57 protein-coding genes and 2 pseudogenes (2 of these 59 cut by a window edge) are annotated in these 54,550 nt (G+C 72.4%); 35 read left to right on the top strand and 24 right to left on the bottom strand.

The features are described 5' to 3' along the window. A protein-coding gene (locus CRYAR_RS25740; protein ID WP_035855741.1) for a CaiB/BaiF CoA transferase family protein crosses the window boundary here: on the bottom strand, positions 1-508 show its start. The gene continues 698 nt to the left of window position 1, outside the view; only the first 508 of its 1,206 coding nucleotides appear in the window; it begins with the start codon at positions 506-508; its stop codon lies beyond the left edge, outside the window. A gap of 227 nt (positions 509-735) precedes the next feature. Between CRYAR_RS25740 and CRYAR_RS25745 the strand changes: the two genes are divergently transcribed. The 5 genes from CRYAR_RS25745 to CRYAR_RS25765 are packed head-to-tail and all read left to right on the top strand — an operon-like array spanning position 736 to position 6,644. Further along, positions 736-2,265 carry an AMP-binding protein gene (locus CRYAR_RS25745; protein ID WP_245620501.1) on the top strand — a complete coding sequence of 510 codons (1,530 nt, stop codon included), beginning with the start codon at positions 736-738 and terminating at the stop codon, positions 2,263-2,265. A 27-nt stretch (positions 2,266-2,292) separates the two neighbouring features. Continuing rightward, on the top strand, positions 2,293-3,729 hold the full coding sequence (locus CRYAR_RS25750) for an aldehyde dehydrogenase (RefSeq protein WP_035855745.1): 1,437 nt from the start codon (positions 2,293-2,295) through the stop codon (positions 3,727-3,729). A gap of 12 nt (positions 3,730-3,741) precedes the next feature. Then, positions 3,742-4,860, top strand: coding sequence for an NDMA-dependent alcohol dehydrogenase (locus CRYAR_RS25755; protein WP_035855748.1), 1,119 nt, complete (start codon positions 3,742-3,744; stop codon positions 4,858-4,860). Continuing rightward, entirely contained in the window at positions 4,847-6,046 is a 1,200-nt protein-coding gene (locus CRYAR_RS25760) for a cytochrome P450 (RefSeq protein ID WP_035855749.1), read from the top strand. Before CRYAR_RS25755 ends, CRYAR_RS25760 begins: the two co-directional genes overlap by 14 nt. Further along, positions 6,030-6,644, top strand: a complete 615-nt coding sequence (locus CRYAR_RS25765; RefSeq protein WP_035855751.1) for a TetR/AcrR family transcriptional regulator — start codon at positions 6,030-6,032, stop codon at positions 6,642-6,644. The genes CRYAR_RS25760 and CRYAR_RS25765 overlap by 17 nt, the downstream gene beginning before the upstream one ends. Here the strand turns inward: CRYAR_RS25765 and CRYAR_RS25770 are convergent. Both CRYAR_RS25770 and CRYAR_RS25775 read right to left on the bottom strand, forming a co-directional pair. Beyond that, positions 6,632-7,243, bottom strand: coding sequence for a TetR/AcrR family transcriptional regulator (locus CRYAR_RS25770; RefSeq protein ID WP_035855753.1), 612 nt, complete (start codon positions 7,241-7,243; stop codon positions 6,632-6,634). The genes CRYAR_RS25765 and CRYAR_RS25770 overlap by 13 nt on opposite strands. Before the next feature lie 54 nt (positions 7,244-7,297). Then, positions 7,298-9,556: an acyl-CoA dehydrogenase family protein gene (locus CRYAR_RS25775; protein WP_035855754.1), complete on the bottom strand. Its 2,259-nt coding sequence runs from the start codon at positions 9,554-9,556 to the stop codon at positions 7,298-7,300. 97 nt (positions 9,557-9,653) lie between these two features. Here CRYAR_RS25775 and CRYAR_RS25780 point away from each other — a divergent pair, with 97 nt between their 5' ends. The 7 genes from CRYAR_RS25780 to CRYAR_RS25810 all read left to right on the top strand — a co-directional run bounded on the left by CRYAR_RS25780 (position 9,654) and on the right by CRYAR_RS25810 (position 17,081). Next, a complete protein-coding gene (locus CRYAR_RS25780) occupies positions 9,654-11,276 on the top strand; it encodes a class I adenylate-forming enzyme family protein (protein ID WP_035855755.1) in 1,623 nt (540 codons plus the stop codon). Continuing rightward, the gene (locus tag CRYAR_RS25785; RefSeq protein ID WP_035855756.1) at positions 11,277-12,740 is read left to right on the top strand and encodes an acyl-CoA carboxylase subunit beta; all 1,464 of its coding nucleotides are present in this window, start codon (positions 11,277-11,279) and stop codon (positions 12,738-12,740) included. It abuts the gene before it with no gap. Then, positions 12,737-13,729, top strand: coding sequence for an LLM class flavin-dependent oxidoreductase (locus tag CRYAR_RS25790; RefSeq protein ID WP_035855757.1), 993 nt, complete (start codon positions 12,737-12,739; stop codon positions 13,727-13,729). The genes CRYAR_RS25785 and CRYAR_RS25790 overlap by 4 nt, the downstream gene beginning before the upstream one ends. Beyond that, entirely contained in the window at positions 13,723-14,490 is a 768-nt protein-coding gene (locus CRYAR_RS25795; protein WP_035855758.1) for an enoyl-CoA hydratase/isomerase family protein, read from the top strand. Before CRYAR_RS25790 ends, CRYAR_RS25795 begins: the two co-directional genes overlap by 7 nt. 89 nt (positions 14,491-14,579) lie before the next feature. Next, positions 14,580-15,464 (top strand): LysR family transcriptional regulator, encoded by an 885-nt coding sequence (locus tag CRYAR_RS43645; RefSeq protein ID WP_051570954.1) that lies wholly within the window; start codon positions 14,580-14,582, stop codon positions 15,462-15,464. 47 nt (positions 15,465-15,511) lie between these two features. Then, complete coding sequence (locus CRYAR_RS25805; RefSeq protein ID WP_035855759.1) at positions 15,512-16,402, top strand: TIGR03564 family F420-dependent LLM class oxidoreductase; 891 nt, start codon at positions 15,512-15,514, stop codon at positions 16,400-16,402. 151 nt (positions 16,403-16,553) lie between these two features. Continuing rightward, on the top strand, positions 16,554-17,081 hold the full coding sequence (locus CRYAR_RS25810; RefSeq protein WP_035855760.1) for a hypothetical protein: 528 nt from the start codon (positions 16,554-16,556) through the stop codon (positions 17,079-17,081). Between the two features lie 119 nt (positions 17,082-17,200). Here the strand turns inward: CRYAR_RS25810 and CRYAR_RS43650 are convergent, their stop codons facing one another. Further along, positions 17,201-17,803 (bottom strand): TetR family transcriptional regulator, encoded by a 603-nt coding sequence (locus tag CRYAR_RS43650; RefSeq protein WP_051570955.1) that lies wholly within the window; start codon positions 17,801-17,803, stop codon positions 17,201-17,203. 82 nt (positions 17,804-17,885) lie between these two features. Here CRYAR_RS43650 and CRYAR_RS25820 point away from each other — a divergent pair, with 82 nt between their 5' ends. Next, the gene (locus CRYAR_RS25820; protein ID WP_035855763.1) at positions 17,886-19,274 is read left to right on the top strand and encodes a serine hydrolase domain-containing protein; all 1,389 of its coding nucleotides are present in this window, start codon (positions 17,886-17,888) and stop codon (positions 19,272-19,274) included. Between the two features lie 29 nt (positions 19,275-19,303). Here CRYAR_RS25820 and CRYAR_RS25825 read toward each other — a convergent pair whose 3' ends face one another. Both CRYAR_RS25825 and CRYAR_RS25830 read right to left on the bottom strand, forming a co-directional pair. Continuing rightward, complete coding sequence (locus CRYAR_RS25825; protein WP_035855766.1) at positions 19,304-19,657, bottom strand: hypothetical protein; 354 nt, start codon at positions 19,655-19,657, stop codon at positions 19,304-19,306. Between the two features lie 27 nt (positions 19,658-19,684). Beyond that, positions 19,685-20,281, bottom strand: a complete 597-nt coding sequence (locus CRYAR_RS25830; RefSeq protein ID WP_035855770.1) for an NADPH-dependent F420 reductase — start codon at positions 20,279-20,281, stop codon at positions 19,685-19,687. 66 nt (positions 20,282-20,347) lie between these two features. Here CRYAR_RS25830 and CRYAR_RS44640 point away from each other — a divergent pair. Together CRYAR_RS44640 and CRYAR_RS25840 are read left to right on the top strand one after the other, a co-directional pair. Next, positions 20,348-20,730: pseudogene (locus CRYAR_RS44640) on the top strand (winged helix-turn-helix transcriptional regulator). Next, complete coding sequence (locus CRYAR_RS25840) at positions 20,723-21,091, top strand: hypothetical protein (RefSeq protein WP_051570956.1); 369 nt, start codon at positions 20,723-20,725, stop codon at positions 21,089-21,091. Before CRYAR_RS44640 ends, CRYAR_RS25840 begins: the two are co-directional and overlap by 8 nt. A 53-nt stretch (positions 21,092-21,144) precedes the next feature. On the opposite strand, the gene CRYAR_RS25845 is transcribed toward CRYAR_RS25840, so the two are convergent. From CRYAR_RS25845 to CRYAR_RS25865, 5 genes are all read right to left on the bottom strand, one after another. Then, the gene (locus CRYAR_RS25845) at positions 21,145-22,038 is read right to left on the bottom strand and encodes a fructosamine kinase family protein (protein WP_157018052.1); all 894 of its coding nucleotides are present in this window, start codon (positions 22,036-22,038) and stop codon (positions 21,145-21,147) included. Further along, positions 22,035-22,811 carry an SAM-dependent methyltransferase gene (locus tag CRYAR_RS25850; protein WP_051570957.1) on the bottom strand — a complete coding sequence of 259 codons (777 nt, stop codon included), beginning with the start codon at positions 22,809-22,811 and terminating at the stop codon, positions 22,035-22,037. The genes CRYAR_RS25845 and CRYAR_RS25850 overlap by 4 nt, the downstream gene beginning before the upstream one ends. Positions 22,812-22,888: 77 nt before the next feature. Beyond that, positions 22,889-23,578, bottom strand: a complete 690-nt coding sequence (locus tag CRYAR_RS25855) for a hypothetical protein (protein ID WP_035855776.1) — start codon at positions 23,576-23,578, stop codon at positions 22,889-22,891. 22 nt (positions 23,579-23,600) lie between these two features. Beyond that, positions 23,601-24,323, bottom strand: coding sequence for a dienelactone hydrolase family protein (locus CRYAR_RS25860; RefSeq protein WP_035855778.1), 723 nt, complete (start codon positions 24,321-24,323; stop codon positions 23,601-23,603). 52 nt (positions 24,324-24,375) lie between these two features. Beyond that, entirely contained in the window at positions 24,376-24,873 is a 498-nt protein-coding gene (locus CRYAR_RS25865) for a hypothetical protein (protein ID WP_035855780.1), read from the bottom strand. Between the two features lie 44 nt (positions 24,874-24,917). Here CRYAR_RS25865 and CRYAR_RS25870 point away from each other — a divergent pair, with 44 nt between their 5' ends. Continuing rightward, the gene (locus CRYAR_RS25870) at positions 24,918-25,397 is read left to right on the top strand and encodes an NUDIX domain-containing protein (RefSeq protein WP_051570958.1); all 480 of its coding nucleotides are present in this window, start codon (positions 24,918-24,920) and stop codon (positions 25,395-25,397) included. Positions 25,398-25,435: 38 nt separating this feature from the next. Next, a complete protein-coding gene (locus CRYAR_RS25875; RefSeq protein ID WP_035866385.1) occupies positions 25,436-26,113 on the top strand; it encodes a cyclase family protein in 678 nt (225 codons plus the stop codon). On the opposite strand, the gene CRYAR_RS43655 is transcribed toward CRYAR_RS25875, so the two are convergent. Further along, the gene (locus CRYAR_RS43655) at positions 26,024-27,688 is read right to left on the bottom strand and encodes a GGDEF domain-containing protein (protein ID WP_157018054.1); all 1,665 of its coding nucleotides are present in this window, start codon (positions 27,686-27,688) and stop codon (positions 26,024-26,026) included. The two genes, CRYAR_RS25875 and CRYAR_RS43655, sit on opposite strands and share 90 nt — an antisense overlap. Positions 27,689-27,871: 183 nt before the next feature. Further along, a complete protein-coding gene (locus CRYAR_RS25885; protein WP_035855782.1) occupies positions 27,872-28,444 on the bottom strand; it encodes an NADPH-dependent FMN reductase in 573 nt (190 codons plus the stop codon). Between the two features lie 87 nt (positions 28,445-28,531). Between CRYAR_RS25885 and CRYAR_RS25890 the strand changes: the two genes are divergently transcribed. Next, positions 28,532-29,014, top strand: coding sequence for a MarR family winged helix-turn-helix transcriptional regulator (locus CRYAR_RS25890; protein WP_211247632.1), 483 nt, complete (start codon positions 28,532-28,534; stop codon positions 29,012-29,014). Positions 29,015-29,021: 7 nt separating this feature from the next. Here CRYAR_RS25890 and CRYAR_RS25895 read toward each other — a convergent pair whose 3' ends face one another. Then, positions 29,022-30,545, bottom strand: coding sequence for a catalase (locus CRYAR_RS25895; RefSeq protein WP_035855785.1), 1,524 nt, complete (start codon positions 30,543-30,545; stop codon positions 29,022-29,024). Positions 30,546-30,643: 98 nt separating this feature from the next. After that, positions 30,644-32,179, bottom strand: a complete 1,536-nt coding sequence (locus CRYAR_RS25900) for an MFS transporter (RefSeq protein ID WP_063725764.1) — start codon at positions 32,177-32,179, stop codon at positions 30,644-30,646. Between the two features lie 99 nt (positions 32,180-32,278). Here CRYAR_RS25900 and CRYAR_RS25905 point away from each other — a divergent pair, with 99 nt between their 5' ends. Then, positions 32,279-32,935 carry a TetR/AcrR family transcriptional regulator gene (locus CRYAR_RS25905; protein ID WP_035855788.1) on the top strand — a complete coding sequence of 219 codons (657 nt, stop codon included), beginning with the start codon at positions 32,279-32,281 and terminating at the stop codon, positions 32,933-32,935. A gap of 264 nt (positions 32,936-33,199) precedes the next feature. Next, positions 33,200-34,543, top strand: a complete 1,344-nt coding sequence (locus CRYAR_RS25910) for a PP2C family protein-serine/threonine phosphatase (protein ID WP_157018056.1) — start codon at positions 33,200-33,202, stop codon at positions 34,541-34,543. A gap of 3 nt (positions 34,544-34,546) precedes the next feature. Here the strand turns inward: CRYAR_RS25910 and CRYAR_RS25915 are convergent, their stop codons facing one another. Next, positions 34,547-36,313, bottom strand: coding sequence for a thiamine pyrophosphate-dependent enzyme (locus CRYAR_RS25915; RefSeq protein ID WP_035855791.1), 1,767 nt, complete (start codon positions 36,311-36,313; stop codon positions 34,547-34,549). A gap of 48 nt (positions 36,314-36,361) precedes the next feature. Here CRYAR_RS25915 and CRYAR_RS25920 point away from each other — a divergent pair, with 48 nt between their 5' ends. Together CRYAR_RS25920 and CRYAR_RS25925 are read left to right on the top strand one after the other, a co-directional pair. Continuing rightward, on the top strand, positions 36,362-37,024 hold the full coding sequence (locus CRYAR_RS25920) for an SDR family NAD(P)-dependent oxidoreductase (RefSeq protein ID WP_035855792.1): 663 nt from the start codon (positions 36,362-36,364) through the stop codon (positions 37,022-37,024). Positions 37,025-37,107: 83 nt separating this feature from the next. Continuing rightward, positions 37,108-39,105: an APC family permease gene (locus CRYAR_RS25925; RefSeq protein WP_211247633.1), complete on the top strand. Its 1,998-nt coding sequence runs from the start codon at positions 37,108-37,110 to the stop codon at positions 39,103-39,105. Between the two features lie 3 nt (positions 39,106-39,108). Here CRYAR_RS25925 and CRYAR_RS25930 read toward each other — a convergent pair whose 3' ends face one another. Beyond that, positions 39,109-39,936, bottom strand: coding sequence for a mycofactocin-coupled SDR family oxidoreductase (locus CRYAR_RS25930; protein WP_035855793.1), 828 nt, complete (start codon positions 39,934-39,936; stop codon positions 39,109-39,111). A 123-nt stretch (positions 39,937-40,059) separates the two neighbouring features. Between CRYAR_RS25930 and dnaN the strand changes: the two are divergent. After that, positions 40,060-41,103, top strand: a pseudogene (dnaN, locus tag CRYAR_RS49765) (DNA polymerase III subunit beta); the annotation flags it as partial. Here dnaN and CRYAR_RS46025 read toward each other — a convergent pair. After that, on the bottom strand, positions 41,050-41,973 hold the full coding sequence (locus CRYAR_RS46025; RefSeq protein ID WP_211247634.1) for a helix-turn-helix transcriptional regulator: 924 nt from the start codon (positions 41,971-41,973) through the stop codon (positions 41,050-41,052). The pseudogene dnaN and the gene CRYAR_RS46025 overlap by 54 nt on opposite strands. Before the next feature lie 85 nt (positions 41,974-42,058). Between CRYAR_RS46025 and CRYAR_RS25945 the strand changes: the two genes are divergently transcribed. Genes CRYAR_RS25945 through CRYAR_RS25955 form a run of 3 tightly spaced genes read left to right on the top strand, consistent with a single transcriptional unit; the run spans position 42,059 to position 44,720 of the window. Next, positions 42,059-42,877: an oxidoreductase gene (locus CRYAR_RS25945; protein WP_035855800.1), complete on the top strand. Its 819-nt coding sequence runs from the start codon at positions 42,059-42,061 to the stop codon at positions 42,875-42,877. A 32-nt stretch (positions 42,878-42,909) separates the two neighbouring features. Beyond that, positions 42,910-43,629, top strand: a complete 720-nt coding sequence (locus CRYAR_RS25950; protein ID WP_035855805.1) for a GntR family transcriptional regulator — start codon at positions 42,910-42,912, stop codon at positions 43,627-43,629. Continuing rightward, positions 43,626-44,720, top strand: a complete 1,095-nt coding sequence (locus CRYAR_RS25955; protein WP_035855807.1) for an NAD(P)/FAD-dependent oxidoreductase — start codon at positions 43,626-43,628, stop codon at positions 44,718-44,720. The genes CRYAR_RS25950 and CRYAR_RS25955 overlap by 4 nt, the downstream gene beginning before the upstream one ends. Here the strand turns inward: CRYAR_RS25955 and CRYAR_RS25960 are convergent. Continuing rightward, the gene (locus CRYAR_RS25960; RefSeq protein ID WP_035866401.1) at positions 44,706-45,278 is read right to left on the bottom strand and encodes a peroxidase-related enzyme; all 573 of its coding nucleotides are present in this window, start codon (positions 45,276-45,278) and stop codon (positions 44,706-44,708) included. The genes CRYAR_RS25955 and CRYAR_RS25960 overlap by 15 nt on opposite strands. Before the next feature lie 121 nt (positions 45,279-45,399). On the opposite strand from CRYAR_RS25960, the gene CRYAR_RS25965 reads away from it, so the two are divergent. Further along, entirely contained in the window at positions 45,400-45,816 is a 417-nt protein-coding gene (locus CRYAR_RS25965) for a hypothetical protein (RefSeq protein ID WP_035855809.1), read from the top strand. 5 nt (positions 45,817-45,821) lie between these two features. Here CRYAR_RS25965 and CRYAR_RS25970 read toward each other — a convergent pair whose 3' ends face one another. The 3 genes from CRYAR_RS25970 to CRYAR_RS25980 form a co-directional block, all read right to left on the bottom strand. Further along, the gene (locus CRYAR_RS25970; RefSeq protein WP_157018058.1) at positions 45,822-47,009 is read right to left on the bottom strand and encodes a cellulase family glycosylhydrolase; all 1,188 of its coding nucleotides are present in this window, start codon (positions 47,007-47,009) and stop codon (positions 45,822-45,824) included. Between the two features lie 104 nt (positions 47,010-47,113). Continuing rightward, a complete protein-coding gene (locus CRYAR_RS25975) occupies positions 47,114-47,962 on the bottom strand; it encodes a DNA-3-methyladenine glycosylase family protein (RefSeq protein ID WP_035855816.1) in 849 nt (282 codons plus the stop codon). Further along, positions 47,959-48,327, bottom strand: coding sequence for a VOC family protein (locus CRYAR_RS25980; protein ID WP_035855818.1), 369 nt, complete (start codon positions 48,325-48,327; stop codon positions 47,959-47,961). Before CRYAR_RS25980 ends, CRYAR_RS25975 begins: the two co-directional genes overlap by 4 nt. A gap of 70 nt (positions 48,328-48,397) precedes the next feature. Between CRYAR_RS25980 and CRYAR_RS25985 the strand changes: the two genes are divergently transcribed. Beyond that, positions 48,398-48,823, top strand: coding sequence for a MarR family winged helix-turn-helix transcriptional regulator (locus CRYAR_RS25985; protein WP_035855819.1), 426 nt, complete (start codon positions 48,398-48,400; stop codon positions 48,821-48,823). 10 nt (positions 48,824-48,833) lie between these two features. On the opposite strand, the gene CRYAR_RS49125 is transcribed toward CRYAR_RS25985, so the two are convergent. Next, positions 48,834-48,980, bottom strand: a complete 147-nt coding sequence (locus CRYAR_RS49125; RefSeq protein WP_211247635.1) for a hypothetical protein — start codon at positions 48,978-48,980, stop codon at positions 48,834-48,836. Between the two features lie 94 nt (positions 48,981-49,074). Beyond that, positions 49,075-49,413, bottom strand: coding sequence for a hypothetical protein (locus tag CRYAR_RS49130; RefSeq protein ID WP_051570962.1), 339 nt, complete (start codon positions 49,411-49,413; stop codon positions 49,075-49,077). Here CRYAR_RS49130 and CRYAR_RS47535 point away from each other — a divergent pair. From CRYAR_RS47535 to chrA, 7 genes are all read left to right on the top strand, one after another. After that, on the top strand, positions 49,408-49,656 hold the full coding sequence (locus CRYAR_RS47535) for a hypothetical protein (protein WP_157018060.1): 249 nt from the start codon (positions 49,408-49,410) through the stop codon (positions 49,654-49,656). The two genes, CRYAR_RS49130 and CRYAR_RS47535, sit on opposite strands and share 6 nt — an antisense overlap. 163 nt (positions 49,657-49,819) lie before the next feature. Further along, positions 49,820-50,101 carry a 2TM domain-containing protein gene (locus CRYAR_RS25995; RefSeq protein ID WP_035866404.1) on the top strand — a complete coding sequence of 94 codons (282 nt, stop codon included), beginning with the start codon at positions 49,820-49,822 and terminating at the stop codon, positions 50,099-50,101. Between the two features lie 2 nt (positions 50,102-50,103). After that, a complete protein-coding gene (locus tag CRYAR_RS26000) occupies positions 50,104-52,578 on the top strand; it encodes a 2Fe-2S iron-sulfur cluster-binding protein (RefSeq protein WP_035855821.1) in 2,475 nt (824 codons plus the stop codon). Then, on the top strand, positions 52,575-53,258 hold the full coding sequence (locus CRYAR_RS26005) for an alpha/beta fold hydrolase (RefSeq protein ID WP_035855824.1): 684 nt from the start codon (positions 52,575-52,577) through the stop codon (positions 53,256-53,258). Before CRYAR_RS26000 ends, CRYAR_RS26005 begins: the two co-directional genes overlap by 4 nt. Before the next feature lie 97 nt (positions 53,259-53,355). Next, entirely contained in the window at positions 53,356-54,078 is a 723-nt protein-coding gene (locus CRYAR_RS26010; RefSeq protein WP_035855826.1) for an arsenate reductase/protein-tyrosine-phosphatase family protein, read from the top strand. Beyond that, complete coding sequence (locus CRYAR_RS26015; protein ID WP_035855828.1) at positions 54,075-54,464, top strand: VOC family protein; 390 nt, start codon at positions 54,075-54,077, stop codon at positions 54,462-54,464. The genes CRYAR_RS26010 and CRYAR_RS26015 overlap by 4 nt, the downstream gene beginning before the upstream one ends. Continuing rightward, a protein-coding gene (gene chrA, locus CRYAR_RS26020) for a chromate efflux transporter (protein WP_035855830.1) crosses the window boundary here: on the top strand, positions 54,465-54,550 show its 5' end (the start). The gene runs 1,063 nt beyond the window's last position; 86 of the gene's 1,149 nt are visible here — the first part of the coding sequence; it begins with the start codon at positions 54,465-54,467; its stop codon lies beyond the right edge, outside the window.

Raw genomic sequence — 54,550 nt, forward strand, 5'->3', positions numbered from 1 at the left:
GCTGGACGACCGGGTACTCGCCGGGCGGCGTGATCACGCTGGCCACCCCCGACCGCGACCACACCGCGGCGCTGTCGAACGAGCCGCGGTGGCTGTCGGGGCCGGCCGGGCCGTGCGAGGAGCCGCGCACGTACACGATCGACGGGTTGACCGCCCGGATGTCCTCGACGTCGATGCCGACCTTGCGCCGCGCCGGCTCCAGCCAGTTGGTCAGGAACACGTCGGACCCGGCCGCGAGCTTGAGCAGGACCTCGCGCCCGCCGGGCGATTTCAGGTCGATCGTGACGCTGCGCTTGTTCCGGTTGGGCTGCTCGATCAGGTAGTTGACGTTGTCCGCGTCGCCGCCCATCAGCGCGGACGCGACCAGCCCGCGCTGCGGGTCACCGGACCCCGGCTGCTCGACCTTGACGACGTCGGCACCCCAGTCGGCGAGGACCGCTCCGGCGGCGGGGACGAACGTCCACGCGGCGACTTCCAGGACCCGGATGCCCGTCATGACTCCTGTCATGCGGCCCACCGTACGCCGGTCCGTGAATCCTCGTTCAGTGTTCTGAAGATCCGATTTCAAGAACACGTTCTACCGACTTGTTGGCCTTGTCACACCGTGAAAGATGTGTAAACTCCGGTTCACCAATCCGGGGGTTCCACCCCGTTCTACGAGACGACGTCAGCCCGCGCACTCTCTCTCGTACGAGGCGATCAATGTCGACATCGTTGTTGCATGCCCCGCCCCTGATGCCGGAATTACTGGCCACCGCGCTCAACCGCTACGACGACCGGCCCGCGGTCCTCGTCGACGGGCAGACCGTCACCTACCGCGGCTACCGGGAGGCGGTCAGCCGCTGGTCGCAGGCCTACCGGTCGATCGGCATCGGGCCCGGCGACGGCATCTCGATCCTCGCGCGCAACCGTCCGGAGGTGCTGTTCGCCACCGGCGCGTCCACGATGGTCGGTGCGCGTGGCACACCGCTGCACCCGCTGGGCTCGCTCGACGACCACGCCTACGTGCTGGAGAACGCCGACATCCACACGCTGGTCTTCGACCCGGCGCTGGAAGAGCACGTCGCGGCGCTGAAGGACAGAGCGCCCGGGCTCAAGCGCCTGCTCGCGCTCGGCCCGTCGTCGATCGCCGAGAACATCGCCGACCTCGCGGCCGGGTTCACCCCGGAGGAACGGCTGGTCGCCCCGGTCGTCGACGCCGAGGACGTCTCGTCGATGTCGTTCACCGGCGGCACCACCGGGCGTCCCAAGGGCGTGCTCATCTCCTACCGCGGCGGCGCGGAACTGACCCGCATCCAGATGGCCGAGTGGCAGTTCCCGGCCGAGATGCGGTTCCTGATCGCCGCTCCCCTCTCGCACGCGGCGGGCGCGTTCACGCTCCCGGTGCTGCTGGCCGGCGGCTCGTTCGTCGTGCTGCCCGGCTTCACCCCCGGTGGGTGGATCAAGGCGGTCGAGGAACACCGCATCACCGCGACGATGATCGTGCCGGCGATGCTCTACGCGATCCTCGACCACCCCGACCTGGCCGGCGCCGACGTGTCCAGCCTGGAGACCGTGTTCTACGGCGCCTCGGCCGCGTCCCCGGCCCGGCTGGCGCAGGCCATCGAGCGGTTCGGCCCGGTGTTCTTCCAGTTCTACGGGCAGAACGAGGCGCCAATGACGATCACCGTGCTCCGCAAGGAGGAGCACACCCCCGACAAGCTGGCCACCTGCGGGCGCCCGGTGCCCTGGGTCCGCGCCGCGCTGCTCGACGAGAACTGCGAGCCGGTCGCGCCGGGTGAGCCCGGCGAGATCTGCGTCCAGGGCGCGCTGGTGATGAACGGCTACAACAAGCTGCCCGAGGAGACCGCCGAGGCGTTCCGGGGCGGCTGGCTGCACACCGGTGACGTGGCCCGCGAGGACGCCGACGGCTACTGGACGATCGTCGACCGCACGAAGGACATGATCGTCTCCGGCGGCTTCAACGTCTTCCCCCGCGAGGTCGAGGACGTGCTCACGACGCATCCCGACGTGTCCGCGGCCGCCGTGATCGGCGTTCCCGACGAGAAGTGGGGCGAGGCGGTGAAGGCAGTGGTGGTGCCCCGCCCGGGCGCGACGATCGACGAAGCCGCCCTGATCGCGCTGGTCCGCGACGCCAAGGGCCCGATCCACGCGCCGAAGTCCATCGACCTCGCCGAGTCGATCCCCCTCACGCCCGTCGGCAAGGCCGACAAGAAGGCACTCCGCGAAAAGTACTGGGCCGGCTCCGCGCGTCGCGTCGGCTGACGTCTCCCCCTCCGAGAAGGAGCAACGATGCTCACGTACGACACGTTCTACATCGGGGGCGAGTGGGTCGCCCCCGCCGGGAACTCGGTGTTCGACGTCATCTCCCCCGCGTCCGAGGAACTCGTCGGACGCGTGCCGGAGGCGTCGAACGCCGATGTGGACGCGGCCGTCGCCGCGGCCAGGAAGGCGTTCGACGAGGGCCCGTGGCCGCGCACGTCCGGGGCCGAGCGCGCCGACGCGATGGCGCGCCTGTCGGGGATCATCAACGAGCGCCTCGAGGACTTCGCGCGCACGATCAGCACCGAGATGGGCTCGCCGCTGCAGTTCTCGCGGATGGGTCAGGTGCTGGCGGCCACGATGGCGCTCGACTTCTTCACCGGGCTGGCCCGCGAGACGCAGTGGGAGGAGACCCGCGCCGGGCTGCTCGGCCCCACCGTCGTGCGGCGCGCCCCGGTCGGTGTCGTCGCGGCGATCGTGCCGTGGAACGTGCCGATCTACGTCAGCATGCTGAAGCTGGCCCCGGCGCTGGCGGCCGGCTGCACGGTCGTGCTCAAGCCGGCCCCGGCCAGCCCGCTCTCGGCGCAGCTGCTGGCCGAGGCGATCGAGGCCGCCGGTATCCCGGCCGGTGTGGTCAACGTGGTGCCGGCCGACCGGGCCGTCGGGGAGTACCTGGTCACGCACCCGGGGATCGACAAGGTCAGCTTCACCGGCAGCACCGCGGCCGGGCGTCGCATCGCGAGCCTGTGCGGCGAGAACCTGCGCCGGGTGACGCTCGAGCTCGGCGGCAAGTCCGCGGCCGTCCTGCTGCCCGACGTCGACCTCGCGTCGGCGCTGCCGCAGGTCGTCAACGTCGGGCTAATGAACAACGGCCAGGCGTGCGTCGCCCAGACCCGCATCCTGGCTCCGCGCGACCGGTACTCGGAGATCGTCGAGGCCGTCGTCGCGCAGGTGGCCGCGCAGGTCGTCGGCGACCCGCTGGCCGAGGAGACGCACATCGGCCCGCTGGTCAGCGCCGGTCAGCGGGAACGGGTCGAGGGGTACCTCGCGGCCGGCCGGAAGGAGGGCGCCACGGTGGCGCTCGGCGGTGGCCGGCCGAAGGGCTTCGACCGCGGCTGGTACGTCGAGCCGACCGTCTTCTCCGACGTCGACAACAGCATGACGATCGCTCAGGAGGAGATCTTCGGGCCGGTCCTGTCGGTGATCCCCTACGGCGACGTCGACGACGCGGTGAAGATCGCGAACGACTCGCGCTACGGGCTGTCCGGTTCGGTGTGGACCGCGGATCCGGAGGCCGGGCTGGACATCGCGCGCCGGGTGCGTACCGGCACGTTCAACGTCAACACGTTCATGTTGGAGAACTGCGCGCCGTTCGGTGGCTTCAAGGAGTCCGGCCTCGGCCGGGAGCTCGGCCCCGAGGGTCTCGCCGCCTACATCGAGTACCAGTCCGTGAACCTCCCCGCGTAGGAGCGTGCGTCAATGAAGACGAAGGCCGCTGTTCTCTGGGACCGCAACCAGCCGTGGAGCATCGAGGAGGTCGACCTCGACCCGCCGAAGGCCGGCGAGGTGCTCGTCAAGCTGATCCACACCGGCATGTGCCACTCCGACGACCACGTCGTCACCGGGGACATGCCGGCGATCACGCCGATCGTCGGCGGCCACGAGGGGGCCGGCATCGTCGAGGAGGTCGGCGAGGGCGTCACGGCGCTGAAGCCGGGTGACCACGTCGTCCCGATGTTCATCCCGGCGTGCGGGCAGTGCCGGTGGTGCGCGCAGGGCCGGTCGAACCTGTGCGACGTCGGCGGCACGCTGATGATGGGCATCGGGCTGGACGGCACCACGCGTCTGCACGCCCGCGGGCAGGACGTCTACACGATGTGCTTCCTGTCGACGTTCAGCCAGTACGCGGTGATGAACGCGCACTCGCTGGTGAAGATCCCGGACGACATCCCGCTGGACGCCGCGGCCCTCGTCGGGTGCGGCGTGACGACCGGCTACGGCTCGTCGGTGCACACCGCGAAGGTGCAGCCGGGCGAGACCGTCGTGGTCGTCGGCATCGGCGGGGTGGGCGCGGCGGCCGTGCAGGGCGCCCGGATCGCCGGTGCGGAGCAGATCGTCGCGGTCGACCCGGTCGAGTTCAAGCGGGAGCAGGCGAAGATCTTCGGCGCCACGCACACCGCCGCCAGCGTCGAGGAGGCCATCGAGCTGGTCCGCTCGATCACCCCCGACGGGATGATGGCCGACGCGGCGATCTACACCGTCGGCGTGGCCCGGGGCCCGGAGATCGCCGGGCTCATGACGCTGGTCTCCAAGGGCGGCCGGGTCGTGGTCACCGCGGTGTCGCCGATGGAGGACACCCAGGTCACGATGTCACTGTTCGAGCTGACGATCTGGCAGAAGGAGCTGCGCGGCACGCTGTTCGGCGCCGCGAACGGCCGCAAGGACATCCCGCAGCTGCTCCGCCTCTACCAGTCCGGCCAACTGCTGCTCGACGAGATGATCACCAACCGGTACACGCTCGAGACGATCAACGAGGGCTACAAGGACATGCACGCCGGGGTGAACATCCGCGGGGTGATCGACATTGAGCACGGTTGAGACGCCGCAGCTGACGGTCGGCGCCTTCTGGGGCGCCGACCCGCACGCCGGGTTGACGTGGCTGCGCGCGAACGACCCGGTCCACTGGGACGAACACGGCCAGGTGTGGGGGCTCACCCGCTACGCCGACGTCAAAGAGGCGTCGCTGCACCCGGAGTTGTTCTCCAACGCCGGCGGCATCCGGCCCGACCAGGACGCCACCCCGATGCTCATCGACCTCGACGACCCGGCGCACCTCCGCCGCCGCAAGCTGATCAGCAAGGGGTTCACGCCGCGGCGGGTCGCCGACCAGCGGGCCCGCATCGACCAGGTGACGCACGCGCTCATCGACAAGGTGTGCGAGCGCGGCTCCTGCGACTTCGTCTGGGACCTGGCCGCCTGGCTGCCGCTGATCGTCATCGGTGACCAGCTCGGGGTGCGCGGCGACCAGTACGAGAACCTGCTGCGGTGGTCGGACGACATGATGCGCGGCCAGGGCACGCAGGACCCGGGGCTGCTGGAGAAGATGATGGTCGCCGCCGCGGAGTACGGCGAGTACATCTATCCGATCCTGGCCGACCGGCGGGAGAACGGCGGCGACGACCTGATCGGCGTGCTGGTGCGGGCCGAGGTCGACGGGCAGCGGCTCGACGACGACACGCTCTACTTCGACTCGCTGCTGCTGCTCATCGGCGGTGACGAGACCACCCGCCACGTCATCACCGGTGGGCTCTACCAGCTGCTGCGCGACCGCGAGCAGTGGGAGCGGCTGCGTGCCGACCGGTCGCTGCTGCCCGGCGCGATCGAGGAGATGCTGCGCTGGGTCAGCCCGATCCGGAACATGAACCGCACGGTCACTCGCGATCTGGAGTTCCGCGGCAAAAAGTTCCGCGAGGGCCAGAACGTCCTGCTGCTCTACCCGTCGGCGAACCGCGACGAGGCCGTGTTCGAGGATCCGTTCCGGTTCGACATCACGCGGAGCCCGAACAACCACCTGGCGTTCGGCGTCGGGGCGCACTTCTGCCTGGGCAGTTCGCTGGCCCGGCTGGAGCTGGAGTCGATCTTCACCGCGCTGCTCGACCGGCTGCCCGACCTCGCGCTGGCCGTCGACGCCGAGCCCGAGCTGCGGCCGGCGACGTTCGTCAGCGGCTACGAAGGCCTGAAGGTCACGTTCTCGCCGACCGCACCGCATGGTGTATCCCTCTGAGGGCGCGCGGCGCGCGCCCTGGTCGGGGCGCGCGCCGTCCACCGACGCGCACGACAAGATCGTCGACGCGACGGTCGACTGCATCCGGCAGTACGGCCTGGAGCGGACGTCGATCAGCTCGATCGCGGTGGCCGCGGGGGTCTCGCGGCCCACGGTCTACGCGTACTTCCCGTCGCGGGACGCGCTGGTCGCCGCGGCCATGGAGCGCTCGGCCGCGGCCGTGGCCGGCCGGGTCGTGGCGTCGGCGCGCCGCCGGGCCCGCACGCCGGCGGAGTTCGCGGTGGAGGCCCTCGTCGTCGCGCGCCGGGAGTTCCGCAAGGAGCCGGCGTTCTACCCGATCAGCCACGCCCGTACCGACCCGTGGGCGACCGACCAGCAGCTCACCGAGGAGTCGCTGGCGCTGACCCGCACGATCCTGGCGCCGATCGCGTCGTACGACGCGCGGCTCGAACCGCATCTGGACGAGATCACCGAGCTTCTCGTGCGCTGGCTGCTGTCGGTGCTGATGTACGACACGAAGCGGACGTCGTCCGAGGCGAAGCTGCGGGCGTACCTGCACCGGGTGGTCGCCCCGGTGATCGACACCTACGTGGCGTGAAGGTCGTCGGCCAGCAGGTCGAGGAAACCGTCGGCGATGCGGTAGACCTCGCTCATGCCGACGCCGTGGTAGATGGCCTGGGTGAGCATCGAGTGGATGATCGCCCACATCATCGTCGCGGAGTCCTCGGCGCGGCCAGGCCCGAGCACCGCGAAGTCCTCCACGAGGCTCGCCTGCGCCGCCTCGGCGAAGTCGGTGAGCAGCGCCTTCGCGTTCGGGTCGGTGCTGCTCTGCAGCAGTACGTGCACCTTGTAGAACTGGGGCTGCCGCTCGAACGCGGTGATCACGCCCCGGATGCGCGAGCGCAGGTGCTGCTCGGGGTTCTTCCGGCGGGTCCGGCGCTGCCCGGCCCGGCCCAGCGCCGACCACTCGAGCAGCACCGCCGCGTAGAGGTGCTCCTTGGAGGAGAAGTAGCGGTAGAGCGTGCCCAGCGCGACACCGGCCTCCTGAGCGACGTCGCGGATCTGGATGCGGTCGTACTCGTGCTTCTCGAGGAGCTGGAGCCCGGCGACGACGATCCGCTCCCGGCGCGCGAGTTGCCAGGCGGGCAGGCCCTCCACCGAGAGGCCACCTGCCGTCCCCTGCGCTTGCTCGGCCATCGTCCGCCCTCTGCTCGTCACTACCTCCGAAGCACGGTACTGGACAGGACGGGATCAACCACGTGGCAGGCGCAGGACACGTTCGGCGATGACGTTCAGCTGGATTTCGACCGTGCCACCCCCGATGAGCTGAGCGGGGACGTTGAGCGCGCGCCCGGCCACGTCCACGGCGCCGCCGCGCACCGCGGCCTCCGGCCCGATCAGCCCGAACGTCAGGTCGGCCGCGTCGCGGTGGAGCTGGGCCGAGGCGACCTTGGCGACGCTGGCCCCGGGGCCGGGCTGCTGGCCGGCGAGCCGCCGGAGCGTTTCGCGGACGGTGAGCGCGGACACCGCGGCCCCGTAGGCGTTCACGTGCGCGAGGGCCCGGATCGCGTCCGGACGGTGAGCGGCGCTCTTGTCGACGATCGTGCGCAGCGGCTCCTCGTCGGTGCTGCCGAGCGTCGCGCTTATCGACGTGCGTTCGTTGCCGAGCGTCGTCATCGTCAGGCGCCACCCCTCGCCGGGCGCGCCGACCAGGCAGTCGTCGGGAACGTCGACGTCGGTGAGGAACACCTCGTTGAACTCGGCGTTGCCGGTGGCCTGCCGCAGCGGCCGGACCTCGACACCCGGCGTGCGCAGGTCCACCAGGAAGTAGCTGATGCCGGTGTGCTTCGGGGCGTCCGGATCGGTGCGGGCCAGGCAGATGCCCCAGTCGGCGACGTGGGCGGCGGACGTCCAGACCTTCTGGCCGTTCAGCCGCCAGCCGCCGTCGACCTTGACCGCCCTGGTGGCCAGGCCGGCCAGGTCCGAGCCGGCGCCGGGCTCGCTGAACAGCTGGCACCAGACCAGCTCGCCGCGCAGGGTCGGACCGGCGAAGCGTTCGACCTGCTCGGGTGTGCCGTGGGCGAGGATCGTGGGCATCGCCCAGTCACCGATCACGATCGAGGGCGGGGTGACGCCGCGGCGGGCGAACTCCTCGGCGATGACGAGTTGCTGGATCGGCGTGGCTCCGAGGCCGTACGGCGCGGGCCAGTGCGGCGCGATCAGCCCGGCGTCGGCGAGGTGGGTTCGGCGGGGACCGGTGCGGTGGCCCGGCCGGTCGACGACGTCCTCGGGGAGCGCGGCCGCCGCGTCGATCGCGGCACCGACCCGCTGCCGGAGCTCGGGCTCCTCGTCGTCGAGCGCGACGCTGGTGCGGCGGCGGGAGGTGAGCGCGGCCTCCCCGAGCTCGGCGAGCCAGCCGCCGGTCGGGCCGGTGACCGACGCCAGGCTCATCGCGCGCCGCCAGTAGAGGTGGACGTCATGCTCCCAGGTGAACCCGATGCCGCCGAAGAGCGTCACGGCCTCCAGAACCGCGTCGGACGCCCGGCCGAGCGCGACGACGGCCGCGCCGCCGGCCGCCAGGCGCTGCTGGTCGAGATCCTGGTCGAGGCTGCGGACGGCGTCCCAGGCGGCGGCCGCGGCCAGTTCCGCGGCGACGAAGAGGCGGGCCGCCTTGTGCTTGACCGCCTGGAACGACCCGATCGCGCGCCCGAACTGCTCGCGGACCCGCGCGTAGTCCACGGTGGCCGCCACGGCCCAGGCCAGCACCCCGGCGGCCTCGGCCGCGCTGAGCGCGGTCACCAGGTAGCGCACCGCGTCGGCGTCGAGCGCGCCGAGCTCCGGCCCCGCGGTCACGCCGGTCAGGTCGAGCCGCCCCACGCCGCGGGTGAGGTCGACCCCCTCCTCCACCAGGACGTCGGTGCCGGCCGGATCGAGGCGCACCCAGACCGTGCGCGGCTCGGCCTGCGGGTCGACGCGGGCGGCGCCCTCGTCGGTGAGCACGACGCCGGTGACCGCGGCGTCGGCGACGGTGGCGCCCACGATCACGACGTCGGCGCCCGGCAGGCCGAGCACCGGGGCGCTGCGTCCGGTGAGGACCCAGCCGTCGTCGGAGGCGGTCGCGGTGATCCCCGCGTCGGGGTGCACCAGCGCGGCGGTGGCGCCGGCCGCCAGCGCGTCCAGCAGCCCGGCGCGGACGTCGCTCGCGGGCGCTCGGGAGACGACGGCGGACGCGAGCACGGTGGGGCCGAACGGACCGGGCAGCAGCCCGCGACCGGCCTCTTCGAGCACGACCGCGAGCTCGGCCAGGCCGCCTCCCTGCCCGCCGTGCTCCTCGGGCAGGTGCACGGCGTGCAGGCCCTGCGCGGTCAACGCGGCCCAGTGCGCGGGCTTCTCCCCCGCCGCCAGGGCCGCGGCCGAGGCCCGGGTTCCCGCGATCGGCGCGTGCCGCGCGACGAAGCCGCTCACCGCGGCACCGAGCTCGAGCTGATCTTCCGTCACCGCGATGGACATACGACCACCGTAAGTGAATTGGATTCTACTTGTACAGCAGAGACCATCTCAGATATACAAAATACGACGGCGCCGACGCTGCTCGCCGGGGGTTCGCATGCTGACCAACGACCTCGACCGCTTACCACCGGAGACCCGCGCCGCGCTCGTCGGTCCCGGCTCCCCGTTCGAACTCGTCCGCGCCGACGTCCGCGGCGTCCCGATGACGGTCTTCGCGAACCGTCCACCGCACCTGCCCGCCCTGCTGCGCGACGTCGCCGCCCAGCACCCGGGCCGCCCCTACCTGGTCTTCCCGGAGCGCAGGCTCACCTACGCCGAGACCGTCGACCGGGTCGGCGCGCTGGCGTCGGTGCTGCGTGACGCGCACGGCGTCGGGCGGGGCGACCGGGTCGCGCTCGTCGGCGCGAACAGCCTCGAGTACGCGCTGACGCTCTGGGCGCTGGCCTGGCTCGGCGCCGTCAGCGTCAGCCTCAACGGCTGGTGGACCGGCTCCGAACTCGACCACGGGCTCGCGCTCGCCCAGCCGAAGCTGCTGATCGGCGACGAGAAGCAGCTGGCCCGCACGAGCGCGCAGGCCCTCACCTTCGCCGACCTGCGCCCGGGCTCGTCGGGCATCCCCGTCGACCCCGGTCTCCACGAGGACGACCCGGTCTCGATCCTGTTCACCAGCGGCACCACCGGGCGTCCCAAGGGTGCGGTGATCACCCATCGCGGGCTCGTCAACTTCGCGCAGGACGCCCAGCTGCGCGGGTACGCCGAGTCGATCCTCTCCGGCGCGACCGCCCCGCCGCCCGGTCCGCCGGTCGCGCTCGTCGTCAGCCCGTTCTTCCACATCTCCGGCCTCGGGCCCCTGCTCGGCGGCGGGCCGTACAACGGGATGACGATGGTGTTCCCGCCCCGGGGCCGCTGGGATCCGCTGGTGCACCTGGAGCTGACCGAGCGCTACGGCGTCACCCAGTGGTCCGGGGTGCCGACCCAGCTCGTCCGCTTGCTGCGCCATCCCGACCTGCCCCGCTTCGACGTCAGCAGCGTCCGGACGCTGGGCATGGGCGGCGCGCCGATCACCGCCGAGCTGGCCACGCTGTTCGGCGCGGTGCTGCCGGGCGCGCGGCCCGCGCAGGGCTTCGGGATGAGCGAGACGTGCGGCCAGGGCACGACGATCGCCGGGGCGCGGATGGTCGCGAACCCGCAGTCGATCGGGCTGGCCACGCCGACCTCGGAGGTGACGATCCGCGACCCGCTCGGCACGGACGTCGCCGACGGGGAGATCGGCGAGATCGCGATCCGCTCCCCCAGCGGGTTCCTCGGCTACTGGAACGACCCGGACGCCACCGCGGCCGTGCTCGACGAGGACGGCTGGTACCGCACCGGCGACTACGGCCGCGTCGTCGACGGCATGCTGCAGCTGGAGAGCCGGTTGCGCGACATGATCATCCGCGGCGGGGAGAACATCTACCCGATCGAGATCGAGAACCGGCTCTCCGAACATCCCGGTCTGCTCGACGCCGCGGTGATCGGCGTGCCCCACGACGAGCTGGGCCAGGAGGTGATGGCGGTCGTCGTCGGCGACGGTCTGACCGCGGCCGACGTCCGGGAGTGGGTGGGGCGGACGCTCGCGCCGTACAAGGTGCCCGCGCACGTCCGGTTCGTCGACGCGCTCCCCTACAGCGCGACCGGCAAGCTGCTCAAGCGCGAACTCGAGAAGCGGGTTCTCGACTAAATGGACGAGTTGCACGGGTGGGGCCCGGCGCTGGAGGAGATCCGGCAGCGGCAGGCGTCGTCGCTGGGGATGGGTGGGGAGGCCCGGCTGACCCGCCAGCGCGAGCGCGGCCGGCTGAACGCGCGCGAACGACTCGCCGCGCTCTTCGACCGGGGCTCGTTCACCGAGCTCGGTCAGCTGATGGGCGCGACCGGGGAACCACCGGTGAACGCGGACGGGTTCGTGGCCGGCTGGGGCCGCGTGGACGGGCGGCCGGTGCTGGCCGGGGCCGAGGACGTGACCGTCCTGGGTGGTTCGATCGGCGCGAGCTCGTCGGACAAGCGCTACCGCCTGACCCAGCTCGCCGCGCAGGAGCGCGTCCCCCTGGTGGTTCTGCTCGAAGGCGCGGGGCACCGCGTGGCGGACGCCGGTAAGCCGGGCCGCCGCCCCGGCGACCTGGGCGGGCTGGCCGACCTGTCCGGGGTGGTGCCGCTGGTGTGCCTGGTGCTCGGCGCGTCGGCCGGGCACGGCGCGCTGTTCGCGCCGCTGTCGGACTACGCCGTGATGACCGCGACCGCCTCGATCTTCGCCGCCGGGCCGCCGCTGGTGCGGTCGGCGACCGGCGAGGTGATCTCCAAGGAGGACCTCGGCGGCCCGGACGTGGCGGTGGCCTCCGGCGTCGTGCACGACGTGGTGCCCGACGACGGCGCGGCGATCGCCCGCGGACGGCGGTACCTGGGGCACTTCCCCGCCCACGCCGGGCAGCCCCCGCCGGTGCGGCCCGGACGCGACACCGGGCGCCGTCGCGTCGACGTGCTGCGGTTGATCCCGCCGGATCCCCGCCGGCCCTACCCGATCACGCCGGTGCTGGCGGAGGTCGTCGACGACGGTTCGCTGCTCGTGCTGCAGTCGTGCTTCGGAGCGTCGATCGTCACCGCGCTGGCGTTCCTCGGCGGGCGGAGCGTGGCGATCGTCGCCAACGACCCGAGCGTGCGGGCAGGCACGATCGACGCCGACGCGGCCGACAAGGCCGCGCGGTTCCTGCAGGTCGCCGGCGCGTTCGGGCTGCCGTGCGTGTTCCTCGCCGACAACCCGGGGGTGGCCGCCGGGAGCGCGGCCGAACGCAGCGGGATCCTCCGTCACGCGGCCCGGCTCTACGCGGTGCAGCGCCGGCTGCGCGTCCCGAAACTGCACGTGACGCTGCGCAAGGCGTTCGGGTTCGGGTCGTCGGTGATGGCGATGAACGCGTTCGACGGTCAGACCGTGACGCTCGCGTTCCCGTCGATCACGCTGGGGGCGTTGCCCGCCACCTCCGACGCCAGCGCGATCGCCGACCCGGAGGAGCGCGCGGCGATCGCCCGCGAACAGGCGGCGGCGTCGGTGAACGGCGCCGCGAGCCTGGCCTACGACGCGGTCATCGACCCCCGGGACCTTCGTGACGCGCTGCTCTCCGGCCTGGAGTTGTCGGAAGGCGGCCGCCCGTGAAGCTCGGACTACGACTGAACCTGTACCGGGCCGCGACGCTCGAGATGCCGCTCGAGCTCGTGCGCCGGGCCGAACAGCTGGGCTACCACTCGGTGTGGACGGCCGAGGCGTACGGGGCCGACGCGCTGACGCCGCTGGCGTTCCTCGCCGCGCACACGTCCCGGATCAAGCTCGGCACCGCGGTGGTGCAACTGGCCGCGCGACCCCCCGCGACCCTCGCGATGCAGGCGATGACGATCGACGCGCTCGCCGGGGGCAACCGGCTGATCCTGGGCATCGGGCTGTCGGGGCCGCAGATCGTCGAGGGCTGGTACGGCCAGCCGTGGGGACGCCCGCACCAGCGGCTGCGTGACTACGTGACGATCGTGCGCCGGGTGCTGGACCGGTCCGCGCCGGTCACCTACTCCGGGCCGGAGATCTCGCTGCCCTACACGGGGCCGGGTGCGCTGGGGCAGGGCAAGGCGCTGCGCTCGATCCTGCACCCGGTCGCGCCGATCCCGCTGTGGCTGGCCACCGGCGGTCCCCGCAACACCGCGCTGACCGCGGAGATCGCCGACGGCTGGCTCCCGATGGGGCTCGGCCCCGCCGGTGTCCCGCCGGAGCTGCGCGGGCTCGACGTGTTCACCGGCGTCACCGTGCAGCTCACCGAGGACGTCGGCGGCACGCTCGACGCGATGCGCCCGCTGACCGCGATGTACGTCGGCGGCATGGGCAGCGCGTCGCACAACTACCACCGCGACGCGATGGCCCGCCGCGGCTTCCCGGAGGCCGCCGACCGGATCGGCGAACTCTGGCGCGCCGGTCGCCGCGCCGAGGCGGAGGCCGCGGTGCCGGTCGAGTACCTGGAGCAGAGCGCGCTGCTGGGCTCCCCGGAACGGATCCGGCGACGCTGGGACGCCGGTTTCGTGCCGCCCGGCGTCACCGGGATCATCGTCGACGCCCCGCAGGCTGCGGCCGTCGACCTCATGGCGGAGCTGGTCGGATGCTGATCGTCGACGTGCCCGCGGACGGTGTCCGCCGGGTGACCCTGAACCGCCCGGAGAAGCGCAACGCGCTCTCCCGCGACCTGTTGCGCGCGCTGCTGGACACGCTGCACGAGCACGACCGTGACCCCGACGTCCGGGTCACGGTCATCCGCGGCGCCGGGCCGTGCTTCTCGTCGGGTTACGACCTGTCCGGCCCGCTCCTGGACACCGACGCTCCGACCGACGGCCAGTGGTCACGCCACGTGAACGACACCTGGTTCTCGGTCTGGGACCTCGCGAAACCGGTCATCGCCCAGATCCACGGCTACGCGATCGCCGGCGCGACCGAGCTGGCCTCGGCCTGCGATCTGGTCTACGTCGCCGACGACGCCCGGATCAGCTACCCCGTGGTGCGGGTGGCGAGCCCGCCGGACTGGCAGTACCACACGGTCCTGCTGGGTCTGCGCCGCGCGATGGAGGTGGTGCTCACCGGCGACCCGATCGACGGCGTCGAGGCGGCACGCATCGGTTTCGCCAACCGCAGCTATCCCCCGGCCGCTCTGGAGGCTTCGGTACTCGAGATCGCGGTGCGGATCGCCGGGGTGCCCAGTGATCTGACCCAGCTCAACAAACGCTCGGTGCACCGGGCGTTCGACGTGTGGGGTGGGCGGGCGGCCATCCGAGCGGGGACGGAGTTGCAGGCGTTGGCCGGGCACACCTCGTCAGCGCGGGAGTTCCGCGCCAACGCCCTCGAAGCCGTGAAACGGGCCGCCCGCGGCGAGTGACATGCCGACGGCCGGTCGTCGCGCTCCGGCCGTACCATCGCATCCGGTCAGCTTTCGGGTCGGTCGACGTCGGCGGGGACACTGGGGGCGTGCCCGAACTCGACTTACGACACCTTCGCTACCTCATCGCGGTGGCCGAGACCGGAAGCATCACGCGTGCGGCCGGGCGTCTCACGATCACCCAGCCGGCCCTGTCCAGAGCGGTGCGCGCGCTGGAGCGCACGGTGGGCGTCCCGTTGTTCGTTCGCGGGTCCCGGTCGACCGAGTTGACCGACGCGGGACGGACGTTGCTCGCGGAGGCCTACACGATCGTCGACCGGTCCCGCGCAGCGCTCGACCGGGCCCGCGTCTCGGCTCGGGCCGAGACGCTGAGCGTGACCGTCCCGGCCTGTGACGTGAGGGCCGTCGCGGCGGTGAGCAGGTCGTTCGAGAAGGCCCACCCGGACGTCACGGTCGACCTGAAGCCCTACGACGGCGCGTCGCGGCCCGACGAACTTCGGGCCGGCCGGGCCGACGTCGCGTTCCTCCGGGACTGTTTCGATCGGCGTGACATCGTCGCCGACGAGGTCGCGCGGGAGCCACGCATGGTGCTGTTGCCGGTCGGGCATCCGCTCGCGAGCGCCGAGCGGCTCACCCTCGCCGATCTTCGGGACGAGCCGGTCCCCTACTGGTCCGGCATGTCGTCCGCGGACGCCGACCACTGGGCCGGCGCGGGCGCGCACCGCGGCCGGTCCGGTCCCCGGGCGGAGACCGCGCTCGAGATGCTCGCCGCCGTCGTGCTGGGCCGGGCCGTCGCGTTCGCGCACGGGTCGACGCTGCAGGGGACGGCGATCCCGGGTGTGCTGGTCCGCCCGGTCGAGGGACTGGCGCCGAGCCGCCTGGACATCGCGCTGCCGGCGCACACCGCCACCCGGGCCGCGAAAGAGTTCGTCGACCACGCGCACGCCATGTCCTGGGAGCATGGCGCGGCCTGATCCATCGGCATTACCGCCGTGTCCGGACGGCTGGTTGGCTTCGATCCATGTACATCGGACTTGCCCTCAACGATTTCGGACTGTCGCTGCCGGAGGTCGCCGAGCAGGCCCGGGCCGCGGCGAAGGTCGGCCTGTCCGGGGTCTGGCTGAGCCAGCTGGCCGGCCGGGACGCGCTGACCACCGTGGCGTTGGCCGGGCACGACGTACCGGGCATCGAGCTGGGGACAGCGGTCGTCCCGACCTACCCCCGGCACCCGCTGACGCTGGCCGCGCAGGCGCTGACCGTGCAGGAAGCCGTCGGTGGCCGGTTGACGCTCGGAGTCGGCGTCAGCCACCGGCCGATCGTCGAAGGCCAGTTCGGCTACTCCTTCGACCGTTCGGCCCGCCACCTGCGGGAGTATCTGTCCGCGCTGGTCCCGCTGCTCCACGGCGAGAGCGTCGAGGTCCGCGGCGAGACGCTGACCGCGGTCGGAGCGGTCGGGGTGCCGCTGGCCGCCGCGCCGTCGGTCCTCGTCGGTGCGCTCGGCCCGGCCATGCTGCGGGTGGCCGGCGAGCTGACCGACGGTACGGTCGTCACCTGGGCCACGCCCGCCGCGCTGTCCGACTACGTCGTGCCGGAAATCAGCAAGGCGGCGGGCGCTCGGACGCCGCGCGTGGTCACGGCGGTGCCGGTCGGCCTCACGTCGCACCCGGAGGAACTACGCGGCTGGGCCGCCGAGAACTTCGCGATGGTCGCGCAGCTGCCCAGCTACCGCGCGATCCTCGACCGCGGTGGCGCCGCCGGGCCGCAGGACACGGTCGTCGCCGGTGACGAGACGACAGTCGAACGAGAACTCCGGCGACACCTCGACGCCGGTGCGACCGACATCGTCGCGATCCTGCTGGGATCGGGAGCGGACCGCACTCGCACGATCGAGTTCCTCGCTGCCCTGACCTGACGCGGGCCGGTACCCGGTCGGTCGTCGGCGCTGTTGTCGGACGCACAGTCCGACCGTTGTTCCGCTGATCGTGCCCGACTACCTCACCAGGGACTCTGTGCGTAGGGCCGGCGGCATCGCCTGGACCATCCCCTCCCGAGGAGCACGCACGATGACCGCCAGGAGCCTCCGCCTCTTCATCGCCGTCACCGCAGCCGGGCTGTTCGCCGTCACCGGCTGCAGCGGTATCTCGATCTCCAACGACTCGATTCCGGACGAGACCTACACCGAGCCCGTCAGCAGTGGCGCCTTCGACGAGAACGGCAACCTGCCGAACCCGTGCACGCTGTTGACTCCGGCCGACGTCAACGGGATCACCAGGCGGGAGATCACCCGGATCGACCGGTCGCGGTCGACCGAGGGCCTCGACCGGTTCTGCCGGTGGGAACTCGAGCAGGGTGTGCTCACCGTGTTCATCTCGGCGACGTCCGCCGACGACTTCGAGAAGCGGGAGCCCGGCTCGCAGGACATCGACGGGCTCAGCGACGCGGCGTACCGGACCCCGTCGGGGCACCTGTTCGTCCGGGAGCTCAACGTCTACGTCGACGTCTACACGACCGCCGCCAACGGTGGCGCGGCCAGTTCCCAGAACATCGCGATCGGTGAACTCGTCGCGGAGAAGATCTTCAGTCAGTTCTGATCGCGCCGGCGCGAGGGCACGCGGGCGGCCAGGTCGGTCAGTACACCGGCGCCTCCGCGCGCGGAGGCGCCGGTCGGTGCCGAACACCACGGCGTCGCCGGCGGAGATCTGCGCGTGGGTCACTGCTCGAGGCGGGCGCGCAGGCCGGCGATCACCGTCTCGACCGCGAAGGTCCAGGCCGCCTCCGGCTGCGCGGTGACGGCGATCGACCGGACGAGCGGGAAGGCGTCGGCCGACAGGTCGTCGAGGCGTGTCTCCAGCGCTTCGCCCCGGGCGTCCTTGCTCTTCTCCCACCCCACCGCGGCGGCGAGCAGCGCGACGGTCTTCACCGCGGCGTACGCGTCGAGCGTGGAGAAGCCCGCTTGGACGAACGCGGCGATCGCGATCTCGAACGACGCCGTGGCCCGCGATCCCTGAACGGGCCGGTGTTCCACGGCGTGGAACGCGCCGGGGTGGGTGGTGGCGATGTCGGCGATCGCGGCGAAGAAACGCCTCACCCAGTCTTCCCAGGGCACCGGCTGCGTCGGCAGCTTCGCCTCGGCGAGAAGCACCTCGAACATGCCGTCGGTGATCGCGTCGCGGGTGGGCACGTGGTTGTAGAGGGACGTCACGTGCACCCCGAGGTCGGAGCTGATGCGGCGCAGCGTGACGGCGTCCGCGCCCTCCTCGTCGGCGATGCGGATCGCGGCCCACAGGATCTGGTCACGCGTCAGCGAAGGCATGCCCGCGATTATCCACGCCCCTTGACCCAGACCTACAGTGTAGGTACAAACGACCTACACCGTAGGTAAGGGAGTGTGGGACATGGGTCCGGACGAGCTCGCGACGAAACTGACCGAGCTGATCGACCGGCACGGGATACCCGGGGCGCAGCTCGCCGTCCTCGACGGCGACACGATCACCGAGGTCGCCGCCGGCGTGCTGAGCCTGCGAACGGGCGCCCGGGCCGGCACCGACGCCCTGTTCCTGCCCGGGTCGATCGGCAAGCTGTACACAGCGTCCCTGGTGCTGATGCTCGTCGACGAGGGGCTGGTGGAACTGGACGCCCCGGTTCGGCGGTACCTCACCGATTTCCAGGTCGCCGACAAGGACGCGCGGGACACCGTGACGATCCGCAACCTGTTAAGCCACACCAGCGGCTTCGACGGAGACGTCTTCCTCGACACCGGCCGCGGCGACGACGCCCTGCGGCGCTACATCGACCGGATCGCCGATCTTCCGCAGATCTGCCCGCCCGGCACGCTCTGGAGCTACAGCAACAGCGGGTACGCGATCCTCGGCCGCGTGGTCGAGGTGATCATCGGCGTCCCGTTCGAGGAAGCCCTGCGCACCCGTCTGTTCGAGCCGCTCGGCCTGCGGCACACGGTCGCCTTTCCCGAGGACGCGATCCTGCACCCGGTCGCCGTCGGACACGTTCCCGACCCGGACGATCCCTCGTCGCTGACGGTGAGCACGACCTGGGGGTTGTTCCGGTCCTGCGGCCCGATGGGGGCGTCGATCGTGGCCAGCGCGGGCGACGTGCTGGAGTTCGTCCGCCTGCACCTGCGCGGCGGCGTGGCGGCCGACGGCACCCGGCTGCTGTCCGCCGACGCGGTCGCCGGCATGCAGGCCCGGCAGATCGACCTCGTCGACGACACCGTCCTGGGCGACGGGTGGGGCCTCGGCTGGATCCTGGACCGGTGGGGCGAGGTCGGGGTCATCGGTCACGACGGCAACTCGATCGGCCAGAACGCGTTCCTGCGGGTCGCCCCCGACCAGCGGTTCGGGTTCTGCCTGCAGACGAACGTGGAGAGCGCCCTGGGCCTCTACCGGGAGCTGGCCGCGTGGCTGTTCGGCGAACGACTCGGCGTCGGCCCCCGGCCCGACCCCGGACAACTCCGCTCCTCCGCCGTCGCCGACCCGGCCCGGTACGTCGGGACGTACGAACGCGCGGGCTTCCGCGTGGAGGTGGCCGAGGCCGAGGAGTCGAGTCTGGTCGCCTCGTTCGTCCCGACCCGCACCGGGCCGGACGTGGAGGCCCTGCCGCCGATGGTCGACCTGCCGCTGAAGCCGACCACCCGCGAGGACGGTTTCCTGCTGAAACTTCCGATCGCCGACGCCGCGCTGCTGGCGGCCTTCTTCAACCCCGATCAACCGGACGGCCGACCGACCTACGTGCACTTCGGTGGCCGCGCCCACCGGCGCACCGACTGAACGGTGCTCGCCGCTGCACGCCGGGGCGGTCACAGGTCGTCCCAGTCGTGCGGCTCCCGGTAGACGTGCCAGCCGTGGAAGAACCAGGCGGCCAGGTCCTGCAGACGAGTCACGCACGCGTCGTAGTAGTCCACCGGTTCGGGCCGCGGGAACGCGCTGTGCGCGGTGTGGTCGGGGACCCAGGTCGAGACGTAGTAGAAGCCTTCGGCCAGCCACCGATCCAGCTGGTCCCGGTCGGCGTGGGCGGCACAGACCGTGCGCATCGCCCGTTCCATCCGGCCGAACGCCTCGCGGTCCCAGACCCGGTCCGCGTACAGCGTCGCCATGAACGAGCCCGGCGCGGATCCGAACTCGCGCCGCAGCGTTTCGCGCGCATCGTTCACCCCGCGATCGTGCCAGGCCGGGCCGCGTCAGGGTGCGGACGGGACCGCCGAGCGGGGGTCGACGCCGGAGAAGGCCAGCCCGATGACGAAGCCCGCGACCTCTTCCAGCTGGCGCGCACGAGCGAGGCCGCCCAGCACGACCGGCGCACCTCCGACGTCGGTGACGAGCGTTCCGACGACGGACAGGGCGCGCTGATCGTCACCGCACATCACGACGGTCACCGTGCTGTCGCGGGGGTCGGTCCACACGCCGGACGGGAAGAGGTGGAACGCCTTCACGACGTGCGCACCCGGCACCGTCGCGGCGATGTGTTCGGCCGGTGACGCGTGGAGGACGCCGACGCCGTGGTCGACCGCGTTCGTCGGATCGATCAGCGGCACACCGTCGAGCGGCCCGGCCGCACGCAGCATGTCCGGGACACCGCTCCAGGAGACCGCGAGCAGAACCGCGTCAGCGTCGGCGGCCACGTCCGGCACCGGGCGGACGTGGCCGCCGACCGTGTCGGCGAGTGCGGTGGCCTTGTCCGGCGACCGCCCACCGACGGTGATGTGATGCCCGGCGCGCGACCAGCCGGTCGCGAGAGCCGTCGCGAGGGAACCAGTTCCGAGAATTCCGATCCGCATGCCCGGCACGATAGGCCGGCCGAAACGCACCATCCGGTGCGCGCCGCGCCTGCCACCATGGTGGGCATGGGACCCAGTGATCGTCGGGAAGCGGTGGCCGACTGCCGGGTCCGGATGGCGATCGATCTCTTCGCACACACCTGGGACCCCGTGGTGCTCGCCGCGTTGGACTCCGGAAGGTGCTCACCGAGGCGCTGAACCGATTGCTGGGCACCGGCCTGATCGAACGCCGGTATCGTGCCGAGGCTTCGCCGAGAGTCGACTACGCGCTGACCTCGCTGGGCCGGAGCTTCGCCGACGGGCCGATGCGCGCCCTCGCCACCTGGGTCACCGACCACGGGGACGAGCTGTTCGAGGCCCAGGAGCTCCACCTGAGCACTGAGGCCCAGAACCTGGACGACGTTCGACGACTCCCGACGACGACCGGGCCGGACCGGGGGCATGGCTGAGCCGTTCGTGCCCGGGTTGGTGCTGTCCGCGCGGTTGTGGGCCGAGCACGTCGCGCCGCTGCTGGCGGCCCATTTCCCGGCGACACCCCTCGCGGCGGCGCTGCTGGGGGCGGGTTCCGAGGTTCTCGGGTTCGATACGGCCCGCTCCACCGATCACGACTGGGGACCGCGGCTCCAGCTGTTCCTCGCCGAGGACGACCGCGCCGCGCTGGGCGCCGACATCTCCGCGATGCTCTCCGAACGCCTCCCGAAGGAGGTTCTCGGCTACCCCACCCACCTGGTGACCGTCGACGGTTCGTCGGCGCACTCGGCTCCGCGATCTCCGACGCCGCGCTCCGGGAACTCCCGCTCGTCGGTGTGATCGATCAGTGGGTCGACAACACCACCGCGATCACCCGGCACCCGGAGCTGTGGTCACGCGCCCGGCCCGGAGCGGGATAGGCCAGTCCGGCGGAACGGGGCGACGAGGCTGCGGACGGCTTCGGTGGAGCCCCAGTCGTCGTCGAACATCGCCATCAGCGCGAGATGCTGACGCAGCTGCACGTAGGCCAGGCGGTCGGTCCAGCCCGGTTCCGCGCCGGTCAGCTCGGCGTAGACGGGGAAGAAGCGCTCGGCCTCCGGCGGGTGCGGGGTCGACCACAGGTGCGCGAGGTCGACGTCGGCCCAGGTGTTGGAGACCGCCGGGTCGATCACGGCCGGTCGGCCGCCGGCGGTGGCGAGGACGTTCTGGGTCCAGAAGTCGCCGTGCGTCAGGCAGGCGGGGCTCGCGGGCCGGAGGTCCGGCAGCGCCGCGCACAGCCGTTCGAGCGCGGCGCGGTCGGTGGCGTCGAGCTTCGCGGCGACGCGCGGCTCCGGCAGCCAACGCAGCACACGGCGTTCGGCGAAGAACGTGAACCCGTCGTCGTGCCAGGTGTTGTGCTGGCGCATCGACCCGAGCCAGTTGTCGTGGGGCCAGCCGAACCGGTCGCTGACCGTCGTCCGGTGCATCCGCGCCAGGTCGTGCGCCAGGTGTTCCCAGAACGACTCGGTGTCCGCACGCGGTCGCAGCGGCGACAGTACGAGCAGGTCCTCGTCGCGGTGCACCACGTCGGGCGTCGTGAGCCCCGCACCGCGCAGCGCCTCCAGGCCCTCGACCTCCCGCGCGAAGACGTCACCGTCCGGCCGCGTGGCGAACGTCTTCGCGAACACCTCACGCGTGTCCGCGAGCGTGACGAGAGCCGACACCGCCGCGAAGCCCTCGCCGGTCGGGCGGACGTCGAGCGGCGCCAGTCCGGCCGCGGCGAGCCGGTCCGGCAGCCGCCCCGTCACGGTTTGCGGCCCACCGCGCAGTAGACGTCGAGGGCCTCCGCGTCCGCTCCCGGCTGCGGCCGCCACTGCGAGGTCGGCACCACACCCGGCTCGAGCAGCTCCAGCCCTTCGAAGTAGCCGGCGATCTCGTCGGGCGTGCGCAGGTTGTACGGGTGGCCGCTCTGCTTGGCGACCCGCTGGCTCTCGACGCTCTGCGCGCTGGTGCTCGTCCCGTCGCTCACGGCCAGGTAGCTGCCCGACGGCACGGCGGCGAGCAGCCGCTCGACGATCGAGCGGGCCTCGTCGTAGTCGGCGACGTTGCCCAGGATGCCGATCATCGTCAGCGCCACCGGCTCGCGGAAGTCGAGCGTCCCGGCGGCGTCGCGCAGGATCCGCTCCGGGTCCTGCACGTCGGAGTCGATGTACGCGGTCTTCCCCTCGGCCGAGCTGGTCAGCAGCGCCCGGGCGTGGGCGAGTACGAGCGGGTCGTTGTCGACGTACACGACCCGCGACGCCGGGGCCACGCGCTGCGCGACCTCGTGGGTGTTGTCGGCCGTCGGGAGGCCGGTGCCGACGTCGAGGAACTGCCGGATGCCCACCTCGCCGGCCAGGTGCGTGACCGCCTGGATGAGGAACCGGCGCTGGGCCTGCGCGACCGCCGCGATCGCCGGGTTCGCCGAGCGCAGCGCCTCCCCCAGCTCCCGGTCGACGGCGAAGTTGTCCTTGCCCTCCAGCAGGTAGTTCCACACGCGCGCGCTGCTCGGCCGGGTGACGTCGATGGCGGGATCGGTCATGGGAATGTCCTTTGCGGAGGAAGCCGTCGAACCGAGATCCTAGGCAACGCCGCCCACTCTGCGTGACCGGCCCCGGGTCACCGCAGCGGCACCGGGTTGCCGGGGATCGGCAGGGGAACGGGCGGCGGCTGATAGGGCGCCGGGGGCGCGGGCGCGTCGTCGGACGACGACTCCGGGGGCTCGCTGATCGTCAGGCGGGTGTCGTGGCGGCCCATCGAGACCGGCGGGCCGACGATCGTGAGCCGCACGTCGGCGGCGCGTTCGGACGGCCAGTCGACCCGGGCCACCTCGCCCGCGGCGATGCGGAGTCCGGGCGCCCCGAGCGCGGGCGCGGGCGCGGTGGGTTCGCAGACGCCGTCGCGCCCCGCGCACACCCGGATCGGCGCCCCGGTGCCGTTGTAGATCCGGTAGTCACGCGCGTTGAAGTAGTAGTGCGCCCGGTGGAAGCCCGCGCCGGTCACGTCGAGCGTCGTGTCGCGCAGGTAGAGCGGGACGGTGCTCAGCGCGACGCCGACGACAGCGGCCGCCAGGAACCAGAAACCCTCGTGGTCGCGGACGACGAGCACCGCGGCCACGACGGTGACCGCCACGCCGGCGACGACGCCCGCGACCGTGAGCCAGGTCTGCCCCGGCGTGAGGGGCGAACCGTGGTCGGTGCCGAGGCTGTGGAAGAGACGGCCGACACCACGCACGGCCGCCGCGAGCGCACCGAGGAACGTCGCACCGGCGACGAGCAGCACCGCGCGTCCGCCGACGTCGTGCGCCATCGCTCCAGTGTAGAAGGCGCGGCTAGCGGCCCCGGAAGAACGAGACCGCCGACGCGAGCGCCAGATCGGTCAGCTCGGGGTCGTACCGTGCGCCGACGTCACGCATGAACGCGTGTTCGCCGCCCTGGTACACGTGCAGCTCCAGATCGGTCAGACCGGCCGCGTACAGCTGCGTGATCGTGGCCAGGCGGGCCTCGGCCGGGACGTGCGGGTCGCGCGAGCCGAACACGATCATCAGGCGGCCCCGGACGTCGGCGGCCCGGGCGAGGCTGTCGGCGGTGTCGGCGCCGAGAGCACCGTTGTGCAGGCCGGTGGGGTAGAAGCAGACCGTTGCCTCGACCCGGGGATCGAAGGCGGCCCGGAACGCGAGGTGACCACCGAGACAGAAGCCGGTCACGGCGAGCGTGGACACGTCCGGGCGGGCCGCGAGGTGATCCAGGACCGCGACGCGGTCGGCGTCGAAGTCCGCGGTCGTCCGGGCGGCGGCACCGTCCAGCCCGGCCTGCTTGCCCGCGTCGTCGAACTCCAGCGCCACCCCGGCCAGGGGCCCGTGCGGGTAGATCTCCGGCAGGCACACCAGGAACCCCTCCGCGGCCAACCGGCGCGCGGTACGCAGGGTCGACTCGGTCAGCTGGAAGATGTCCGTGTAGAGCAGCACCCCCGGCCAGGGGCCGTCCCCGACGGGGCGCAGGACGGCCGCGTTGATCTCGCCGGGCACGACGATTCGTTCCTCGATCAGCTTCACGCCGCGAGAGCCTAACGACACCGTCCGACGATTCCGCCGATCCGCGCCGACGTCACACCACGTGATCGGCCAGGTCGAAGGTCGCGTCGCACCCGGGGCAGGTCACCTGCCCGAAGAGGTGGGTCAGCGTGGTGGCCACCGCGTCGTGTCCGGCGCTCACGGCCTCGTCGTGGAGCCGGACGGCCAGCGGGCTGCTCAGACCGGGCGTGATCAGCGGGTTGTCCGACGTCAGCTCGAGGAGCAGTTCGTCGTCGCACTCCGGGAACACCGCGTCGGCCCCGCCGTCGTTGACGCGGTCCAACGACCTCCCCCAGACCTCGTCACCGTCGAAGCCGAGCACGGCTTGGCGCAGATACACCCAGGTGGTCCCGGACGGGGCTCCGGAAAGGCCTTCGCGGAAACCGGCGCTGGTCCGGGCCAGCCAGGGCAGCAGCGCCGGGCTGCCGGGGGTGCACGTTCCCTGGCGGCAGGATTCGCCCCAGATGCGTGACCAGGCGGGCGACTCGGGGTCGGCGGTCGCGGCGTCGAGATCGTGCGCGTCGATCGTCACGGACCGGATGATGTCAGGCCCGTGCGGCGGCTAGCGTCGGGCACATGGTTCCGGACTACACCGCGACGCTTCCGGCCAAGCGCAGCGCGGCGGCCGTGCTGTTCACCGACGGGGACGGGCGGGTGTTGCTGGTCGAACCCACCTACAAACCGGACTGGGAGATCCCCGGCGGCACGGTCGAGCGGAACGAGTCCCCGCGCGCGGCGGCGGCGCGCGAGATCGAGGAGGAGCTCGGGCTGCGCGTCGCACCGGGCCGGTTGCTGGTCGTGGACTGGGTACCGCCCCGGGGAACCCGCACCGAGGGGTTGATGTTCGTCTTCGCCGGTGAGTTCCCCGGCGACGCCGTGGTCCGCCTGCCGCCCGACGAGCTGCGGTCGTGGGCGTGGTGCGGCCCGGACGAGGTCGACACCCGGATGGCACCGCAGTTGGCCCGGCGGGTGCGGGCCGCGTCCCGGGCGCTCGCGACCGGCCACACCCTCTACCTCGAGTTCGGCGAGACTGAACCCGACGTACAGAAACGCTGACTACCCCCGACGACGGCTCCGCGGCGATGATCACGGCCATGGACGCACAGCAGTTCCGCGCGGAGTTCGACGCCCGGGTGGAGTTCTCCAACGGTGGACACCTGGCGGTCGCGGGGTTCCGCGTCGACGTGCCGTCCGCGGACGTCTCCGCGGACCAGGTCGCGACGCTGTTCGTCCGCTCGCTCGGGCTGCTGATGAGCGAACACGTCGACGTCACCGCGCTGCGCGTCCTGGCCGAGGCGCACAAGGGCACGCGCGGCGGGCCGTCGGCCCCGAACCCGGCGACGCCCGCGGACGAGCGGCGGCTGGTCGACCTGAGCACCGCGGGTACGACGATCACCGGCGGCGCGCTCGCTCTCGACCGCGTCGCCGACCTCCCCGCGGTCGTGGTCCGCACGCTCGGCGCCGGTGCCCGGGCCGTCGGGGTCGGGTCGCTCGCGCCGTTCGACGTCGGCGGCCGGGCCGTCCTGTTCCACACCGGCGAGGAGAACCCGCACCTCACCGCGGACGGGGCCCGGTGGCTGGCCGATCACGACGCCGCGCTCGTCGGCCTCGACGGGGCCGCGCCCCCGGTGCTGCTCGCCACCGGCCTGCCGGTCGTCGAACACCTGACCGGTCTGGACCGGCTACCGCCGCACGGCGCCCGGTTCACCGCGGCCCCGCCGCGGCTCACCGGCGTCGGGAACACCCCGGTCCGCGCCTTCGCCGCCGTGTGACCCCGGCTCCGGAGCCGCCGGCGACCCGGGCCCCGACGAGCCGTGCGGCGCCGTGGCCCGCACCACCCGGTTGCGCCCCTCGCTCTTCGCCCGGTACATCGCCTCGTCCGCGGACGCGGTCAGCACGGTGGCGTCGATCGTCTCGCGGGCCGAGGCCACGCCGAGCGAGCCGGTGATCCAGAGCGGGTCGCCGCTGGGCAGCGCCACCGGGTGCGACGCCAGCGTCCCGCGCAGGCGCTCGGCCATCGCGGCGGCGCCCTCCTCGTCGGTGTCGGGCAGCAGCCAGACGAACTCCTCGCCGCCGTAGCGGGCGACGACGTCGGAGTCTCGGGTGATGACCTGCAGCAGCGTCCCGACCTGGACGAGCGCGGCGTCGCCGGCGGGGTGGCCGTGCCGGTCGTTGATCTGCTTGAAGTGGTCCAGGTCGAGCACCACGAGGCTCAGCGGCCGCTTGTTGCGCCGGGCCCGCACCACCTCGGTGGCCAGCGACTGCTCGAAGTACCGCCGGTTCGACAACCCGGTCAGCGGGTCGGTGATCGCCAGCCGCTGCTGCTCGGCGAGCGCCTCGGCCAGCTGGTCGGCCAGCCGTGTCCGGTCGCGCACCACCAGCGCCAGCCGGGTGAGCAGGCCGATCACCACCAGGCCGGCGACCAGCAGCGGAACCTGCACGCCGGTGGTCTTGGCGTCGACGAGCACCAGGCCGATCACCGCGGCGCCGGCCGCGACCAGCGACGGCAGCATCGTCACGTCGCGGCCGACCGGGAAGTGGACGCCTTCGGACTCCGGGGAACGGATCGCGGTCAGCGCGCCGAGCGCCAGGAGCACGACCGGGGCCTGGTAGGCGCTGGCGAGCACCGGGTCGGCCGGGTCGAACCGCCCGCTGATCCCGGCGACGAGCGTCAGGCACCCGCAGGCCGCGGCGACGACGTGCGCCCAGCCGACGAGCGTCAGCGACGCGGGCAACCGCCGTCCGCCGAAGACGCCCATCGGCACCAGGAACAGCACCGTGGCCAGCCCGCAGATCGGGTACACGATCGCGGTCGTGCGGTCGGAGGCGACCGCGGGGTCCAGCCCCGCGTCCAGGAACAGGCGCCAGCCCAGCGCACCCGCGCCCGCCGCGACCAGCACGAGGTCGAAGCCGAGCCAGAACCGCCCGGAGCGGTGGTCGGGGTGGAGCGCGGCGAGGAAGCCGACGATCGCGACGGCCGCCGCCGCGACGAAGAACGCGTCCGCGATCGGCGCGAACCCCTTCCATGCCGCCCAGCCACCCGCGGCGAGCGCCGTCGACAAGGCGAACAGCAGCCAGATCCGGCCGGTCCCCTGGCGCACGCGGCGGCCCCGGGCGGCGGTGAGCATCAGCCCGAAGGTCACGAGGAGGACGACCGACGCGAGGGCGTCCGCGAGCGAGCGCAGGGCCGGCCCGCCGAACGCGGCGAGAAGCGCGTGGACGACGACGAACGCGGCGCCGAGCGCCACCGCGAGGGCCAGGACGCGGTCGCCGCGGATCACGTCCAGCGCCGTCAGCCGTCTGGCGGCGGCCACACCGCCGTTCGCGACCTCTCGTGGTCCCCGCATGCTCACATCCATCGCTGTCCGCCGAGTTGGTGACGGAAGACCCATCGGAGCAGGCCGGTGAAGAGCGAGGGCGGTGGTGTTGCTGATCGGGTGCGGCTCGGTTGGTGACTTACCGTAGCCGCCATAAAGCACAGAGTAACGGCATTCCGGCCACCCCGCCGGAAGCGGGGTGGCCGGATCGGGTCACACGCCGGCCGGGGCCTTCCGGACCGACTGCAGGGCGGTGCTCCACGCCACGGTCTGGTCGAGCAGCGTGGCCAACGAGCCCGCGAGGTACTCGTTGGGCTTGAAGACGCTGAAGTTCTCGAACTCGGTGACGATCGAGATCGCCACCTGCGCGCGGACGTCGGCGATCTGCAGCTCACCGAGGATCAGACGCAGGTGCTCGGCGGCCCGGGCCCCGCCGACGCCACCGTAGGAGACGATGCCGGCCGCCTTGTTGTTCCACTCGGCGTACAGGTAGTCGATCGCGTTCTTCAGCACACCGGACGTGCTGTGGTTGTACTCCGGCGTGACGAACACGTACCCGTCGAACGAGGCGATCTTCTCCGCCCACTGCTTGGTGTGGTCGTTCTGGTACTGCCCGGCCGACGCCGGAATCGGCTCGTCCAGGTGCGGAAGCGGGTAGTCGCGCAGGTCGACCAGCTCGTACTCGGCGTCGCCGCGCTGCGACGCGACATCGAGGACCCACTTGGCCACCTGCTCGCCGTTCCGGTTGGGACGGGTACTGCCGAGGATGATCCCGATACGGGCCATGAGGGGTGTCTCTCCAGAAGTCGGTTTACTTGCTGCGTCAAGCAAACGTCGAGATCCTTGCTTTGTCAAGCAAGTACTATGGGGGCCATGACGCGAGAGCCCTTGACGCCGGACGAGATCGCGTTCTGGCGCGCCTTCAACCGGGCGATGCTCGCGCTGCCCCGTGCTCTCGACGCCGATCTGCTCCACGAACAGCGCTTCTCGATGAGCGAGTACAGCGTGCTGATGTTCCTGTCCGAGGCACCCGGACGGCGGCTGCGGATGAGCGAGCTCGCCGCCGCGTGCACGCTGTCGCTCAGCGGGGTGTCGCGGATCGTCACGCGGCTGGAGCGCGCGGGCCTGGTCGTGCGCGAACGGGCCTGTGACGACGGGCGCGGCTGGGACGCGGTGCTCACCGACGACGGATTCGGCCGGCTCGAGGACGCCTGGCCGGATCACCTGGCGAGCGTCCGCCGGAACCTGTTCGACCACCTGGAGGGGCTGGACCTGCGGCGCCTCACCGCGGCGTTCGAACGCGTCGCCGCCGACGCTCCCCCGCCGACGCCGTGCGACGAGGGGGGAGCGTGCTGAGCGACGGTCAGGCTTTGGCTTGCGCGCTGGAGCGCGCCGGGTTGGCCTGATCGGCGGCCTTCGGATCGGTCTCGGACTGCTTGGCCCGGACCCCGGCCTCGACCCGGTCACCCAGACCCTTGTCGACGTTGTGCCAGTACTCGAAAGCGCGAGCCAGAATCGGCTCGCTGACCCCGTTGAGCAGGTGCCCGACGATGTTGTCGACGAGCCGGTCCCGCTCCTCGTCGGTCAGCACCTCGCGCACCAGCGTCCCGGCCTGGCCCCAGTCGTCGTCCTCGGGCCGGAGCGTGTACGCGGTGCGTACCATCTCGCCGTCGGAATACCAGGTGCCGCCGTCGTCGGTCAGCCGCGGGTCGGCCTTCGGGCCGCCGTAGGAATTCGGTGCGTACACCGGGTCGCTGACGTTGTGGATGCGCATCGCTCCGTCCTTGGAGTAGCTGTGCACCTCCACCCGCGGCGAGTTGACCGGGATCTGCCGGTAGTTGACGCCGAGCCGTGCCCGGTGCGCGTCGGAATAGCTGAAACCCCGGGCCAGCAGCATCTTGTCGGGCGAGAGCCCGGTACCGGCCACGATGTTGTTCGGCTCGAACGCGGCCTGCTCCATCTCGGCGTGGTAGTCGCTGACGTTCCGGTTCAGCGTCAGCTTGCCGACCTCGTGAAGCGGGTAGTCGTCGTGCGGCCAGACCTTCGTGAGGTCGAACGGGTTGAACCGGTAGGTCTTGGCGTCCTCGAACGGCATGATCTGCATCTTCAGCGTCCAGCTCGGGAACTCGCCGTCCCGGATGTGCTCGAACAGATCGCGCTGGTGGTAGTCGGTGTCGATGGCCGCCATCTGGTCGGCCTCGTCCTGGGTGAACGTCTCGACGCCCTGATCGGTCTTGAAGTGGTACTTCACCCAGAACTTCTCGCCCTGGGCGTTGATCCACGAGTAGGTGTGGCTCGAGTAGCCGTTCATGTGACGCCAGGTGCGCGGGATACCGCGGTCACCCATCAGCCAGGTGACCTGGTGGGCGGATTCCGGCACCAGCGTCCAGAAGTCCCACTGCATGTCGTGGTCGCGCAGGTTGTTGTCGGCACGGCGCTTCTGGGAACGGATGAAGTGCTGGAACTTCATCGGGTCACGCAGGAAGAACACCGGCGTGTTGTTGCCGACGATGTCGAGGTTGCCCTCGCTGGTGTAGAACTTCACCGCGAACCCGCGGGGGTCACGCCAGGTGTCGGGGCTGCCGCGCTCCCCCGCCACCGTGGAGAACCGGATCACGACGTCGGTCTGCGCGCCGGGAGCGAATACGGCCGCGCGGGTGTACGGGGTGACGTCCTGGGTGACTTCGAACGTGCCGAACGCGCCGCCGCCCTTGGCGTGGGGCTGGCGCTCCGGGATGCGCTCCCGGTTGAAGTTCGCCATCTGCTCGATCAGGTAGTGGTCCTGGAGCAGCAGCGGACCGTCGGGGCCGACGGAGAGCGAGTACTCGTCGCTGGCGACGGGATTGCCCGCGTCGTTCGTGGTGGGTGGGCGCTGGGGAGCAGTCATGCGGTGCCTACCTCCTGACGTCGGTGAGGCTTACCCCGCTCGGGTGGCCATTTCTGGAACCGTTCAAACAAACGATCCGCCCCAGCGCCCGATGGCGTTCAGCGCGCGGCCGGCTCGCCCTCCCGCTCCCCGCTCGTCGCGGACGCGTCCGGGAGCGGGGCGTTCGAGAGTGGGGCGTTCGAGAGTGGGGCGTCCGCGAGCGGGGCGTCCGCGTCGGGTGCGGCGGCGGGGGCCGCCGCGGCGTTCGCGGACGGGGGCGGGATGAAGACCGCGATCGCCGCGGCGGCCACCGCGGCGCCCACCGCGATCCAGAGCACGACGCGGAAACCGGTCTGGGACGGCACGGTGGCCGGGCCGAACGCCACCGTCATGTTCGCGAGGATCGCGCCACCGACCGCGCTCGCCACCGACGTGCCGAGCGAGCGCATCAGCGTGTTCAGGCTGTTCGCGGCGGCCGTCTCGGTCACCGGCACCGACGCCATGACCAGCGCGGGCATCGAACCGTAGGCGAACCCGATCCCGGCGCCGATGATGCAGGTCGAGACGACCAGCTGCCAGATCTCGTCCATGAACACCGCGCCGAACGCGTAGCCCAGCGCCACGATCAGCGCGCCGACGATCAGCGTCAGCTTGAAGCCCCGAGCCCGTGCGATCGTCGCCGCCAGCGGGGCCGCCACCAGCATCACCAGGCCCGACGGCGCCATCACCAGGCCGGCCGCCAGCATGCTCTGCCCGAGGCCGTACCCGGTGACGGCCGGCAGCTGCAGCAGCGTCGGGATCACCAGCGACATCGAGAACATCGAGAAGCCGATCGCGATCGACGACGCGTTCGTCAGCAGCAGCCGCGGCTGCGCCGTGACCCGCAGATCGACGAGCGGCGCCGTGGTCCGCAGCTCCCACCAGCCCCACGCGGCAAGCACGATCACCGCGGTGGCGAACAGCCCCAGCGTCAGTCCGCTGCTCCAGCCCCAGTCGCCGCCCTTCGAGATGGCCAGCAGCAACGAGACCAGCGCGCCGGACAGCCCGATCGCACCGAGGACGTCGAAGCGTCCGCCGGTGCGCACGGTCGAGTGCGGCACGATCGCCACGACCAGCACGGCCACGACCGCACCGAGCGCGGCCGAGACCCAGAACAGCACGTGCCAGTTGAAGTGGTCGGCGATCAGCGCCGCCGTCGGCAGGCCGAGCGCACCACCGATCCCGAGCGACGCGCTCATCAGCGCGGTCGCCGAGCCGAGCTTCTCCGGCGGAACGGCGTCACGCATCAGGCTGATGCCGAGCGGGATCACGCCCGCGGACGCGCCCTGCAGGAGGCGGCCGACGATCATCGGCGTGAGGCTGTCGCTCAGCGCGCCGACGACCGAGCCGGCCACCATCATGCCGAGGCTGAACAGCAGCAGGTGCCGCTTGCCGAACATGTCGCCCAGCCGGCCGACGACCGGGGTGGCGACCGCGGCCGCGAGCAGCGTCGCGGTGATCGCCCAGGCCGCGTCGCTCGGCGCCGCGTGCAGCAGCGTCGGGAGCTCCGGGATGAGCGGGATGATCAGCGTCTGCATGAGGGACACCGCGATACCGCCCAGAGCGAGGACGGCGACGATCAGGTTCGTCCGCGGGGCGGGTGCTGTCGTGGTCACGAGAGAACTTTCGACTCGGCGAAAAAGTTAAATCAGTTGCTTGACTTCACTCCATGGAATCGGTTGTCTGATGCAAGAGTCAAGGCGGTAGGTGGTGCCATGAGTCACAACCAGCAGCAGACGAAGGGGCCTCGCTCGGAAGCGACCCGCGACGCGATCCTGAGCACGGCCGAGCGGCTGTTCGCCGAACGCGGGCTGAACAACGTGTCGAACCGGCAGGTCAGCGAGGCCGCCGGGCAGGGCAACAACGCGGCGGTGGCCTACCACTTCGGCACCAAGACCGACCTGGTGCGCGCGATCGTCAGGCGCCACAACGGGCCGATCGCCGCGCGTCGGCGCGCGCTGGTGGAGCGGATCGCCGGGTCGCTCCGGGCCCGGGACTGGATCTCCTGTTGGGTACTGCCCGTAGTCGAGTACCTCGAGTCCCTCGGCACCCCGACGTGGCACGCCCGGTTCGGCGCCCAGGTGAACGCCGAGCCCGCGTTCCGCGAGATCGTCGTCCAGGAGGCGCTCACCGATCCGACGCTCGACGTCATCCTCGAGGGCCTCAACCGCTGCCTCCCGCCGCTGCCGGCCGACGTGCGGATCGCCCGCAACTACATGACCCGCCAGCTGATCGTCTCGACGCTCGCCGACTGCGAGCGCATGCTCGCCGAGGGACGCGAGAGCCCGTACTTCAGCTGGGACGCCGCCGCGAACACCTTGGCCGACGCCCTGGTCGGCCTGTGGACGGCCCCGGTCACGACACCGTCCTGACCCCGGCCGAGGTCGCGTTCCACCACGATGACCGGCAAGTTCACCTACGCGAGGTTCCGGCCACCGCTCCGGGAAGCGACTTGCTGAGCGGCGAATCGTCGTCTCCCTCGGTAGAATCGAACGCCGAGCCCTCCGGGGCCGGCGTCGAGCAACGGCCCTTCGCGGGTTCGCCCGAACACACGAGGAAATCCGCCGTGCCCGGCGGGCCATCTGGAGGGTCCGGCCGACCGCCGGGCGCTCCCCGACCGGAGCGCCAAGAACGCCGTGCATCCGTCTCTCCCCCGCGCCGAAGTCGCCGGCCCGCCCCGCACCGAGGCCCACCGGATGGCCGACGAGGCCCACCGGGTGGCCGACGAGGCCCTGCGCCACAGCCGGCTGCTGCTCGGCGCCAGTGAGGCGCTGCAGGGCGCGATGACCGTCGACGACGTCGTCCGCGCGGTCGCCGACCTGGTCAGCGGGGATCTGGCGCCCGCGCACGTCGGCATCATGCTGCTCGACCGGGCCACCGGGCGGCTCGACCTGGTGACCACCGACCCGCTGCCGCCCGGCCCGGCCGAGCGGTGGGCCCAGGTCCCCGCCGCCGGCGACCGGTCCGCCGCGCGCGCCGTCCGCGAGCGCCGTCCACTCTTCTTCGGCAGCCGCGACGAGTTCGGCGCCGCGTTCCCCGACCAGGTCGGTGACCTGGACGCCATCGGCTGGCAGGCGCTCGTCTGCGCGCCGCTGATAGGCAACGAGGGGCCGCTGGGCACGCTGCGCTTCGCGTGGACGGCGCCCCAGCGTCTCGACGTGGACGAGCGCGCGGTGATCCTGTCGCTGGCCGGTTACGTCACGCTGGCTCTGGAGCGGGCCAACCACCTGCACGACCGCATCACGGTCGCCGAGACCCTCCAGCGGGCGATGCTCCCGGTCCTTCCCGAGGCGGCGCCGTTCGAGCTGGCCGCGCACTACCAGCCCGCGCACCGCGCCGACCAGGTCGGTGGCGACTGGTACGACGCGGTCTGCCTGCCCGACGGCCGGCTCGCGCTGGTGATCGGCGACGTCACCGGGCACGACATCCGCGCGGCGGCGAACATGGGGCAGCTGCGCAACATGCTGCGCGCCTACCTGCTCGACCGCGGCATCAGCCCGGCCGACGCGCTGCGACGCCTGGACGCGGCGAACGACGCCCTGGGCGACCGCACGATGGCCACCGCGTTCGTCGCCACCGTGGAGACCGCCACCGTGGAGACCGACGCCGCGGAGACCGACCCCGAACCGGGGCGGGTGCTGCGCTGGTCGCCCGCGGGCCATCCGCCGCCGATCCTGCGCGCCGCGGACGGCAGCACGCGTCTGCTCCACCCGACCGGGCTGATGCTCGGCGTCCGCCCGAACGCGCCCCGCCTCACGTACACCGAACCGCTTCCGGCCGGCACGACGATGCTGCTCTACACCGACGGCCTGGTCGAGATCCCCGGCACCAGCCTGGACGACGGTATCGCGCACCTACGACGGTTCCTGGGCGAGCACGGGCACCTGCCGCTCGAGCGGTTGCTCGAAGCGCTGCTGACCGACCACCGCGGCTTCGCCCACCACGACGACGTCGCGATGCTGGCGTTCCGCGTCCCCTGACGGTCACTTGCCGAGCTGGCTGATCTTGTCCTTGAACAGCGTCGTCGCGGTCGCGATCTTGTTCGGCTGACCCTTCAGCCAGGACTGCGCGAACTTCGACGCCTGCTCGTAGCCGACCTTGCCCGGCAGCGGCGGCTCGTCCGGGTTCACGTCGACGTCGACGAGCGCCGGGCCGTCGAACGCCAGCGCGCCCGCGATCGCGTCCCGGACGTCGGCCGGATCCGTGACCTTCCGCCCGTAGCCGCCGCACGCCTCGGCCCAGGCCGCGAAGTTGCTGGCCGGCTGCTCGAAGCGCACCCCGTGTTCGGGGTAGCCGAGGATCATCTGCTCCCAGAGGATCTGGCCGAGCGAATTGTTGTTGTTGATCACGATCTTGACCGGGAGCTGGGCCCGCACCGCGGTGAGGAACTCGGCCATCAACATCGCGAACCCACCGTCGCCGACGTACGCGATCACCTGGCGGCCGGGGTAGGCGTGCTGCAGCGCGATCGCGTACGGCAGGCCCGGCGCCATCGTCGCGAGGTTGCCCGACAGGTAGAACTGCCGCTCGCCGCGGATCGTCCAGTGGCGCGCCGCCCAGGTCGCGATCGTGCCGGAATCGCAGGTGAGGATCGCGTCGTCGGTGGCCAGCTCGTTCACGACGCCGATCGGGTACTGCGGGGCGATCGGCGTGCGCCCGGGGTTCTCCAGGTCGGACATGTCCGCACGCCACGTCGCCATGAGCTTCTGGTACTTCTCCAGGTGCGCGCGGTCCTCCCGTCGCCGGACCAGCGGCAGGAGCGCGCTCAGCGCCTCCTTGGCGTCCCCGATCATCGGCACCTCGGTCGGGAGCCGGGCTCCGGCCCGCGTCGGGTCCGCTTCGATCTGGACGACGCGGACCTTGCCCGGTTCGGGCAGGTGCTTGGTGTACGGGAAGTTCGTGCCGACCATCAGGAGCGTGTCGCAGTCCTCGATCAACTCCTCGCCGGGACGGGTGCCGAGCAGGCCGATGCCGCCGACCGCGAACTCCGAGTCGTCGGGGATCGCGGCCTTCCCCGGCAGCGTCTTGATCACCGGGGCGCCGAGCGCGTCGGCCATCGCCAGGAGTTCGGCGCGGGCGTGCAGTGCGCCGACGCCGGCCAGGATCGCGGGTTTGGCGGCCGCGTTGAGCACCTCGGCGGCGGCGTCCAGGTCCTGGTCGCGGGGGCGGCCCGGCGCCGGGAGGTAGATCGGTGCGCTCGCGGGCGGGTTCGCCATCGCGACCGACTGGTACGGGTCCGCGTCCGCGTCGGCGACCTGCACGTCGTTGGGCACCGTCAGGTGCGCGACGCCGCGCCGGGCGTAGGCGGTGCGGATCGCGTTGTCGACGACGCCCGGCAGCTGCGACGGGTTGGTCACGACGAGGTTGTACTCGGCGACGTCGGCGAAGACCTGGTCGAGAGCGACTTCCTGCTGGTAGCCGCTGCCCAGCACGCTGGTCTCCTGCAGGCCGGTGATCGCCAGGACCGGGGCGTGGTCGAGTTTGGCGTCGTACAGGCCGTTGAGCAGGTGGAGGCCGCCGGGGCCGGAGGTGGCCAGGCAGACGCCGATCCTCCCGGTGGCCTTCGCGTGGGCGGTGGCCATGAACGCGGCGGCTTCCTCGTGGTGGACGAGGACGAATTTCACCCGGTCGGCATGGCGGCGCAGACCCTCCATGATGCCGTTGATGCCGTCGCCGGGCAGCCCGTAGACGGTGTCGACACCCCACTCGGCGAGTCGCTCGATCAGTGCTTCGGCTGCGATGCGTCCCATGCGACGCCGGGTACCGACCTGTGCCGGGTTGAAACCTAGAGTGGGGGTGTGACGACGCTTGCCATCGTGGGTGCAGGTCCGGGTGTGGGAGCCGCGGTCGCGCGGCGGTTCGGCCGGGAGGGGTTCGCGATCGCGCTCCTGTCCCGGAGCGGGGCCGGCGGGCCGGCCGCGGAGCTGGCGGCCGAGGGCCTCACGGTTCGCGGCTTCGCCGCCGACGTCCGGGACCGGTCGGGGCTGGCGTCCGCGCTGGCCGACGCGGCCGCGGCGCTCGGGCCGATCGAGGTGCTGCAGTACAGCCCGATCCCGGCGCGGGAATTCCTGCGGCCGGTGCTCGAGACGACGCACGACGATCTCGCCGCCGCGGTGGAGTTCTCGGTGCACGGTCCGATGGCGGCGATCCAGCAGGTGCTGCCCGGGATGCGTGAGCTGGGCCGCGGCACGGTGGTGCTGGTCAACGGCGGCTCGGCGGCCCGTCCGAACGCGGCCGTGGCCGGGACGTCGGTGGCGTTCGCGGCCGAGAGCGCCTACGCGCGGATGCTGCACGACGTGGTGGCGGGGGATGGTGTGCACGTGACCCAGCTGATCGTTCCCGGGGCGATCCGGGAGGACGACCCGGTGACGAACGGGCCGGCGATCGCCGAGCACGTGTGGACGCTGCACCGGTCGCGGGAGGGGTTCCGGCACTTCCACACGCCGCTGCCCGAGGCGTAGGCCCGCGAGGCACCCACACGACACGGGGCCGTAGCGTTGACCCGACGGTGACCTCCGTCCCGAACGACGGTGGAAGGCTCAGGGTGTCCGACGAGCAGAGCGTGCCGGTCGACTACGCGGTTCCCGCGGTGGTGGAGACCCCGGCGCCGGGTCACCAGCCCGGCAGCGGATTGTCGCGGTGGTTGCTCAAGCACCAGGTGCAGCCGGTCGGTCCCGCCGCCGGTGAGGCACACGCCGAGCAGCACGCCTGGTGGAAGGTGATGTGCCTGACCGGCGTCGACTACTTCTCCAGCCTCGCCTACGTGCCCGCGATCGCGGCCGCCGCGGCCGGTGCGGTGTCGCCGCTGGCCACGCTGCTGATCGTGGCGCTGACCCTGCTGGGGATGCTGCCGATGTACCGGCGGGTGGCGAAGGAGAGCCCGCACGGCGCCGGCTCGGTCGCCATGCTCGAGGAGCTGCTGCCGTTCTGGCGGGGCAAGATCTTCGTCCTCGTGCTGCTGGGCTTCGTCTGTACGTCGTGGATCATCACGATCACGCTGTCGGCGGCCGACGCCAGCCTCCACGTCCTGGAGAACCCGCACGTCCCGGACGCCGTGCACGGCCACGCGGTCGCGCTCACCGTCATCCTGCTGCTGGTGCTCGGCGGCGTGTTCCTGATGGGGTTCTCCGAGGCGGTGAGCGTCGCGATCCCGCTGGTCGCGATCTTCCTCGGGCTCAACGCCGTCATCGTCGTCGTCGGCCTGGTCGACGTCGTCACCACCGACGGCGCCTGGTCGGCGTGGGTCGGCGCGCTCACCGACGGGAACGGCGGCGTGGTTTCCGACCTCGCGCTCCCCGCGATCCTCGCGTTCCCGGCGCTGGTGCTCGGCCTGTCGGGGTTCGAGACCGGCGTCAGCATGATGCCGTTGATCGCCGCCGAGGGCGAGACCGCCGAGCAACGCCTGCGCGCGCGGATCCGCAACGCCCGCAAGCTGCTCACCGCGGCGGCGCTGATCATGAGCGTCTACCTGCTGGCGAGCAGTTTCGTGACCACGGTCCTGATCCCGGCGGCCGAGTTCGACGAGGGCGGCGGGGCCAACGGGCGCGCGCTGGCCTGGCTGGCCCACGAGAAGCTCGGCGAGACGTTCGGCACCGTCTACGACGTCAGCACCGTGCTGATCCTGTGGTTCGCCGGTGCCTCGGCGATGGCCGGTCTGGTGAACATCGTGCCGCGCTACCTGCCCGGCTACGGCATGGCTCCGGAGTGGGGTCGGGCGGTGCGGCCGGTCGTGCTCGTCTACACCGTGATCAGCATCGTCATCACGATCGCGTTCGGCGCCGACGTCGACGCCCAGGCCGGCGCCTACGCCACCGGCATCCTGGCGATGATGGTCTCCGGAGCGTTCGCCGTGACCGTCTCGGCGGTCCGGCACCGCCACCGCCTGGCCGGCGTCGGCTTCGGCGTCCTCACCGCGGTGCTGCTCTACGCGCTCGTCGACAACGTGATCGAGAAGCCCGACGGGCTGGCGATCTCCGGGCTGTTCATCGCCGCCATCGTCGTCATCTCGCTGATCTCCCGGGTGTCGCGCACCACCGAGCTCCGCGCCGACCGCATCACGTTCGACGAGACCGCACGGCAGTTCCTCACCGACACGATCACCCACGACGGGCGGGTCAACCTGATCGCCAACCGGCGGCAGGCCGGTGACGACGCCGAGTACGCGGACAAGGAACTCGAGCAGCGTGGCGACAACCCGGTGCCCGGCGGCGCCGACGTGATCTTCCTCGAGATCGACGTCATCGACCCGTCCAGTTTCAGCGACACGCTCGTCGTGCGCGGCGTGCAGGTCGGTGTGCACCGGGTGCTGCGGGCCGAGGCTCCGGCGGCGCCCAACGCGATCGCCGCGATCCTGCTCGCGCTGCGCGACACCACCGGCGTGCGCCCGCACTGCTACTTCGCCTGGGCCGAGGGCAGCCCGCTGGTGCACATGGTCCGCTACTTCCTGCTGGGGCGCGGCGACACCGCCCCGGTGACCCGGGAGATCCTCCGCGAAGCCGAGCCCGATCCGGCGCGCCGGCCCGGCATCCACGTCGGCGCCTGAGCGTCACTTGGCGATCACCCCGGCGTCCACCGGGAGGGCGGTGCCGGTCACGAAACGGCCGGCGTCCGACGCGAGGAACAGCAGCGCCTCGGTCACGTCGTCGACGTCCACCCACGGAACCGGCAGCAGGTTCATCGGCGTCATCGCGGCGGAGTACTCCTCCCGGGTGAGGCCGGGGCCGCCGAACAGCGTCTTCAGGTTGTCGTTCTGGATCATCGGGGTGTCGACGTTCGTCGGGTGGATCGTGTTGACCCGGACGTGGTGCGGCGCGAGCTCCTTGGCCAGGCTGCGCGCGAGCCCCACCAGCGCGTGCTTGGCCGCCGAGTAGTGGCTGAGGAACCCGGTGCCCTTCAGCCCGGCGATCGAGCTGGTGAACACGATCGAGCCGCCGTCGCCCTGCCGGACCAGGTGCGGGATCGCCGCCTGCGCGGTGAAGAACTGCCCGGTCAGGTTGACGTCGATCATCGTCCGCCAGGCCTCCTCGGTGAGGTCGGCCGCGGCCGCGAACCCGGCGATCCCGGCGTTGGCGCTGACCACGTCCACCCGGCCGAGCTGGGCGACGCCCTCCTCCAGCGCGGCGACGACGCCGGCCCGGTCGCGGACGTCGACCACCGACGCGACGATCCGCCGGTCGTGCGCCTCCACCGCCCGGACGGTCTCGTCGAGGTCGGCGCGGGTGGCCCCGGGATAGCCCACGGTCTCGATGTCCCGGCAGGCGTCGAGCGCGATCACGTCGGCACCCTCCGCGGCGAAGCGGACCGCGTGGTTGCGGCCCTGTCCGCGCGCCGCACCGGTGACGAACAGAACCTTGCCCTCGAACCGTCCAGCCACGTCGCTGCTCCCTCCGATCGACTGTGGACCAGACCGTAGCCGGAGCACCGCCACCCGGGGGCTCGGCGCGGAAACGTCGTACCCCCGGGTGACAATGCTGGCGTCGGCGTCGGGAGGCGAACAATGAGGTTCCGGGTCAAGCGTGAGCTGCTGACCGAGGCGGTCACCTGGGGCACCAGGTGCGCGGGGGCGCGCCCGGTCACCCCGGCGCTCGGCGGTGCGCTGCTCCGCCTGGCCGGCGGCGAGCTCACCGTCGAGAGCTTCGACGGCGAATCGTCGGCCCTGGTCACGGTCGCGGTCGAGGCCGAGGACGACGGTGAGGCGCTGGTCTCGGCCCGGCTGCTGGTCGAGATCACCAAGGCCTTGCCCGATCAGGCCATCGACGTCGAGCTCACCGCCGGTGTGCTGCGCCTACGCTGCGGGGCCGGCCGGTTCGGGCTGCCGACGATGCCGGCCGGCGACTATCCGCGCCGGCCCGATCTGCGCTCGTCCACCGGCACCGTCGACCCGGTCGTCTTCGGCGCCGCGGTCGCGCAGGTCGCGCCGGCCGCCTCCCGGGAGGAGTCGCTCCCGATCCTGACCTGCGTGCGGATCGCGGTCGAGGGCGAGCGGATGTCGCTGCTCGCCTCCGACCGGTACCGGGTCGCGCGGCGTGAGCTGCCCTGGCGCCCGGCCGATCCGCAACGCACGGGCGAGTTCCTCGTCCCGGCCCGGCCCCTGCTCGAGGCGGCCCGGGCGTTCGCGCCGGTCCCGGCCGAGCTGGGGATCGTGGTCGACGACGACGCGTTCGGCGGCGGCACGATCGGGTTCACCGCGGCCGGCCGGCAGCTGACCGCCCGGCTGTTCGAAGGCACGTTCCCACCGATGGACCGCCTGATCGACGCGGAGCGCCCCGCGACCGTGACCGCGTCGGTCGCCGAACTCACCGAGGTCGTCAAGCGGGTGGCGCTGTTCGCCGACCGCCTGACGCCGGTGGTGCTGCGGCTCGAGCCCGGTGCGCTCACCGTGGAGGCGCGTGGCGCCCAGGACGCCGAGGCCAGCGAGACGATCGAAGCCGTCTACACCGGCCGTCCCACCACGCTGGCGTTCAACGAGACCTACCTGCTCGACGGCTTACGGGCGGTCGACGGCACGCAGGTGGCGCTCTCGTTCGACGATCCCCACAAGCCGGTCGACCTCGCGCCCCCCGGCGCCGCCGGCTCGGCGTACGTCCTGCAACCCGTCCGGGTGAAGGACTGACGCAGCGAGCCGGTCCAGCGCCTCCGCGCTCGGGCTGCCGGGCTCCGGCTGATAGACGACGAGCAGCTGGCCCGCCGCTCCCCGCACGTCGAAGGACTGGGAGACCAGCGCGAGCGGGCCGACGCCGGGGTGGTGCAGTTCGGTGGCGTCCTGCGTCTTGCCGTACACCGCGTGCGACGACCAGAGCGCGGCGAACGTGTCGCTCCGCTCCTGCAGCGAGCGCACCACCGCACGTAGCCGCGGGTACTCCGGGTCGAGCCCGGCCGCGTGGCGCAGCCCGGCCACGACCGACTCGGCGAAGCGGTCCCAGCGGGGGAAGAACTCCGGGGCCGCCGAGTCGAGAAACGTCATGCGCGCGAGGTTGTCCACGTCGGCGAAGGGAGCGAACAGCGCCTCGGCGATCGGGTTGAGCGCGATGAAGTCCTTCGCCGGGTTCAGGACGAACGCCGGGACGCCCGCGTGCGCGTCGAGCAGGTTCCGGAGCGGACCGCTCACCGTCTCCCTGGGCGGTCGCCGGGTGTCGCGGGCCGTGCCGGCGAGCCGGTACAGGTGCTCGCGCGCCGGCTCGTCCATCCGGAGCGCCGTGCCCAGCGCGTCGAGGATCTGCGGGGACGGGCTCCGCTCGCGGCCCTGCTCCAGCCGGGCGTAGTAGTCGCTGTTCATCCCGGCCAGCACCGCGACCTCCTCGCGACGCAGCCCGGCGACCCGCCGGGCGCCGTACGACACCAGGCCCACGTCGCCGGGGCGCAGCCGGGAGCGGTGGGAGCGCAGGAACTCGCCCAGTTCGTTGCCGGTCATGGCGCGATGCTAGGCCCGATTCCGGCCGGCAGCCGGGGTGCGACGGGTCCTGGTTGCGTCCCGCGTGGCGTCGCAGGCTTGCGGCATGACCGCCAAGAACTTTCTGATCACCGGTGTCAGCAGCGGGCTCGGCCGTGCGTTCGCGGTCGCCGCGCTCGAGGCCGGCCACACCGTCGCCGGTACCGTCCGCACGAGCCCCGACGCGGCCGCCTTCGCCGCGCTCCACCCGCGGCGGGCGCGGGCCCACGTCCTCGACGTGACCGACGACGACGCCGTCGTCGCGCTGGCGGCGGCCGTCGGCCCGGTGGACGTGCTGATCGCCAACGCCGGGTACGGCCTCGAAGGCACGTTCGAGGAGACCCCGCTCGCGGCCCTGCGCGCCCAGTTCGACGTGAACGTCTTCGGGGCGGTGGCCACGATCCAGGCCGTCCTGCCCGCGATGCGCCGACGCCGCCGCGGCCACATCCTGGCCGTCACCTCGATGGGTGGGCTCGCCGGCTTCCCCGGCGTGTCCGGCTACTGCGGCAGCAAGTACGCGCTCGAAGGCATTCTCGAGTCCCTCGCCCCGGAGATCGCCGATTTCGGGATCCACGTCACCGCGGTGGAACCCGGCTCGTTCCGCACCGACTGGGCCGGGCGCTCGATGACCCGGGTGCCGCGCACGATCGCCGACTACGACGCGGTGTTCGACCCGATCCGCGACGCCCGCCGGAACGCGAGCGGCAGGCAGCTCGGCGACCCGGCCCGCGCGGCCGCCGCGGTCCTGCGGATCCTCGACGAGCCCGCGCCGCCGCGCCACCTCGTCCTCGGTTCCGACGCGCTGCGCGTGGTCCGCACCGCCCGCGACGCCGTCGACCACGACCTCGCGACCTGGGAGGAACTCTCCCGCTCCACCGACCATTGACCGGTCATTGATTTATTTGTACGGTCATTTGTATGCCACCGCACCTCCACCAGGCGATCCGGGCGCAGCTCGAGGCCCGGATCCTCTCCGGTGACCTCGGCCCCGGCGCGAAGCTGCCGACCGAGGCCGAGCTGCAGGCCGAGCACCGGGTCAGCCGGTCGGTGGCGCAGCGGGTGCTCACCGACCTGGCTCGGGACGGCCTGGTCGTGCGGCGCAAGCGCCTGGGGACCCACGTCGCCGAGGGGGCCCGGCAGGTCAACCTGATGCGGTCGGTGGATCCGCGGCTCGACCGGGCCGGGCTGCCCGGGCGGATGTCGGTCGTGTCCGCGGGCGTCGTGCCGGCCGGACGGGCCCGGGTGGCGGTGCCGGGCGTGGCACCGGACGAGGCGGTGACCCAGCTGGTGCGGGTCCGGCGCGACGGGGACGGGACACCCCTCGTCGCCGAGGTGGCGGCCCTCCCCTTCCGGCTCGTACCCCGCCTGCTCGACGAGGAGCTCGAGACGGTGTCGGTGCGTGCCTACCTCGCCGACCACGACGTGCCGATCGCCCGGTCGCGGATGTACTTCGACCCGGTCCTGCTCGACGACGAGTACGCCGGGCTGCTGGAGATCGAACCCGGCCCGGCCGCACTGCGCCGCCGCCGGTTGATGTGGCAGCCCGACGGCCGGATCGCCGAGTCCGCCGCCTACTACCTGCGCCCCGGCGCGCTGGAGTTCTACGTCGAGTACACCGAACCGGAGGGGGCGCCATGACACGCTCGGTCATCGTCGTCGGAGCGGGCGTACTGGGCTGCGCCCTCGCCGATGAACTCATCCGCCGGGGCGCCACCGTCACGGTCGTCGACGCCGCCGAAGCCGGCTCCGGAACCAGCGCGGCCACGTTCGCCTGGATCAACGCCCACAACAAGGCGCCGGAGGCGTACCGGCGGCTCAACGTCCTGGGCCTCGAGGCCCACCAGCGCGCGGCCGAGCGGTGGTTCCACCGGTCCGGCACGATCGAGCTGGCCCACAGCGGCGCGCAGCTGGACGCCGTCGCCCGGAAGGTGCGGCGGTTCACCGGCCTCGGTTACGCGGCCGAGTTGCTCACGCCGTCCGCCCTGCTCGCGCTCGAGCCGTCGCTCTCCCCGGACGGCCTGGCCGGAGGCGCCCGCTACGCCGCCGAGGGCTGGATCGACGTCCCGACGATGTGCCTGACGCTGCTGCACCGGGCGATCGCCGCCGGGGCCGTCCACCTCCCCCACCACCGCGTCGAGGAGATCCGGGCCGGGCGCGTCGTCACCGACCGGCGGGTGCTCGACGCCGACACCGTCGTCCTCGCCGCGGGCAACGGGTCGCGGGCGCTGCTGCGCCGCGCCGGGATCGACTTCCCGGTCGCGGACGCGTCGCGGGCCAGCGTCGGGATCATCAGCACCACCGCCCCCGTCGACGCCGGGATCACGCACCTGGTCCGCGCCGAGGGGATCGCGCTGCGGCCGGCCCGCAACGGTGGCATCACCTACGCCGACCAGCCGACCGGCGGCAAGTGGGCGCTCGACGACCCCCGCATCTGGACGGTGCCCGCGCTCCTGCTCGACCGGGCCCGCCGGCTGTTCCCCGCGCTCCACCGCACCACGACGCAGAGCGTGGGGCTGGGCACCCGTGTGCTGCCCGAGGACGGGCTCACGATCGCCGACTGGGTCGGCCCCGACCACCGCACCTACGCCGTCGCGACCCACAGCGGCGTCACGCTCTCGGCTCACCTCGCCGCGGTCGTCGCCGACGAAGTGCTCACCGGCCGGCGCGACGAGTCCCTGCGCGAGTTCGGGCTGTCCCGGTTCGCGGGGGCCGGGTCACCGGCCCAGTGAGTAGAACTCGTCGTTCGGGCGGAGCGCGCAGAGGTGCGCCAGCCGGTTGGAGGCCGCGAACAGCGCGGTGATCGATCCGACGTCCCAGATCTCGTCGTCCGTCAGGCCGGCCGCACGCGCCGCACGCAGGTGCGGTTCCCCGAAGCGCTCGGGTTCGCGGCACAGCGCGAGTGCCAGGTCCACGATCGCGCGCTGCCGCGGCTCGAGGGCACAGCCGTGCGGGTCGAGCGCGACGTGGTCGGCGATCCGCGGGTCCTTCGCCCGGATCCGCAGGATCGCGCCGTGGGCGACCACGCAGTACGGACACCGGTTCGCCCCGGACGTGGCGACGACCACCAGCTCCCGCTCCGCTTTCGACAGCCCGTCGTCGGAGTTCATCAGCGCGTCGTGGTAGTCCAGGAAGGCCCGGAGCTCGGCCGGCCGGCGCCCGAGGGCCCGGAAGATGTTCGGCAGGAAACCGGTCTTCTCCGCGATCGGCGTGAGCCGCTCACGCAGATCCTCCGGCAGGTCCGCCAGCTCGACCTCGCCGAACCGGCTCACGGGCTGCTCGCTCTGCATCGCCATCCGTCCTGCTTACCCGACGATCGGCCGGGAGCGATTCCCGGCGGGGAATTGTCCGCCGTCCGCCCGATGCGCAGAGTCGAGCCGTCCGCGTTTCCCGGCTCCTCCGGAGGTCCTCATGTCCGCTGCCGCACAAGCTCTCGCCGATCGTTACGCGGCGGTGTGGAACGAACCCGACGCCGACCGGCGGCGGGCCCGGATCGCCGCGTTGTGGGCTCCGGACGGCGTCCACGTCCTGCACCCGCCGGAGGACCTCCGCAAGGCCGCGGCCGAGCTGGGTTTCGACCGGGCCGTCCTGGAGGCGCGCGGGTCGGAGGCCCTCGAAGTCCGCGTCCGCCGGGCGTACGACTCGTTCGTCGCGCCCGGGGCGTACCGGTTCCGGGCCCGGCCGGACGCGGAGCGCCTCGCCGACGTCGTGAAATTCCACTGGGAGATGGTGGGCCACGACGACGGCGAGGTGGCGGCCGTCGGGTGCGAGATCCTGGTGCTCGACCACGACGACCGGATCGCCCGCGACTACCAGTTCGTCGAGTAGGTCGCTCAGAGTCGCTGCAGCGAGCCGAAAGCCTGCCGGATCGCGGCGAGGGCGTGCAGCTGCGGTTTGGCGGTGCCGTCGGGCTCGATCATCCGGAAGCCGTACTGGTGGCCGTAGGAGTCCGACGGCGTCTTGTACGCGCAGTAGACGACGCCGAGCTTCACCTGCGGCCACTGCTGCCAGGCCAGGTAGAACGAGCGGGACAGGTAGGACGCGGCGGTGGCGTCGTCCGGCACGCCGAACAGCCAGACCTGCCCGGCCGGCACGGTGGCGTTCGAGTGCACGCTGAACCCGAACTCGGTCCACCAGATCGGCTTCGCGCCGTCGCCGTTCGCGGCCATCAGGTTGATGATCGCGGGCATGTTCGTCATCCGGGCCTTGCCGGTGATGTCGGTCGACTCCGGCGGCTTCGTCTGGTTGCCCTGGTAGGGGTGCACACCCATGATGTCGAAGTAGCCGCCCGCGCCGAGCGCGTAGCAGTCGCGGATGAACCCGTCGTCGGTCTGCGACGGGCCGCCGAAGATCACCGGCACCGTCGAGCGGCCGGCCTTGATCGCGGCGTAGGACGCCTTGAGCAGCGGCACGTACTTCACCGCCCGCTGGTAGGCGTCGCTGATGCCGACGAACTCCGACAGGTTCGGCTCGTTCCACACCTCGATCGCGGCGATCTTCGCGCCGTAGGTCTGCGCGACGAACGTCAGCCACGGCTTGATCGAGTTCGGGTCGGCCGGGTACTGCTTCACCTCGCTGCCGGTGCCCGGCCGCGACCACGCCGGCGACTGGTGCACGGTCAGGAAGATCTGCATACCCCGGGCCCGCACGGCGTCGATCACCGTGGCCAGTCGCTTGTGGTACCACTGGTTCGGGTCGGGGGCGGCGTTCGTCGGCTGCGCCGACGACCAGCCCACGTCGGTGCGGATCATCTGGACGCCCTGCGCCGCGAGCGTGTCCAGGTGCCTGGTGAACATCGCGTTCGGCGTCAGGCCGTTCCAGTACATCTCCCACGTGCCGTGGAACTGCGCCCCCACCACCGGGGGCGCCGGGTTCGCGGCCGGCACCACGAGTGCCTGGCTACCGGCTTCCTCGCGCACGGGCGCCGGGAGGTCGCTGCCCACGGACTCGCCGACGATCGCCGCGCCCACGACGACCGGCACGGTCACCGCGGCCGCGCCCAACAGAGATCGGCGGTTCATCAACGTGTTCTCCTGACGGGTGGTCCGACGTCAGAAGTCGCATCGTCCGACGTCGCCCCCGTCCGAGTGCCGACCGGGAGCGCTCCGGGTGCGGCCGGGTGGCGCTACCCGCCGGGCAACTCCGCGGCGAGCGCACGCAGGTGCACCGCCGCCCACGAGCGGAACGGCCTCCAAGCGTCGGCGACGTCGCCGAGCGTGACTCCCGCGCCGTAGCGGCGGACGATCTCCGCGTCGAGACGGCGCTCCGCGCGTGGTACGACGTCGACGGCGTTCGCGCCGCGGATCAGGATGAGGTCGGTGGCGAACGGCCCGACGCCGGTGATCGACGCCAGCCGGGCCCGCGCGTCGTCCTCGGGGAGTCCGCGCAGCTCGGGGCCGTACAGGAGGCCGCCGAGCGCGGCGCGGGCGACCGCGACGAGGTACTCCCCCTTCCGCCCGGGGACCGTCAGCCGCCCGTCCTCGATCGCGGCGATCAGGTCGGCGGGCGCCGGGAACGCGCCGTCGCGCCCGTGCTCGGCGATGACGCGCGCACGCAGCCGGGCCGCGTCGGACACCCGGGACCGCTGGGACAGCACCGCCCAGGCCGCGGCCTCGTACGGCGAGTGGAACCCGCACGGCCGGAACCCGGGCAGCGCGCGCCGCGCCGCCGCGATCACGGGGTCCCGGTCGCCGACGGCCGGCCAGCCGCTCGCGTCGACGTCCAGGGACAGGAACCGGGCCACCTGCCCGGCCGCGGCGTCCAGGTCACCCTCCCCCGAGAGCTCCAGGCCGGCGGTGCTCCCGTGCTGGGTGACCCGGGCCGAGACCGGCGTCCAGTCGGCCTCGCTCAGGAACCGGGCGTCGAGAACGTCGGGGTCGCCGCCGGACGGGAGCGCGGCGGGTGCGAACTCCTCCCAGAACCGCTTGCTCGTCCGCAGCGACCACGGACCCACGACCTCGAGCGTCGTCCTCATGCCTTGGAGTGGATCGTGACGACGTAGCCGTCGGGGTCGCGGAACGCGAACGTGAGCCCGAACGGCCCCTCGAACGGCTCCTGCTCGATCGGCACGCCCTGCTCGGCCAGCCGGGCGTGGACGCCGGCCGCGTCGTCGTTGTGGAACCACACCCCGACGCCGGCGCCGAGCTGCCCGAGGGCGTCGAGGTCCGTTCCGGGCAGCGGGTCGCGGACCGCGAACGCCCCGTTGCCGGCGGAGAACGCGGACGCGTGGGGGTTCGGGTCGGGGAGCCGGTTGAGCCCCACGAGTTCCTGGTAGAAGCGCGCGGACGCCTCGCGGTCGCGCACCTGGAAGGACACGAAGTCGGGTCCGATGGTCGTCATGGCGGTGGTCCTCTCGTTGATTCAGTGTCAATATACTGACACTCAATCAGAGCAGTGTCAAACTGTTGACATGACGGCGAGCGAGAAGCTGGGTGTGTTGATCAAAGAGACGCAGGCGATCCTGCATCAGCGGATGGACGAGGTGCTCCGGCCGCTCGGGCTGACCGTGCCGCAGTACGCCTGCCTGCAGGCCCTGCACGACACCCCCGGCATCACCGGGTCGGAGCTCGCCCGGCGGGTGTTCGTGTCCCGCCAGTCGACGAACATCGTCCTGCAGGGCCTGGAGAAGCGAGGGCTGATCGTCCGCTCCGAGGACCAGGGCCCCCGGCGCGAGCGCGCCACCGAACTCACCGACACCGCGGTCGCGCTCCTCGGCCAGGCCCGGGCCGGCGTCGCCGCGGTGGCCGTCCGGATGACCGGTGGTCTCTCCCCCGCCGACGCCGACCGGCTGCACGCCCTGCTCAGCACCTGCCGCGACGCGCTCGCGGGCCCGTGACCGGCGCGGATCAGTCCTCGATCAGCGCCAGCTGCTCGCTGATCTCCCCCGGGTTGGAGTCCCCGGCCACCTTCTGCAGGAACGGCGTGCGGTCGAACACGACGTCGCGGAGCGGCCGCAGCGGCGCCGGCACGTGATGGAAGACCTTGCCGAGCATCCAGGCCTGCTGCAGCGCCCGGCCGACCGCTGCTTCGGCGGTACCCGGTCACGCAGCACCCAGCGCTGCACGTGGGCCGGGTCGGTGGCCGCGATCAGCCCCGGTAACGGCGCCGGGAATCCGCCGGCCAGCGCCGCGGCGAGCCGGTGCGGATCCGGCGGCGGCGATGCGGCGGGGTCGGTCGCGATGAGCACCCACCACTGGTGTCCGCCGGGATCGAGGTCCAGCTGCCCTGCACGGTGGGGCCGTGGGTGAGCACGCACGAGTTCGGCGTGGTGCCCGCCACCTCGGCGTAGGTGTACCCGCCGACGATGTGCCGCCGGTGCTCGCGCTTCGGCGAGTCGCCCCAGAGCGTGCGCCGGACGAGGCAGTCGATGCCGTCGGCACCGATCAGTACGTCGTGTTCGGCGGTGGTCCCGTCCGCGAAGTGCACCTGTCCGAGCGCGGCTACGAGGTCCGGCGCCGGGGATCGCGCTACAGCCAGGGCCTCGGCCACGCGTTCGTCGAGCTGCTCGCGCCGCTGGGCCTCTCCGACGCCGCCGCGTGGGCCTGTTTCGACACCGTCTTCGCCGCCGTGATCCTGCGTGTCGCATCTGGACCGGCTTCGCGACCCCGCATCCGGAGGACGAGGACACGTTCGTCGCCCGCCTCGGCGACATCGCCGTGCACTACCTGATCAGCTAGGGTCGCGGGCCACCGGTGGGGTGAGGACGCGCTGACCGGCGACGCGGCACCTGGTGGGTCCCGCACCGCAGTGCTGAATCGGGTGTTCCAGTGGATTTCCAGTGGCCTGCGGTCTCATCTCAGCCGTGCGGGAACAGCGCGATGAGGAGGTCCCGGTGACGACTGACCCGGTACGAGCACGAGCCGTCCGGCAAGTGCGCAGGAAACGCGGTCTGCAGGTGCACGCCCTGTGGTTCGTGCTGGTGACCCTGGTGCTGATCGTGGTCTGGTTGATCTGGCTGCGGTCGATCTTCTTCTGGCCGCTGACCGGGCTGCTGCCGTGGGCGGCCGGGCTCGCGTTCCACGCCTGGGCGGTCTACCACCCGTCCGAGCTCGACGACGCCCGCATCGAGCGGGAGATGGACCGGCTGCACCGTCGCCGGCCCGGCCCGGACTGACCGTGGAGAGATACGACGCCGTCGTGATCGGGTCGGGCCTCGGCGGGCTGGCCGCGGCCCGGGCGCTCGCGCAGTTCGGCTCCGCCCGGGTGCTCGTCCTGGAACAGCACTACACGCTGGGCGGGATGACCCACGAGTTCTCCCGCGACGGGCGCTTCGAGTTCCCGACCGGAATGCACTACCTGGGCGCGGGCTCCGAGCCGTTCCTGGCGTTCCTCACCGACGGGAGGGCCCAGTTCGCGCCGCTGCCGGACGAATTCGAGGTACTGCACTTCGAGGACTTCGAGTTCTCGGTCCCGGCGTCCGGAGAGCGGTTCCGGGCCCGGCTGAAGGAACGGTTCCCGCGCGAGGCCGGCAACGTCGACCGCTTCTTCACGTCGGTCGCCCGGGCCCGGACCGGTCTGGCCGCCCGCAACGTGTTCTCCTCGTTCCCGGCGGCGGTCCGCCGGCTCGGGTTCCCGCTCGTCGAACGGCTCTACCCGGCCACTTACCGCACGCTCCAGGACGAGCTGGCGCGCCACTTCCGCGACCCCGGGATCCGCGCGGTGCTGGCGGCACGCTGGGAGCTGTACGGCACCCCGCCCGACCGGGGCGCGTTCGGCTACCACGCCAGCGTGCCGATGACCTACTACCTCAACGGCGGCACCCACCCCGTCGGCGGTCCGAAGCAGATCAGCGGGCTGATCATCGAGAGCCTCGAACGGCGCGGTGTGCTGCTCCGGGCCCGCCAGCGGGTCACCCGGATCCTGACCGAGCGCGGCCGGGCGGCCGGGGTCGAGGTCGAGGACCGCACCACCGGCGACCGGTACGAGGTGCGGACGCCGACCGTCGTCTCGGCGATCGGCGTGCGCAACACGTACGCGCTGCTCGGCGCCGAGGTTCCCGCGCTACCGGCGGAGAAGTCCACGCTCATGCTGTTCGCCGGCTTGAACACGTCGCCGGCGGCGTTCGGTCTGCGCGGCGAGAACCACTGGTTCATCGGGGACGACTCGCTCTACGTCTCGTTCGCGTCGCTCAACGACCCCGCGGCCCGCTTCCACACCGTCGAGATCCTGCAGCTGATCGATGCCGACCAGGTCGACGCCTGGCGCGGCACCACCGCGGACACCCGCCCGGCGGCGTACCGGACGTTCAAGGACGACACCGTACGCCGGCTGATCGGGCGGCTGGACGCACGCTGGCCCGGCTTCGCCGACACCGTCGTGTCCACCGAGCTCGCCACGCCGCTCTCGTTCGAGACCTACCAGCGCAGCCCGCGCGGGGCGTTCTACGGGCTGTCGGCCACCCCCGAACGCCTCCGCTCGAAGGTCGCCGGCTGCCGGACACCGGTCAAGGGCGTCGTCGTGGCCGGCCAGGACGCCTGGAACGCCGGTGTGGTCGCGGCCGCGGCCGGTGGCTTCATGGCGGCGAACGCGGTCCTGAAGCCCCGGCAGGTCGGGGCGCTGTGGCGGGCGATCCGGACTCCGGAGACCGTCACGCCGTGGCGCGGCTACCTGCGGGTGAGCCGGATCGAGCCGTTGACCCCCACGGTCCGGCGCATCCGCCTCGCTCCCCTGGACGGCGACACGCTGCCGTTCGCGTTCACCGCCGGGCAGTACGTCACGGCCGGACTGCCGGTCGCGGTGGAGCCGATCGAGCGCTCGTACTCGATCTCGAGCCGCCCCGGCGAGCGGCGTCACCTCGAGATCACGGTGAAACACGAACCGCGGGGGCTCGGCTCGACGTTCCTGCACGAGGAGCTGGCGACCGGGTTCGCGCTGGCGGTGAGCGGCCCGCACGGCGAGTTCACCTACGCGCCGACGCCCGGCGGCCTGCTGCTGATCGCCGGTGGCGTCGGCATCACGCCGTTGCTGAGCATGCTGGCCGCGGCCGCCGACGACGGGCACACCGGCCCGATCGTGCTGCTGGCGAGCTTCCGCAGCGACGAGGAGGTCCTCTTCCGCGAGGAGATCGCGGAACTGCGCCTCCCGGGTCTGCGGGTGTTCCGCTACGGCGCCGGGCACGGCCGGATCGACCGGGACGCGCTGGAACCGCACGTCGCCGGGGCCTCGCGCGTGCACCTCTGCGGGCCGCCGTCGATGATGCAGGACGTCCTGGACCTGCTCACGACGCTCGGCGTGCCGCGCGAGGCGATCCGCACCGAGGCGTTCGTGTCCGGACGCAGCGCGCTCACCCGGCGGGAACGCGCCCACGCGATCGCGCTCGCGGCCACGGTGGAGCGGTTCACGATCACCGCTGACGACGGCGAGTTCCCGTGCCGGCCGGGGCAGACGGTCCTCGACGCCGCGAACGCCGCGCACGTCCCGTTCCCGCAGTCCTGCGGCGAGGGTGCCTGCGGGACCTGCCGCGTACGGGTGATCTCCGGTTCCTACGAGACCGACACCCGCGGGCTGTTCACCACCGCCGAGCTGGACGCCGGCTGGCGGCTGGCCTGCCAGACCCTTCCCACCGAGAACCTCCGGATCGGAGCACGATGAGCATCACGAACGTTGTCCTCGTCCACGGCGCCTGGGTCGACGGATCCGGGTGGCGCGCCGTCCACGACCTGCTCATCGCCGACGGCTTCGCGGTGAGCGTCGTGCAGAACCCCACCGTGACGCTCGCCGACGACGCGGCCGCCGTCCGGCGGGTGCTCGACCGGCAGAGCGGCCCGACGGTCCTGGTCGGACACTCCTACGGCGGCGCGGTGATCACCGAGGCCGGCACCCACGACCGGGTCGCGGCCCTCGTCTACGTCGCGGCGTTCGCGCCGGACAAGGGCGAGTCGGTCACCAGCCTGATTCCCGAGCCGCCGCCCGGCACGCCGGTGCCGCCGATCCTGCCGCCCGACGACGGGTTCCTGCTGCTCGACCGGGACAAGTTCCCGGCGGCGTTCGCCGCCGACCTGCCGGACGCCGACGCCCGCTTCCTGGCCGCGTCGCAGACGCCCTGGGGGCTGGGCGCGATCGGGGGCGTGATCACCGAGGCGGCGTGGCGCAGCCGGCCGAGCCGGTACCTGCTCACGACCGAGGACCGGATGATCCCGCCGTCCGGTCAGCGGGCGATGGCCGGCCGGATCGGGGCCGCGGTGACCGAGGTGGCGGCCAGCCACGCGGTCTACGTCTCGCGTCCGGAGAGCGTCGCCGCGCTGATCAGGGCCGCCGCCGACGACGCGTGACGCGCTGACGACCGTCGCCGCCCGGCTGCAGCGCCGCTACCCGTTCGACCGGGCTCCGGGTATTTACATCAAACTGGATTGATGTAATCCTCGGGACATGGAACCCGTCTTTCTCCGCGCGGCGGGCCATCCCCTGCGCTGGCGGCTGCTCGGGGAGCTCGCCGGCAGCGACCGGCGGGTGCAGGAGCTGACCGCGCGCGTCGGGCACCCGCAGAACCTGGTGTCCTACCACCTCGGCCGGCTCCGCAAAGCCGGCGTCGTCCGGTCCCGGCGCAGCACCGCCGACGGCCGGGACACCTTCTACCGCCTCGATCTGGCCCGCTGTGCGGAGCTGCTGGCCGCGACCGGGGCGGCGCTGCACCCCGGGCTGCGGCCGGCCGCGGCGGCGCCTCCGGGCACCGTGCGCGGCCGGGTGCTGTTCCTCTGCACCAGCAACAGCGGCCGCTCGCAGCTGGCCGAGGCCCTGCTGCGCCACCGTTCCGGCGGTGCGGTCGACGTCGTCAGCGCGGGCAGCTCCCCGAAGCCGGTGTCCGCGCACACCTTCGCCGTGCTCGCCGGGTACGGCATCGACCTGACCGCCGCGCGCGCCAAGCACCTGGACGAGTTCCGCGACCGGCGCTTCGACCACGTCATCAGCCTGTGCGACCGGGTGCGGGAGGTCTGCCCGGAGTTCCCCGGCCACCCGGACGTCGTCCACTGGAGCCTGCCGGATCCGGGGCGCGAACCCGACGGCCGGGCCGCCTACGCCCGGGCCGCCGCCGAACTGGACGAACGCATCGGCTTCCTGCTGCACACCCTCGCCACCGGAGGCACCTCGTGACCAGCACCGACCCGACCGTCCACGTCCGCTATCTCGTCGACGACGTCGCGGCCGCCGTCGACTTCTACACCACCCACCTCGGTTTCGACGAGGGCCTCCGCGCCGTTCCGGCGTTCGCCGACGTGCGGCGCGGCCACCTGCGCCTGCTGCTGTCCGGCCCGGCGAGCTCGGCCGGGCGGCCGATGCCCGACGGCACCCGGCCGCACGCCGGGGGCTGGAACCGCATCCACCTCCTGGTCGACGACATCGAGGCCGAGGTCGCGAAGCTGCGCGCCGCCGGGGTCGGGTTCCGCAGCGACGTGGTCACCGGCCCCGGCGGCAAGCAGATCGTGCTGGACGACCCGGCCGGCAATCCGGTCGAGCTGTTCCAGCCCGCGGGCACCTAGGTGGTCGATCTCGGCACGGTGCTCAAGGAGTGGGGCCGGATCGGCTGCATCGGCTTCGGCGGGCCACCCGCGCACATCGCGCTGCT

It is taken from the genome of Cryptosporangium arvum DSM 44712, assembly GCF_000585375.1.
GTDB classification, from domain to species: domain Bacteria; phylum Actinomycetota; class Actinomycetes; order Mycobacteriales; family Cryptosporangiaceae; genus Cryptosporangium; species Cryptosporangium arvum.

Excerpts from the sequence above, each read along its gene's own strand:
- CRYAR_RS25810 (WP_035855760.1), top strand. The coding sequence starts at position 16,554 with ATGACCGCCAGGAGCCTCCGCCTCTTCATCGCCGTCACCGCAGCCGGG.
- CRYAR_RS25915 (WP_035855791.1), bottom strand. The coding sequence starts at position 36,313 with ATGGGACGCATCGCAGCCGAAGCACTGATCGAGCGACTCGCCGAGTGG.
- CRYAR_RS25965 (WP_035855809.1), top strand. The coding sequence starts at position 45,400 with ATGTCCGCTGCCGCACAAGCTCTCGCCGATCGTTACGCGGCGGTGTGG.
- CRYAR_RS25855 (WP_035855776.1), bottom strand. The coding sequence starts at position 23,578 with ATGGCGCACGACGTCGGCGGACGCGCGGTGCTGCTCGTCGCCGGTGCG.
- CRYAR_RS25785 (WP_035855756.1), top strand. The coding sequence starts at position 11,277 with ATGGACGAGTTGCACGGGTGGGGCCCGGCGCTGGAGGAGATCCGGCAG.
- CRYAR_RS25945 (WP_035855800.1), top strand. The coding sequence starts at position 42,059 with ATGACCGCCAAGAACTTTCTGATCACCGGTGTCAGCAGCGGGCTCGGC.
- CRYAR_RS25805 (WP_035855759.1), top strand. The coding sequence starts at position 15,512 with ATGTACATCGGACTTGCCCTCAACGATTTCGGACTGTCGCTGCCGGAG.
- CRYAR_RS25885 (WP_035855782.1), bottom strand. The coding sequence starts at position 28,444 with ATGGCCCGTATCGGGATCATCCTCGGCAGTACCCGTCCCAACCGGAAC.
- CRYAR_RS25905 (WP_035855788.1), top strand. The coding sequence starts at position 32,279 with ATGAGTCACAACCAGCAGCAGACGAAGGGGCCTCGCTCGGAAGCGACC.
- CRYAR_RS26005 (WP_035855824.1), top strand. The coding sequence starts at position 52,575 with ATGAGCATCACGAACGTTGTCCTCGTCCACGGCGCCTGGGTCGACGGA.
- CRYAR_RS26010 (WP_035855826.1), top strand. The coding sequence starts at position 53,356 with ATGGAACCCGTCTTTCTCCGCGCGGCGGGCCATCCCCTGCGCTGGCGG.
- CRYAR_RS25775 (WP_035855754.1), bottom strand. The coding sequence starts at position 9,556 with ATGTCCATCGCGGTGACGGAAGATCAGCTCGAGCTCGGTGCCGCGGTG.
- CRYAR_RS25780 (WP_035855755.1), top strand. The coding sequence starts at position 9,654 with ATGCTGACCAACGACCTCGACCGCTTACCACCGGAGACCCGCGCCGCG.
- CRYAR_RS25960 (WP_035866401.1), bottom strand. The coding sequence starts at position 45,278 with ATGCAGAGCGAGCAGCCCGTGAGCCGGTTCGGCGAGGTCGAGCTGGCG.
- CRYAR_RS25765 (WP_035855751.1), top strand. The coding sequence starts at position 6,030 with ATGGTGTATCCCTCTGAGGGCGCGCGGCGCGCGCCCTGGTCGGGGCGC.
- CRYAR_RS25850 (WP_051570957.1), bottom strand. The coding sequence starts at position 22,811 with ATGACCGATCCCGCCATCGACGTCACCCGGCCGAGCAGCGCGCGCGTG.
- CRYAR_RS25820 (WP_035855763.1), top strand. The coding sequence starts at position 17,886 with ATGGGTCCGGACGAGCTCGCGACGAAACTGACCGAGCTGATCGACCGG.
- CRYAR_RS25950 (WP_035855805.1), top strand. The coding sequence starts at position 42,910 with ATGCCACCGCACCTCCACCAGGCGATCCGGGCGCAGCTCGAGGCCCGG.
- CRYAR_RS25890 (WP_211247632.1), top strand. The coding sequence starts at position 28,532 with ATGACGCGAGAGCCCTTGACGCCGGACGAGATCGCGTTCTGGCGCGCC.
- CRYAR_RS25895 (WP_035855785.1), bottom strand. The coding sequence starts at position 30,545 with ATGACTGCTCCCCAGCGCCCACCCACCACGAACGACGCGGGCAATCCC.
- CRYAR_RS25750 (WP_035855745.1), top strand. The coding sequence starts at position 2,293 with ATGCTCACGTACGACACGTTCTACATCGGGGGCGAGTGGGTCGCCCCC.
- CRYAR_RS25770 (WP_035855753.1), bottom strand. The coding sequence starts at position 7,243 with ATGGCCGAGCAAGCGCAGGGGACGGCAGGTGGCCTCTCGGTGGAGGGC.
- CRYAR_RS49125 (WP_211247635.1), bottom strand. The coding sequence starts at position 48,980 with ATGCTCGGCAAGGTCTTCCATCACGTGCCGGCGCCGCTGCGGCCGCTC.
- CRYAR_RS25875 (WP_035866385.1), top strand. The coding sequence starts at position 25,436 with ATGGACGCACAGCAGTTCCGCGCGGAGTTCGACGCCCGGGTGGAGTTC.
- CRYAR_RS43655 (WP_157018054.1), bottom strand. The coding sequence starts at position 27,688 with ATGCGGGGACCACGAGAGGTCGCGAACGGCGGTGTGGCCGCCGCCAGA.
- CRYAR_RS25980 (WP_035855818.1), bottom strand. The coding sequence starts at position 48,327 with ATGACGACCATCGGACCCGACTTCGTGTCCTTCCAGGTGCGCGACCGC.
- CRYAR_RS43650 (WP_051570955.1), bottom strand. The coding sequence starts at position 17,803 with ATGCCTTCGCTGACGCGTGACCAGATCCTGTGGGCCGCGATCCGCATC.
- CRYAR_RS25975 (WP_035855816.1), bottom strand. The coding sequence starts at position 47,962 with ATGAGGACGACGCTCGAGGTCGTGGGTCCGTGGTCGCTGCGGACGAGC.
- CRYAR_RS25870 (WP_051570958.1), top strand. The coding sequence starts at position 24,918 with ATGGTTCCGGACTACACCGCGACGCTTCCGGCCAAGCGCAGCGCGGCG.
- CRYAR_RS46025 (WP_211247634.1), bottom strand. The coding sequence starts at position 41,973 with ATGACCGGCAACGAACTGGGCGAGTTCCTGCGCTCCCACCGCTCCCGG.
- CRYAR_RS25840 (WP_051570956.1), top strand. The coding sequence starts at position 20,723 with ATGGCTGAGCCGTTCGTGCCCGGGTTGGTGCTGTCCGCGCGGTTGTGG.
- CRYAR_RS25745 (WP_245620501.1), top strand. The coding sequence starts at position 736 with ATGCCGGAATTACTGGCCACCGCGCTCAACCGCTACGACGACCGGCCC.
- CRYAR_RS25985 (WP_035855819.1), top strand. The coding sequence starts at position 48,398 with ATGACGGCGAGCGAGAAGCTGGGTGTGTTGATCAAAGAGACGCAGGCG.
- CRYAR_RS25830 (WP_035855770.1), bottom strand. The coding sequence starts at position 20,281 with ATGCGGATCGGAATTCTCGGAACTGGTTCCCTCGCGACGGCTCTCGCG.
- CRYAR_RS25955 (WP_035855807.1), top strand. The coding sequence starts at position 43,626 with ATGACACGCTCGGTCATCGTCGTCGGAGCGGGCGTACTGGGCTGCGCC.
- CRYAR_RS25755 (WP_035855748.1), top strand. The coding sequence starts at position 3,742 with ATGAAGACGAAGGCCGCTGTTCTCTGGGACCGCAACCAGCCGTGGAGC.
- CRYAR_RS25795 (WP_035855758.1), top strand. The coding sequence starts at position 13,723 with ATGCTGATCGTCGACGTGCCCGCGGACGGTGTCCGCCGGGTGACCCTG.
- CRYAR_RS25970 (WP_157018058.1), bottom strand. The coding sequence starts at position 47,009 with ATGAACCGCCGATCTCTGTTGGGCGCGGCCGCGGTGACCGTGCCGGTC.